This is a genomic window from Chryseobacterium sp. ERMR1:04, from assembly GCF_001297705.1.
GTDB lineage: Bacteria > Bacteroidota > Bacteroidia > Flavobacteriales > Weeksellaceae > Chryseobacterium.
The window spans coordinates 403,701-461,371 of the sequence record NZ_LIRF01000007.1; the positions used below are offsets into that span (position 1 = coordinate 403,701).

The window sequence follows — 57,671 nt, forward strand, 5'->3', positions numbered from 1 at the left end:
CCGAAAAGCTTTTTATTGTCATCATATCTGAAAATCGTTTTTGCATCTTCATAAAAAGCTTGCCCGATCATCAGAATCTCCGTTTTTTCATCTAAAATATATTCGCGATACCGTTGGTTTCCGGCTTCTATTTCTGTGGTGGGCCAGAAGCTTATCCATTCTATTTTGTCGGGTACCACTTCAATACTTCCAGAATCATCTTGCAGTAAAAAATTATTGAAGCCTATTTTTCGTTTAATTTCACGATATGATTTGCTTGTTTTTCCGTCGTCATCTCTAGATTCGGTAATTTCGTCTACCGTATAAATATATCCGACACATTTTGTCGTGCTGTAAGATGAAAATACAGGTTCTATGGCTTTTGCCTTTCCACAAATTTCTGCTAAACCTATGGCAACACTTTTAATTTTAGACGTTGGAAGGTTTCTTTGGTAAAAGAAAAATCTATTTTTATTACTGGGTAAAATAGAACTGAGAATGATGATAAAGAAAATTATAAAAATAGAGTAGATCCCAAAATAAAAAAATCCCAGGTAAACGAAAAGGATTCCAAAACCACCTAAAATAATTTTCCAGATAGGCTTTTTCTCTTGTCTTGCTTTTTTGAAAGAATCAACAATACTTTCTATTCCTTTCATGATCATAGCGATAATTGCTAATACAAAAACGGAAATAAAAAGTCCGATAAATATAAATCCTGATTGGTGAGGAAAGAAATAATATCCTAAAGCAATAATCAAAGGATCAATGATAAACATGATCCACGTTGGTTTGATCTTGAGCTCTAGTAATGCTGTCAGAATAACAGTGTGAAAAAGTGCAATACCCAAACTAAAAAACATCAGAAAAGGAAGCATCTGGATCGTAATCTCAAACATTTGTAAATTGGTGTGTTTTGCAAATGTAAGATTTTTAAAATTACTTAATCATGCTAAAAAAGGTGATGAGTAATGAGGTGTATATAAAAAGTTTCGGGGTCGACAAAGTCGACCCCGAAACCACAATATAATTAATTAAACTATTTTTCTAGTTGCTTATAGCTTCTCTGGATAAAATCAGTAAGATCTTTTCCTTTCAATAAATTTTGAGAAAGTTTAGCTAAATCTAAAGCATGCTTTACCAATCCTTCTTTTTCTTCTGCATTTTCAGTTTTTAAGATCTGGTTAGCAAATTCACTGTTAGAGTTTACGACAAGGTTGTACATTTCAGGAAGGTTACCCATTCCAAACATTCCGCCGCCGCCAGTTGCCTGCATATCTTTCATTCTTCTTATAAACTCGGGCTGAGTAATGGTGAATGGAGCATCATTACTGTCTAGATCCTCTAACTGAACCGTGAATTTTGAGTCTTTAACAGCCTCTTCAACATTCTTTTTTAAAGATTCTTTTTCAGTATCATTTAATTTAGAAATAGTAGGCTCGTCTTTTTTGATCAGATTATTTACATGATCTGCATCTACTCTTGCAAATGAGATTTTCTCTTTAGAAGTTTCCAGTTTCTGGATCACGTGAGGAATGATATGAGAATCTAAAAGAAGAACTTCGTATCCTTTATCTTTTGCAGACTGAATGTAGCTGTGCTGCTCATCAGCATTAGAAGCATAAAGAATGATTAAATTACCATCTTTATCCGTTTGTGTCGGCTTTAATTTCTCTTCTAATTCACTCCAAAGGAAATATTTTCCGTCAGTTGTAGGATATAAAGTGAACTTGTCTGCCTTTTCTGCAAATTTCTCTTCAGTAACAATTCCGTATTCGATAACGATTTTAATGTCATTCCATTTTTGCTCGTAATCTGCACGGTTTTCGTTAATTAAAGAAGCCATTTTGTCGGCTACTTTTTTAGTGATGTAAGAAGAAATTTTCTTTACAGCACCATCAGCCTGAAGGTAAGAACGAGAAACGTTCAATGGAATATCCGGAGAATCAATAACACCACGAAGAAGCATCAAGAAATCTGGAACGATACCTTTTACTTCATCCGTTACATATACTTGGTTTTGGTATAATTGAATTTTATCTTTCTCGATATTTAAATTGTTGCTCAATTTAGGGAAGAATAAAATTCCTGTTAAGTTGAAAGGATAATCTACATTCAAGTGAATATTGAATAAAGGCTCCTCAAACTGCATCGGGTACAACTCATGATAGAATGTCATGTAATCTTCACTCGTCAAATCACTTGGAGCAACCGTCCATGCCGGTGTTGGGTTGTTGATAATATTATCTACTTCCTCAGTTTCTGCAACAGCGTCTTCCGGAGCATCCTCAGGTAAAGGTAACGTATGTGTTTTTGTTCCGAACTTAATAGGAACAGGCATGAATTTATTATACTTTAATAACAGTTCACGGATTTTTGCTTCTTCTAAAAATTCTAATGAATCTTCTGCAATATGAAGAATGATTTCAGTTCCTCTATCCGTTTTATCTGTTGTTTCTTCAAGAGTGAATTCCGGGCTTCCGTCACAGATCCAACGAACTGCTGGTTCATCTTTGTAAGATTTAGTTAAGATTTCCACTTTCTCAGCCACCATAAACGCAGAGTAAAACCCTAGTCCGAAATGACCGATAATTCCTGAATCTTTTGCAGTGTCTTTATATTTTTCCAAAAACTCTTCAGCTCCTGAAAAAGCAACCTGATTGATGTATTTTTCAACTTCTTCTGCAGTCATCCCAATTCCTTGGTCGATGATGCGAAGTGTTTTTTGTTCTTTATCAATTTTCACTTCAAGCTTCGGATTTCCGTACTCTACTTTCGCTTCGCCGATACTTGTTAAATGTTTTAATTTTAAAGTAGCATCCGTTGCATTAGAGATGAGCTCTCTCAAGAATATTTCGTGATCACTGTAAAGAAATTTTTTGATAAGCGGGAAAATGTTTTCCACAGACACATTAATATTTCCTTTAGTCATAATAATTTAGTTTTGATTTGTGTTGTTATTCACAAAAAAAATACCACACGCTAGAAAGTGACAGATTGGCATCATTTATAATGGAATGAGGAGTTTATGGATTTTCAATGAAATGTCTTACTTTTAATCCTCAAAAAATTTTTTAAAATGAAGTTGAAATGTACAGTTTTTATTCTGCTCATCATGACCTGCTTTATGTATGGACAGAAAACACCTTTGAACCATTCTGTCTACGATAGCTGGCAAAATATGGGGGCTAGAAAAATCTCAAATGATGGAAAATGGATCGCCTATTCTGTGGATGCTCAGGAGGGAAATCCCAACCTTTCGTTATATTCAGTTAAAAATAAAAATTCAAAAACGTTTGCAAGAGGTACAAAATTAGAATTTACGAATGATTCCAGGTTTGCTGTTTTCCAAATTCGTCCGTTGTATCAAGATGTAAAAGCGGTAAAGGATAAAAAACTAAAAAAGAATAAATTAACAAAAGACAGTCTTGCGATAGTTGATTTTTTGAATGGTAAAACGGAAAAAATACCTAATGTAAAAGGATTTAAAATTCCTGAAAAAGGAGATTCTTATGTTGCTTATATTCTGGAAAATATAAAAGATAAATCTTCGGATGATGCTTCTGATAAGGAAGATGGAGACGAAAAAAAAGATGACGATGAAAATGCAAAGCCATTGCAGTTGGTGGTGCGAAATCTGTTGAATGGAAAAAGTACAACCTATGAGAATGTATTCCGCTATGAATTCAGTAAAAATGGAAAACAGCTCGTTTTTGTAACTAAAAAGCCTGAAGAGAAAACCAGTAAAGATAAAAATGAGAAGAAAGATTCATTAGATGAAAAATCTGTTACTAAAAAAGAGACGAATAAATCAAAGCCAAAGAAATATGCATTTCAAACCGTACAGGTAGTTAATTTGCAGACAGGTGCTGTAGATAAAATTTCTGAAATGGAAGGTGATTTTTCCCAGTTGTCTCTTGATGAAGAAGGAAGCCAGTTGGCATTTGTAGGAACTTCTTCTGCACAGAATGATTTAGTGAAACTGTATCAGCTGTATTATTTTAATTTTAAAGGAAATAAAAAAGAAATTATAACCAATGACAATTCGGAAATGAAAAAGAACTGGGTGATTTCTGAAAACCGTTTACCCAAATTCAGCAAAAACGGGAAGCAGCTCTATTTTGGTGTTGCCCCAAAACCTATAGCAAAAGATACCGCTATGATTGCAAATGACCATGCGGTTGTGGATATTTGGAATTATAAAGATGATTATCTGCAAACGGTACAACTAAAGGAGTTGAAAGATGATCTGAAAAAATCTTATGCAGCAGTAATGCAAACGGAAAAACCCAATTTGTTCAAAAATATTGATGGGGTAGATTTGGATACTTTACGAGTGGTAAACGAGGGAAATGCTGAATTTGCGCTAGGTATCACCAGTTTGAATAACCGCATTTCTTCACAATGGGAAGGGTCAACAAAGAAGACATACTTCATTATCGATAATAAAACTGGGGAAAGAACAGAAATCATTCACAATCTTAATGGCTCGGTTGCTGTATCTCCGCTAGGTAAGTTTGTTGTGATTTTTGACAGAGAAAAAGGAAAGTGGTTCAGCTATAATGTGAAGACAAAGCTAACACTTCCTTTGAATAGCGAATTGCCAGTTTCTTTCGTGGATGAAGAGTTTGATATGCCGGATTTTCCTGACCCCTATGGGATCGCATCATGGACGGATAATGATGAATCTGTGATTATCAAAGACCGTTATGATCTTTGGGAGTTTTTCCTTAACGGTTCAAAAAAGCCAAGAAATATTACAAATGGATTCGGACGTAAAAATAAAATAACATTTGAAACATACGATTTAGATAAAGATATTAAAAGTTTAAACCGAAAATCTTCTATTTATTTGTCGGCTTTTGATAATACATCCAAAGCGAACGGAATTTTTAAAACATCTATTCATTCAAACATTGATCCTATAAAGATTCAAATGGAAAATGTCTGGGGATACAGAACGCTTCAAAAAGCAAAAAATGCGGAAGAATATGTTTTAATTAAAGAATCATATACTGATTCTCCCAATATTTTTGCGACATCAGATTTCTCTAAACAGGACAAGCTGAGTGATACCAATCCACAGCAAAAGCTTTACAATTGGGGAACAGACGAATTGGTAAACTGGACAACACCCAAAGGAAATACATCTACAGGAGTTGTATACAAACCGGAAAATTTTGACCCAAATAAAAAATATCCTATGATTGTCTATTTCTATGAAAAACTTTCGGATAATCTGAATCGTTATGTAGCTCCGGCTCCAACGCCTTCAAGATTAAATATTTCTTATTTTGTGAGCAACGGATATTTGGTTTTTACTCCTGATATTTCTTATATCGACGGTTTTCCCGGAGAATCGGCAATGGAGTACATCAATTCAGGAGTTGAAAAGTTAAAAGAAAATTCTTGGGTAGATGCTGCTAAAATAGGAATTCAGGGGCAAAGTTGGGGAGGTTACCAAGTGGCCTATCTTATTGCTCATACCAATATGTATGCTGCGGCATGGAGTGGTGCTCCAGTTGTTAATATGACTTCTGCTTATGGAGGAATCAGATGGTCTTCAGGAATGAACCGACAGTTCCAGTATGAAAAATCCCAGAGTAGATTAGGGAAAAATCTATGGGAAGCGCCGGATCTTTATATTAAAAATTCACCACTTTTTACAATGGATAAAGTGAAAACTCCGGTCGTAATTATGAGTAATGATAAAGATGGAGCAGTGCCTTGGTATCAGGGAATTGAAATGTTTACCGCATTACGCCGTTTGGGGAAACAGGTTTGGCTTCTGAATTATAATGGAGATGATCACAATCTTATGAAACGCCAGAACAGAAAAGATATCCAAATCCGTGAACAGCAGTTTTTTGATTATTACCTTAAAGGTGCCAAAGCTCCGGCTTGGATGACAAAAGGTGTTCCTGCCACGCAAAAAGGAAAAGATTGGGGATTTGAGTTAACAGACGAAAAGCCTTAACATTGATAAATAAAAATCGGCGGCACCAAAGGTGCCGCCGATTTTGTTAAATATATCTTTAGAAATTACTGCTTTTTATTAGCAATTTCTTCTTTGATTTTATTTTCCAATTCCTCAGAAAGTTCAGGATTGTCTTTCAATAAATCTCTTACTGCATCACGACCTTGTCCCAATTTAGTTTCACCGTAGCTGAACCAAGAACCGCTTTTCTTTACAATTCCCATATCTACTGCTGCATCAAGGATTTCTCCTGTTTTAGATACCCCTTCACCATACATGATGTCGAATTCTGCCATTTTGAAAGGTGGAGCTACTTTGTTTTTCACAATTTTCACTTTTACACGGCTTCCTACAGCTTCATCTCCATTTTTGATAGGTGCACTTGCTTTTCTGATGTCTACTCTTACAGAAGCATAGAATTTCAATGCATTACCCCCTGTTGTTGTTTCAGGATTTCCGAACATTACCCCGATTTTCTCTCTCAACTGGTTGATGAAAATTACGGTACATTTTGTTCTAGAAATAGTCGCCGTTAATTTTCTCAACGCCTGAGACATCAATCTTGCATGAAGACCCATTTTAGAATCTCCCATTTCACCTTCAATCTCTGCCTTTGGAGTTAATGCAGCTACAGAGTCAATTACCACAATGTCAATTGCTCCTGAACGAATCAAGTTGTCAGCAATTTCCAGCGCTTGTTCACCGTTGTCTGGTTGAGAAATGATAAGGTTTTCAAGATCAATTCCTAGCTTTCCTGCATAGCCTCTGTCAAAAGCGTGTTCTGCATCAATAAATGCAGCAATTCCACCAGCTTTCTGAGCTTCAGCAATTGCATGAAGTGTTAAAGTTGTTTTACCTGAAGATTCAGGTCCTAGATTTCAGATGATTCTTCCTCTTGGATATCCGCCAACGCTAAAGCGATATCACTCTGAAGGAATATCCGATAGATGTGTAAAGAAAGTTGTTTTACCTGAAGATTCAGGTCCGTAGATTTCAATGATTCTTCCTCTTGGATATCCGCCAACGCCTAAAGCGATATCTAATCCTAAAGATCCTGAAGGAATAACTTCGATTGTAGTGTCAATATTGCTGTCACCCAATGTCATTACAGTTCCCTTTCCGTATGTTTTATCTAGCTTGTCAAGCACTAATGCTAATGCCTTTTTCTTATCTTCTATGTTGCTCATCTGTTGTTAAAATAATTGCTCAAAAATAGGGAATTTTACTTTCAAAAACTAATGTTATTTATTCTTGGAAATTGATATTATAGTTAAAAAAGTATAAAATTAATCATGTTAAGATACGTTGTATGTTATTCTGAATGAAATGACTAATCTATTAAATGAAAAATAAATTCTTAATCATTTGATATGGAAATGGTATTTTTAAAGTGATGTAAATTAATGAAAATTAGAGTTTTTCGTAACGCTTAAATAATCTTCCAATACTTTCAATTGAGCCTTGTTACCTCTTTTAATTCTAGTATCGCGACCGATTAAATTATCATAAATTTTGTTGATCACAATTTTTGTATTGGGGAAAATTGCTCTGTTAGGAACATCCGGAATTTGTAATCTTTTACAAACATCATCATCCAATAAAAACCATGTACAGCAAATGTGTAAATAGCGTAAATTTTTTCTTTGAAACTTAAATTTTAGAATGGGATTTTCCAGTGATTCATTCAAAAGAGAATGAGCCAGTAAGGCAGAATCTTTATCAGCGGGTGGCTGAACCGAAGTCCATAAATAAAAATATTCTGTCGCTTGTTTTTTATCGTCGGGTAATAAATTTTCAGGGATCCCTAATAGATATCCGACATATTTCCAAAGGTGAAACAGCCCTTTTTCTTCTTCAACGGAAAATGTATTTCCTAATTTTTTAAGACTGTGAAGGAATACCAAACTGAAACCGATGTACGTTGCCATCATATCCCATGAATTGATAGGTTCGCCCCAGTTTTCTGTGTCCCAGGCTTTGTAATGTTTTTTAATGGAAAGTCTTGCGTAGGAATGGATCAATCTTGTTTTAATGGCAAATTCATATCCTTTAGCATGAACTTCCAAAGCGTTGTATCTTGTTGCGTTTACCCAAAAGTCCAACGTCTCGGAAAGACGCTTTACCGCTCCTTTTTTTAAAGCTTCAGTGGCAATCAAAGGTTTGTTGAGATAAGCGTAATCGTAACCTCCAATTAAGCAGTAGTCTCTCAATGAAATTAATGAATCTATATTGCTTCTCATACAGAGTTCTGCGCCACTTTTCAGCAATTCATAATCAAGCCACTCGGGAATCTGTTGGGTTTGTAAAAATAATTTTTTTACACTTTCAGGAATATTGTCATTTACTGAAATTCCATTTCGGATGTAGCCTTCAATTTCTCTAGATGCCTCACTGAATTTTTTAGTGAGATAAACGTCTTTTACCACCTCATCACCCATCTCATCAACGTGATAAAAATAAGGAGCGAACTTTTCAAAATCTTTAAAACTCACCTCTGCTCCGGAAAATTCAGTAAGTTGTTTTCCGTTGCCTTTGCTCCAAAAGTCTTTGAAATGTTGAGAGTTCTTAAAACGAGGTTGTAAAGTTGCTTTTTCCATTGAATATAAAAATACAAGTTTTAAGCCGAAATTCCTTGGTGAGATTTATCAGGATTTAAAGGTGAATGGTTAATTGTGAAGTCGCTTTGCTTGTAAATTTTGATAAGATTAATTCATAATTTACCATTGTCTATTCATATTTGAAATTAAATAAGTCCCCATTCAAAAGCCTTTTTCACCAATTCTTTGCTGTTTCTTGAACTTGTTTTTGCTAAAATATTTCTTCTGTGCGTACGTACGGTATGTTCAGATAAGATGAGCATTTTAGATATTTCTGATCCGGAATATCCTTTGGCTATAAAAGATAAAACCTCGGTTTCTCTTTTGGTTAAATTCATACAGGGGTGATGAGGGATTGATTCATCATCAATCTTCATTTGGTGAAAATCATTTCTGGGACTTATTCCCGAAACCAATACCGTATACGGATTATGCTTTGTGATATGATGAATGTTCGTATGAATGTTGATAGACTGTATGAGGTGTCCATTTTCATCTTCCAGGGTCGGAATAGCCTGATGATGAAACAATTCATAATTTCCATTAGCCGTTTTCATTCTAAAACAATAGCTGGATTTCGTGAATAGTTGATGATCCAGACCAATTTCCAGCATCTTTTCAATAACAGTTTGTTCCGCTTTCATAACAAACGGAATGTCATCAGGATGGGTAAGATTAATGACTTCTCTTAGATTTTCCGGATATTTTTTTAAACCATGCATTTCATGATGGTTAGAAAGGGTACTGTTGGTAAGGTTTAATACATAATAATAATATTGCCCAATGCTAAACATTTCCCCAATGATTTTTTCAATAGGTGGTCTGTAGAGAATTTTATCATCGGATTTCCTGACCCCAGGGTAGGCTTTCCATACTTCAATTAAAGGGTGTTCCTCTTCAGAGTTGTGCATGATTGAGTTTTGCTTAAAAATAGTTAAAGATTTCTTAAAAATACCACAAAAGGGGGATTTTTTTATATAGAAAAAATTCTAAACTTTGTGTCATTAATAACCGTGAAAACTTTCTTTAAACTGTTTTGCTATACAGTTGGTATTTCTGAACATTATTCTTGGTTCAGAAAAATTTAATCAAACAATTAAAATATAAGAAATATGCTGTTTTGTGCAAAACAGTATATGAATCATAAAGTTTAAAATTTTCGTTAGCTGTTGAAAAGGATAAACTAAAAACCTCTCAAAATTTTTTGAGAGGTCTTTTTATTTTTAGGCTACATCTTTTTTGTAAGAAATGTTATTTTCGTTAAAAAACTCGATTAACTTTTGTTTGTCTTTTATAGAGAAGGATCTTTTTTTTCCGTTCTTTAGCTGTAAAAATACAATGTTGTTGTTTCCCATAATAAAAGATTTTCCATATTTCCCTGAAAGTCTGATGCCCCAACCTCCAAAATCGAGGAGGGGATTCGTTTTTACAATTTGAATTTCCTTGATTTCGTTCCATTCTATTTTTTTTGATGTAAAAGTAAACGGAAAGAAGCTGTATTCGAAGTAGCTTGTAGTGAGATGTAATGTAAGGAGTGAAAAGGTAAAAAGTAAAATAAGGGGAATGGTGATGTATACTATGGTCATGTCAAATTCTCCGTTTTTTGTACGGATCAAAGTGATTACAATGAACAGGGTAATAAGTATCCCTACAATAAATAGTGGAAATCGGGAGGTTTCGTGAAAGCTTTTTGAATTCATTTGTGCAGGTTTATTCCAAAAATACAAAAATATTGAACACAAAAAAACCTTCCAAAGGGAAGGTTTTATATCGTAAAGCTAAATTACTTTATTAGTTAGATAAAGAAGAAGCGTGTACAAGCATATCAACTAACTTGTTAGAATAACCCATTTCGTTGTCATACCAAGAAACAAGTTTTACAAAGTTAGGAGAAAGCATGATACCAGCGTCTTTATCAAAGATTGAAGTTCTCTTGTCTCCGATGAAGTCTTGAGAAACTACAGCATCTTCAGTATATCCAAGGATACCTTTCAATTCACCTTCAGAAGCAGCTTTAATTACAGCACAGATCTCTTCATAAGAAGCAGCCTTTTCAATTCTCACTGTTAAATCTACTACAGAAACGTCAACAGTTGGTACTCTGAAAGACATCCCTGTTAATTTTCCGTTCAATGAAGGGATTACTTTTCCTACCGCTTTAGCAGCACCTGTAGAAGAAGGAATAATATTGTTTAGAGCAGCTCTACCACCTCTCCAGTCTTTCGCAGAAGGACCGTCAACAGTTTTTTGAGTTGCAGTTGTAGCGTGTACAGTTGTCATTAAACCTTCTACGATTCCGAAGTTATCGTGGATAACTTTAGCTAAAGGAGCTAAACAGTTCGTTGTACAAGATGCGTTTGATAAGATTTTGATATCGTCAGTAAGTTCAGTGTGGTTCACACCCATTACATACATTGGAGTATCATCTTTAGAAGGAGCAGAAAGAATTACTTTTTTTGCACCAGCGTTGATGTGAGCCTGAGCAGAATCTTTAGACAAGAATAAACCTGTAGATTCTACAATATAATCAGCTCCAATTTCGTTCCACTTTAGGTTGTTTGGGTCTCTCTCAGCAGTTACTCTGATTCTTTTACCGTTTACCACAAGATCGTTACCTTCTACAGATACTTCTCCCGGGAAAATTCCGTGTACAGAATCATATTTTAACATGTAAGCCATGTATGTAGCATCGATAAGGTCATTGATTCCTACAACTTCGATGTTGTCTCTTTCAGTCATTGCTCTGAAAACAAGACGTCCAATTCTACCAAACCCGTTGATACCTACTTTAATTGTTGACATAATAGTTTGTTTTAATTTATAAAATATTAGATTGCTAAAATTTCTGAAATCAATAAAAGATCTTTATTAATTTCGTTATGTTTTTTAATGGCTTCTTCAATGGCTGTATATACCATATCATTGGAACGCATTCCTACCATTACGTTTGTTTGTCCTTCCATTAATCCTACCACGGCACCATATCCTAGTCTGCTTGCCAAAACTCTGTCTGCGCAGCTTGGTGATCCACCTCTTTGGATGTGTCCTAAGATAGCAACGCGAATGTCGTAATCAGGGAATTCCAATTTAGTTTTTTCGGCTAATTCGTAAATGTTGGCTAATTTTTCACCTTCAGCTACCACCACAATACTTGATGCTTTTCCTGTTTTTTCTCCTTTTCTGAAGTTTGCAAAAAGATCAGATATGCTGTCTTTTTTCTCAGGAATCAAAATGTCTAAAGCACCTGTTGCCAATCCGCTATTCAAAGCAATAAAACCTGCATCACGACCCATTACCTCAACAAAGAAAATTCTGTTGTGGGATGTTGCCGTATCACGGATCTTATCGATCGCTTCCATGGCAGTATTCAAGGCCGTATCATAACCAATGGTGTTATCAGTTCCGAAAATATCGTTATCGATGGTTCCGGGTACTCCCAAAACTCTGATTCCGAATTCTTCATTAAAGATCTTTGCCCCAGTGAAAGTTCCGTCTCCACCAATACAAACCAATGCATCAACACCGTGTTTTACACAGTTGTCATAGGCTTTCTGACGACCTTCTTTGGTTTTGAATTCCATGGATCGAGCGGATTTCAGAATGGTTCCCCCTTGGTTGATTATATTTTTTACGGAACGAGGTCCCATTTTCAGGAATTCGTCGTGGATAAGACCATTATAGCCTTCTCTTACTCCGTAGCATTCGATATTATAGTAATTTGCGGTTCTTACCACCGCTCTTAATGCAGCATTCATACCCGGAGCATCACCTCCTGAAGTAAGAACGGCAATTTTTTTTACAGCACTCTCTTTCATCTAGTAAAAAATTTCGAACACAAATCTACAAAAACAAGTTCAGATAATGGTAGTAAGTTTATAAGACTTTTGAATATAAATTATTAAAAATGTCTAAAATTAGTGGGTTTAAAGATATATCTCGCAGTTTGGGTTTCTGAAGCATTTACGTCCAAATCATACCAAGGCGAAATATTTTTATCAAAAGGATTGGAAAGTAGGTGAATCGATTGAGCAGGAGTGAATCCTTCGGCTAATAAAAATAACTTTTGACCTGCTTTGTTTTTGGCTACTCCGGAAATAAATACAACATGTCCCGGACTTCCCGGAGTGATTAAAATATCTCCGGTTTTCAAATCAGAATTTTTAATAACAGGTTTTGTTTCCTTATTTAAGGATATGGTTCCGGCATAATTAAAGATCAAATCTAAATAGTATCGAAAGCTTTTATAGGAATCATCGAAGGGCGAAGTTTTTCTAAAGCTTACCGAATTACCGTTAACGAATGCTCTGGTGCCATTTTTATAATCATTCCAACTGACCAGATCTCCGTTTGTAAAATGAAATTTTATCTCATCAAATTTTTTAGCTTTAAATAAATACTCAGCTCTCAGGCGGATAGCAGCATCAGCGCATTGTTGTAGATCTTTATTTCCGGTATCAATATCAAAGATAGCTTCATGAACGTTTTGTGTTGCAATGCGAGTTCCGTCATATTTTAAAATGGGGCTTCCGTAAGGTTTTAACGTAAAATTTTCAATAAAATATCCGAAGGAATCTGGTTTTTCATCAACCCATTCATAGTCTTTGGGTGGAGAGAATCTTTCTTTGATGGTGTTTTTATCTTTATTGATGTTAACTAACGCTTCAGAAATTGAATTTTCATTTCCATCAGTTTTAGTATTTGATGAGGTTTTATCATTTTTACAACTTAGGATTGTTGTTATCGTAATTAAAAATAATATTTTTTTCATGTGTGTTTTTTAAATTTATTGAAAGATAAAAAGTTTTGTTGGAGAATCGCTAAGGCGCAATTTCTTTTAATAACAATGTACTTTAAGACGCAAGGATTTTATCTACGATAAAATGTAAGGTGCAAAATTATTACAGTGTTAATGGTATAAGCGGATATTCAAAAAAGTATTTAAACAGTATCTTCAGGAATCAATAATTTCCCCCAATCATTCAGTTGCCAAAGAATTTTAACTAGTTTTTCTCCAAGATCGGTTAGGCTGTATTCAACTCTGGGAGGAAGTTCATGAAAAGATTCTTTCATTAAAATTCCATCAGCAACCATTTCACTCAGCTGTTGATTCAGAACTCTTCGGTCAACTTTAGCAATTCCTCGAAGAAATTCACTCGGACGTTTTTTGCCTTCATTGATTTGCCAGACAATAGGAATCTTCCATTTTCCACTGATGGTATTGACGGCAACTTCCAACGGACAAATTTTATTTTCTACAGCAGATTCTTTTGTATTCATAAAATTGATTTTTTTATCCCTATGGGTGAAAAATATGCGGTATTGCTTATGATGTAAAGCTTTTCGACCTTTGTAAAAATATAAAATTTTAAAGAAGGGCTCTTTCTTTACAATAGATAAAAAACTTGTTTAAACTTTTTATTTTAACCACAAAAGAGATAAAAGATTAGCATATTATTTATTTAAGTTCATAATGAACTGCAAACAAGAACACATAAGTTTAAAAAAATCTTTGATTTTTATTCTTTTGTAAGCTTTGTCTTCAAGTAGTTCAACTTTAAATGATTCAATAATAGCTTTTGTATCTTTTGTGGTTAAATTTTTTAATTAGTTTAAACAGGCTTAATATAAAGCTTATTATTAAACTGAAAAAAAGAAAACATTAGCCTTTAATGCGGTTAAATTTAGAATTAGTTTAAACAGACTTAAAAATAAAAGTAATGGAAAAACGGAAAGGCGCTCGTTCCACAAAAGATATTCCAAAAGATATTTTAGACCAATTAAATCGTGGCGAAATAGAAACGGAAAATCTTACGGAATGGCTGGCAGTAGATCAAAAAATATTGCTTGAAAATTTATTGAAACAAAATAATAGATTAGATTACCTGAAAGAAATTTTAGAACAGGTAAATGGTTTGAGAAAACAAACCGTGAATACTATCAATGAAGCAATCGGAACAGAAATTTTAAACTTGGTTTTAAAAAATAAAGATGATGGATTTTTAGCTGTTATTTCAACGCATTCGTCAGATTTAGTGCGTTGTTGGGCAACGTATACCATTGGTAAAGATCCTGATATAACGATTGGTGAAAAGTTGGAAAGGATTAAAGTTTTTGCTGCAGATCAACATTTTGGTGTTCGTGAGATTTGTTGGATGGCTGTTAGGCCAGATATTTCAACTCACCTCCATGAAGCTTTGTCGATTTTATCAACTTGGACGAATAGCCAAGACGAAAATGTAAGACGTTTTTCAAGCGAATCAACACGACCGCGTGGGGTTTGGTGTGCACATATTGATGCATTAAAACAAAATCCTGAATTAGGGTTGGTAATTTTGGAGCATATGAAATCCGATTCTTCAAAATATGTTCAGGACAGTGTAGGAAATTGGCTGAACGACGCCAGTAAATCACAACCTGATTTTGTGAGAAATCTATGTGAAAAATGGCTTGAAGAAAGCCCGACAAAAGAAACAGCATATATTGTTAAAAGAGCATTGCGAACCATTGAGAAATAAAATAATTACCTCACCTTTTTTCCGTTAAATACTTCCAATATCTCTTCGGAACGTGTTGGATATGTAATTTTAAATTCTTCCTTTCAACAATATTAGTCTTCGTAAAATACCGCTGCCAAAGCGTTTGATACTGGTTTTCTTCATCATGGAACTTTTGCTGATACTTATTTAGGTCTAGTTTTTCATCAGGATAAAAGAAATCGCAGTTTTCAAGATCGTATAAGATACCGTAGTTTCTTCTGAGGTCGTAAATCATCCATTTCTGATCCTGATAACGGTCTTTAAAATGTTTCCGGATTAAGGGAAGTACATTGAAATCGGGATCTATTTTAGCAAAGAAAACATCGTCCTGCATTTTTTCAAAACGAACAAAAGCAGTCATTCGGTGTCTTTCTCTACTAACAGATTTGCAGATCTTAGATATTTTCAGGATATCGTTATCTGCATAGTTTTGCAGAATATTTTCTTTGGGATTTTTTATAGATTGCTTTACGGCGGATAATATAAGCTGCTCCAATGCTATATCTTCGGATAGATAAACTTTTACCAATTCATGAATTCCTGCCTTACCAATATTTTCTTCTAGTTTATTTAAAACCCGCTCAGATTTTGCTTCCTGCGTAATCACTTCATGAATTTCCGCAAAAATATTCTCCTGATGAAATCTTTCCCTGCTTACAATTTCCACATCTTTATACTTATACTCGAAAACCTCGAATATTGCAGTAAAAAGTCCGTCGAAACTGCCGTCGTAGAGTAAAGTGGTCATTTAGAAAAATAATAAAAATCTTTTTAAAATAATATTAGTCAAATTTATTTTCTAATATTGTTAGTCAAATTTACAATACAATATGTTTACTTTATTATTACCAGACAGAATGTTTAAAAATTTAATGATTTTGTTACTTGTTACTTTCTTCAATGGTGCTGTTGCCCAAAAAAGAATTCGCGAGTTAGGAATAAGACCGGGAGTTTTACAGCCGGGTAAACAAAACAGCATTACTGATGTCGACGGTGTTTTAGTAGGACATAAAACTGTAATAAAAGGAGAAAACGTCAGAACTGGCGTTACAGCTATTATACCTCACAACGGAAATCTTTTTCAGCAAAAAGTACCTGCAGGTATATTTGTGGGTAACGGCTTTGGGAAACTTGCAGGCTTTACGCAGGTAATGGAACTAGGTAATCTTGAAACCCCAATAATACTAACGAATACTTTAAATGTAAGTACCGGAATCAGTGCCTTAGTTAATTATACTCTTCAACAAAAAGGAAATGAAAAAGTTCAATCTGTAAATGCTGTGGTTGGGGAAACTAATGATGGATGGTTAAACGATATTCGAGGCCGTCATATTTTGGAAAGTGATGTTCTTGAGGCAATACAGAGAGCTAGTAGCTTGGTAGTAGAAGGAAATGTTGGAGCCGGCACAGGGACAACATGTTTTGCTTTTAAAGGTGGAATTGGTACTTCATCCCGTAAACTTCCTCAAAGTCTAGGAGGATATACAGTTGGAGTTTTGGTTCAAACCAATTTTGGTGGGGTTTTACAGGTTGATGGTGTTCCGGTTGGAAAAGAATTAAAAAAGTTTTCATTTAGTAATCAGCTACTAAATAATGTTGATGGTTCTTGTATGATTATTATTGCAACTGATGCCCCCTTAGATAGTCGTAATTTAGAAAGATTAGCAGCAAGAGCAATGATTGGAGTAGGAAGAACAGGAGGAATAATGTCTCATGGTAGCGGAGAGTATGCAATTGCATTTTCAACAGATTTAGAATCAAGAATTCAGAATCAACCCGAAAGTTCAGTAAAAAATGTTCCAAATCTGCATAATGATTATACATCACAATTATTTCTTGCTGCAATCGAAGCAACAGAGGAAGCTGTATTAAACTCTCTTACAATGGCAATTACTGTGACAGGGAATGAAGGGCATAAAGTAGAATCAATTCCTTTAGATAAATTAAAGGATTTGCTGAAAAAATATAATCGTATTCCGTAATTTATGAAAAAAAAGATGATTTAAAAAAGGGTCAACTGCTGCGAAAACTGATTCTGAAACTTAGAAGTACTTCCTCCAATTAAAAGCTTTCTGAGATTAATATCCGTCAAATATCTCAAATGAATATTTCCTGCAGTAAAATCAATAAAATATTTGGCTCTATTTACCGCTGCTCCTAATTTTTTTAAATGTTCTATTGTCAACACCTGAAAACGTCTTGCACTCACAATTTTTTGAGCTGTTTTTACGCCGATTCCTGGAATTCTTAAAATAAGTTGATACTCTGCGGTTTGTAAATTGATGGGGAATTGATGAAGATTTCTCAACGCCCAGCTTAATTTGGGATCAACTTCCAGATCCAGAAATGGCATCGTTGGATCTAAAATTTCTTCCGCTCTAAAACCATAAAATCTCATCAACCAATCCGATTGATAAAGACGGTTTTCCCTAAGCATCGGAACTTCCGTCGTTAAAGAAGGCAATCTTTTATCTTCCAAAACAGGAACGTAACCGGAGTAATACACTCTTTTTAGATTAAAGTTTTTATAAAAATGATCGGCAACTTTAATGATCTGTAAGTCATTTTCATTCGTTGCTCCAACAATCATTTGGGTAGACTGTCCGGCAGGCGCAAACTTCGGAACTTTTCTGAAAATTTTCTTTTCATCTTGATATTGCGTAATTCCTTTTTGAATGTATTTCATCGGATTGAGCATATCCTGTCTGTTTTTTTCTGGAGCTAATAATTTCAATCCACTTTCTGTGGGAATTTCAATATTAATAGATAATCTGTCGGCATACAAAGCGGCTTCCTGCATCAATTCATCACTCGCTCCGGGAATTGATTTTAAATGAATATATCCGTTGAAATTTTCTTCCAAACGTAATTTTTTCGCCACACGAACCAAACGTTCCATTGTAGTGTCGGCATTTTTAAAAATACCTGAGCTTAAAAATAATCCTTCGATATAATTTCTTCGGTAAAAATTAATGGTTAGGTCTACGACTTCTTCCACCGTGAATCCGGCTCTTTTAATATCATTTGAACTTCTGGAAACACAGTACGCACAATCGTAAATACAATGATTGGTCAAAAGAATTTTGAGAAGAGACACACATCGCCCGTCTTCGGTATAGGTATGGCAAATTCCGCTTGCGGAACTGTCTCCCAAAGCGCCTTTTTTATTCTTTCTCGAACCTCCGCTGGATGAGCACGAAACATCATATTTCGCTGCATCGGCAAGGATTTCGAGTTTTTCTTTCAGACGTTCAAAATTCATTTTTTTAATTGAAAATATTAATATTAGCCTGTGTTTTCTGTTCAAATGTAGTTCCAAAATTGATAAATATCAATCTTTTTTGATGGAAGTTATCCACAATTGGCAGAGACAAAATTACTATATTTACGGTCATTAATTTATGCGTGAAATCGTAAACTTACGATTATATCTCACTCATCATAAAAAAGATCCATATGAACCATAAACCCGTAGAAGGTTTTTCCAAACTGACAAAACAAGGGAAAATCGACTGGCTTGTCACTGAATATCTTGAAGGAAACGAAGAATATCAAAATATATTAAAACAATATTGGAATGATAATGCTGATCTTCAGAAGCTTCATGAAGAGTTTTCTGAAAATACAATCTCCAATTTTTATATGCCTTACGGGATTGCTCCCAACTTTTTAATCGACGGAAAACTATTGGCTCTTCCGATGGCGGTTGAGGAAAGTTCTGTTGTGGCGGCAGCTTCCAAGGCAGCTAAATTCTGGATTGATAAAGGAGGTTTCAAGACCACCATTATCAATACGGAAAAATTAGGCCACACCCACTTTATATTTAACGTAGAATCTCATAAACTGCAACATTTTTTTAATTTTAAATTAAAGAAAAAATTGTTTGAGGCTACAGAAAGTATTACGGCGAACATGAGAAATCGTGGTGGTGGAATTTTAGATATCAAATTGGTTGATAAAACTTCTGAAATGGCACATTACTATCAGCTTAAAGCAAGTTTTGATACCGTAGATTCTATGGGCGCGAATTTTATTAATTCATGTCTTGAGCAATTCGGTAAAACACTGAAAGAAGAGGTTGCAAAAGATGAAGATTTCACACAGGAAGAAAAAGATTCTTTGCAGGTTGTGATGAACATTCTTTCTAATTTCACGCCTGACTGTATTGTAAGAGCTGAGGTTTCTTGCAAAATTGAAGACTTGAAAGACGACAGCGGAATTTCCAATGAAGAGTTTGCCAGAAAATTTAAACAAGCAGTTACGATTGCTGAGATTGAACCTTTCCGTGCGACAACGCATAATAAAGGCGTGATGAATGGAGTAGATGCTGTAGTAATTGCAACAGGAAATGACTTCAGAGCAACAGAAGCTTGCGCTCATGCTTATGCTGCGAGAGACGGACAATACAGGTCATTAACGCATTGTACAACCGATAACGGAGTTTTCAGATTCTGGATCGATCTTCCGATTTCTGTAGGAGTTGTGGGTGGTTTAACAAATCTTCATCCTTTGGTAAAATTCTCTTTAGCTTTACTTGGTAAGCCTTCTGCTCAGGAATTGATGAGTATTTTGGCGGTTTCCGGTTTGGCTCAAAACTTTGGAGCATTACGTTCTTTGGTGACAACAGGGATTCAGAAAGGTCACATGAAAATGCATTTATTCAATATCCTGAACCAAATGGGAGCAACGGAAGAAGAAAAGCAGCATTTTGTGACGTATTTTAAAGATAAAACGGTTACGCACCACGAAGTTATCAATGAATTTAACAGATTAAGAGGACAATAATGATTCAGATAATTTTACCCATCATATTCCTGATATTTGGGATCTTTTTAAAAGTAACAAAACTAAGAGGCTTTCAAAGTTCAAAGAAATTTGGCATTATGTTTATCATTTTGGGAATCTCTACGTTAGTTGCCAGATTTATTACGCTCTATTTAAATTCAAAATAGTGAAAAGTAAAATTTTATTCTTTATCTTGATTTATGGTTTAAGTTTTTCACAACAAAAAAATGTGAAGATCAATAATCTGCAACCCAAATCTGAAGACTATGTTTTTCCGGTAATTTCTTACAGCGAAAAACCTTCGGTAGAGAATAAGATCAATACGTATTTACAGGTAGATGGATTAGAATATATTCCAAATTCGGGAGGAAATCCTTTTAAACGAGCTTCTACAGCTACCAATTCTTACACAAACTATGTTCAGTTTTACAGTTGGGAGCAATTGGAGACACCTAAAAATATCTTGAGTATTGCCATGGATGGCGAAGCAACAGGAGCTTATCCTGAAAGTTTTTCTAATTGGAAGAATTTTGATTTGAGAACGGGAAATTATATTAATCTTCAAGATCTATTTCAACCCAATTCAATGAAGACCGTTGAAAATTTAATTAATCAAAGGGTTAAAAAAAGGATCAATGATTTTCTTACGGAACTTAAATTTTATAAGGATAATTCTGAGGATGGAAAAGAGCAGATCGAAATCTACGAAAACTGTTTTACAGACAATACCCTTGAATATTTAGAATACTTTTTTGGAAAAGATAAACTCACGGTGGTTGTAGGAAGATGTTCTAATCATGCTTCGAGAGCGTTGGATGATTTGGGAAGTCATGAAATAGTCTTTCCGTATAAGGAATTGGAAAAGTACTGGAGTTCCTATGCTCAAAATTTACTTTCCGGTTCTGAACAAATTGTTGCCCACCTCACGATACAAAACAGATTGTATAAAGGGAAGATTGATAAGAAATATCCTATTACCCTTTTGGTCAAACGAACATATGATGATGGAGGTTTTTCTGCTGTATATTGGTATGATAAAAATAAAAAATTCATAGAATGGAGTGGAACGCTTAAAAATAATCATATCTCGATCACAGAAAACGATTACCATAGTGAAGAATTAAAAGCCTGGATTCCGAGAGCTTTCATAGAAGCAGATTTGAAAGGAAATAAAATAACAGGAACCTGGCAGGATTATAAAACGAAAAAATATTTAAATCTAGAATTAGAAGAATTATAAAAATGAAAACAATAACTTTAGTCTTTGGTGCTGTTTACGGCATGTTATCAGTAATTTTAGGTGCATTCGGCGCGCACGCTTTAAAGAAAATATTATCTGTGGAAAGACTGGAAAGTTTTGAAACAGGAGTAAGATATCAGATGTATGCTGCTTTCTTTTTATTGATCGTAGGATATATTTTAAAGTTTGAAACTTCATCAGAAAAATGGGTTTCTATTTTAATGATTGCGGGAACGATGCTGTTTTCGTTCAGTATTTATTTCTTGAGTCTACAGGATTACTTAGGAGCAAACCTGAAATTTTTAGGCCCTATCACACCACTTGGAGGTTTGTTGATGATTATCAGCTGGGGAATGCTGATTGTTTATTTTGCTAAGAATAGAATTTAATCATCACGATCTCATCAAAAAAATAAGTCTGCGATATTTTGTGTAGATTGTTTACCGAAAAATCAAACCATGAAGCCTCGTTTTTTATTATTTTTTATTGCGTTTATCATCTCTTCTGCAAGTGTTCAGAAAATGAATGCACAGGAGAAGAAGCCATTAATGAATGGAAATATTTTAACTGAAGTAAAAAATATACAAAAGCGTTTTTCTGATAGCGTTCAGCGGTATGATTATAAAAAAGATCAGGTTGTATATGGTCAAAAGTATAGAACTTTTTACGGTGAAAAATTAGACAATCTAAAAAAACTGTATCAAAATATCTATGACAAAGAGGTGATGATCGGAAAGATAGATCCCAATATTTCATTTAAAACAGCGGGCGAAATACAACCCGAAAATAATGTGACTCAAACAGGAAGTAACCCTCCGGAGCAAGTGAAAAATGCTCCTGTTGATATTAGCGAAGTTGAAAATTTTCAACAGCTTGCAGAGTTGAAAAAACGCTTAACAGCTGAATTTCCTGTTTATTTGATAAATGATTATGAGGGAGGAACCTATCGTTGTCATTTGAATTTTATGATTGATATTGATGGAAAATTCAAAAACGTAAAATATAAAGGAGCCTCTGATACAGAATTCGGTATCATCAGTGCATTGTTCCTATACGCCATTGGAGGCTTGGAAAAACCTTTGCTGTATCATAAAAAACCGATTGTACAAAACTTTGCACAGCCCATTGTGTTAAGATTCGAATAAATAAAACACGCAGTATAAAAACTGAAATATTCAGTAAAGGCAAATGATGATATTCTTTTAGTATTTAAAATAAATTAAAATGAAAATCAACAGAAGAAGGCGAATTATCAAAACATTTGATCTTTTGGATCAGCCCATTAGGTTTAATCCGTTTGTGTTTAGCCGGACTTTTTTTATGTGGGCTTTTACAGGTCTGGTAGGTGGAATTATAGCAGGATTATATTGGATCGTGCTTGAACATTTTACTGAGTTTTTGGCTCAATTTCAAGGTTGGATGGTTATTCCTACAATGGCCATTTGTGGATTGTTGGCTGGTTTGGTGATTCACTTTATCGGAGATCCGGGAGAAATTCATTTGATCGTCAATAATATCAGATTTAATAAAGGAAAATTAGAACCGAAAAATAATCCTTCCATGATTTTGTCATCTCTTTTTTGTGTGGCATCGGGAGGAAGTTTAGGTCCGGAAGCACCTTTGGTTCAGGTGACGGGCTCTACAGGAACTTGGCTCGGGAAAATTTTCAGATTGAAAGGAGAAGAATTACGTTCTTTAAGTATTGCCGGAATGGCATCCGGTTTTACGGCGCTGTTCGGCGCTCCGCTTGGAGGAAGTCTTTTCTCTTTAGAAATTCTACATCATAAACACGCGGTTGAATATTATAAAGCCATTATTCCTGCGTTGGTAGCGAGCTGTTTCAGTTATCTGATGTTTGCTTTGATCATCCATTTGGGAATCGGGGCGACTTGGGATTTGAAGGCCTATCATTACACCGGGGTTTATGATTTTGCTTATGCAACAGCGTTTGGAATTGTAGGAACATTGTTTGGTTGGATTTTTATTTTTGTGGTTAAATTTTTCAAGAAAGTTTTTGAATACAGAAATTTACCCATCTATATTAAAACGTTTGTAGGCGGCGTTATTTTAGGAATTATTGCTTTCTATTTTCCGATTACAAGATATTTCGGGCATAACGAGATCAACCAAATCATCAACGGAAATTTTGCATTAAACTTTTTAATTTTAATCTTAATTTTTAAAATAGTAGCAATCGCCATTACCGTAACTTCAGGCTGGAGAGGTGGTTTTATCATTCCGCTTTTCTTTGTGGGAACAACGCTGGGATTAATTATCCACAATTTATTTCCAACCGTTGATACAACGTTGGCAATTGTAAGTTGTATGGCTGCGATCAATGCCTGTGTAACAAGAACTCCAATGAGTACAACGATTATTTTGGGAACCTTAACAGGATTTACGTATTTCGTACCGATTCTTTTTGCGAGTCTAACAGGATATTTCTTAGCACCAAGAATTCCATTTATTGGTTCTCAGTCTGAAAAACTGGCTGAGGAATAAAGCGTTGTTTTAACAAATTACAATAATAAACTTGTTTACAGTTTTTCTTTTAACCACAAAAGAGTCAAAAGAATTAAGCATTATTTAAGTTAATCATAAACTGTAAATAAGTACACATGAGTTTTAAAAAAAATCTTTGATTTTTCTTCTTTTGTAAGCTTATGTTTTCAAAATAGTTAAGCTTTAAATAGTTTAATAGTAGCTTTTGTACCTTTTGTGGTTAAATTTTTAATTAGCTTAAACAGACTTAACATTATTTTTCAGTTCAAATTTGAAATCAGAATACAAATAAAAAAAGTTCAGATGTATTTCTGAACTTTTTAGTTTTATAGAGAGAAATTTTCTTTCATCCATTTTAGCTTATTAAAGCTTTTCAGAAATTTTGTTTTAATGGAAATAAACTTTTCCTGAGCATCTATAACCTTATTTTCTCTTGAATTGATGAGGAAAAGAGAACTTTCCCCATTGCTGTATTTGGTTTCTTCCGCAACGAGAAGTTTTTGATAGTTAACGAGATTGTTTTGTGAAAGATTAATCTGGGTATGGTAATTCAATACTTCATTTTTATAGGTCTCAATCTTGGTGTCGAGTTCTCTTTTTTTAAGCTGCGTGTCGAGCTGATTCTGTTCTATTTTAATCTTGGCGATTTGATGATTGGCTCTGGCTTCTCTTTGAAAAACCGGAATTTCAAGCTTTAATCCATATTGGAAATTATTGTCGAATAGAGGAAGATAATCAGTGCTGTAATTTTCTTTGTTGAAAAAATTATAAGTAAAATCTACTTTAGGGAGGAAGCTCTGCCATTTCAATTTACGTTCACTTTCTAAAATATAATGCTTCTGGGTATAATACAGAATAGACAAATGATTGTCTGTTGTTTTGGTTTGAAGTTCGTGGAGAAGAAATTCAAAATCTGAATAGGCAGTGTGTTCTGAAAGATTATCTGCTGGATAAATGAGCTGTGAAATTTCATATAATTCTTGCTTATCTTTCCATAAAAATAATTGGAGCTGCTGAGTGTTTTTTACAAAATTTAAATAAGCTTCTCTTTGCTGAAGTTCAAAACTCTGCAATTGCGATAGAGCTTCTACGGTATCTATGGCCGCTCTTTCTCCGTATTCAAAAGTTTTTTGGGTAAGGTTTAAACGATTTTTATTAATCTCAACGGCTTTGGTTTGTAATCGGTAGATCTCGAAACTTTGTACCCATTCCCAATACGTGTTTTCTGCATTTAGAAGAAGATCATTGGTTAAAACGGTTTGTTCGGCTTCTGTCATCTTTAGGGCAAATTTTGCCTGATCCAGCATTGCTCTTCGCTTGTCGTACAGAAGATTCTTCGCTAAAGGAATCGTAATTCCCATTTGGTAAAGTCCGCCTTTGGTATCGCTGGAATTCAGCTTTTGACCATCCAGATAATTATAGCTTGCGGTAAGATCAATCCCGTACCAGGTTGGAATTCCGAGTTCTATATTTTTTTGTTCGTAATATTGGGTTCCGTCAATATTTTTTTCTCCAATCTTTCCACCTAAAATAGGATCAAAACCACCTCTAGCTTTTGTAATTTCAGATTGAGCCATTGTGTTTTGAAGCTGATATTTTAATGCTAACGGATGATAATTTTTTACGACCGCAATAAATTCCTGTGCAGAAATTTTAAGGGAGTCCTGTGCCCAACCATTTTGAAAAAAAGACAAGATGATAATGAAAAGAATTTTATTTTGCTTTTTCATATTTAATAGATTGGTCGTTTTTTATTTCATAATAATCAGGAGGGAAGCCGTTGATATTTCTCCATAGTTCATACCATACAGGAACATCGTTAAGAATGGCAATTCCCTGTACGCCGGCTCCCATTTTAATTTTTGGTGGCCATTGTTTTTCATTTTTATCTTCAATCACGAATGCTTTAAAAAGTCCGTTTGCACTAATGTTATTTTCTACAGCAACTACTTTCCCCGCAAATGTTCCATAGCTTGAATTGGGCCAACCTGAGAATACAATGGCAGGAAAACCGTCGAAGATGCACATCACCCGTTGTCCTTCTTTTACTAGTGGAAGGTCTACAGGTTTTATGTAAATTTCTACTGCATAATTTACGTTGGTGGGGACAATCGTTCCGATGTTTTCTCCGTCTTTCAGCATTTCGCCAATACCGGATTTATTGAGTTGTACCACTTGTCCGTCCTGTGATGCAATAATGAAATATAAACCTTGCCTAGCTTTATAGTTGGCTACCTGATTTTCAAGTTTGGCAATATCGCCATCACTTCCTTCAATCTGCCCCATATTCTGAAAACGGTCTCCCTCGGTCTTGCTTAACTTTTCGGTGTAATCCTGTATCACAGAGTTTTGTTCAATTCCTATATTCGAAATTTCCTGACGGGTTTGGGCGACTTTATTTTCTGACGCCGATTTTTTTGCCACCGCATTTTGATACGAAATACTTCTTTGTTGAAACTGGGTAAGGGAAACCAATCCTTCATCATACATTTTTTTCTGTCTCGAAAACTGATCTTCAGAAAGACTGAGTTCATTGATGGTAGCGGCTAATTCGGCTTCTTCGCCAGTAAGTTTATTGTTGAGCTGGCTGATCTTTATTTTTAATTGATTCAATTTAAGATCTCTTGCCGTATGTAATGCCTGAAACTGATTGTTAACTGTTCCTACTTTAGCTTCATAATATTCTCTTACTCCTTTTTTAGCATTTACCTGATCTTGGGTTCTCTGTACCAAAAGAGGATCTAGGTAGTCATCTTTTATTTCTGAAAGCTGTAGTAAAGTATCTCCTTTTTTTACGTAATCACCATTTTTAATATTCCACTTGATAATTTTCCCCGGAATAGGAGAGTTCAGCTGTTGGGGGCGCTGTTCCTGATAAAGAGAGGTTACACTTCCCTTTACTTTTATATTCTGTGTCCAAGGGAGAAATAAGGTAATGATGCCTCCAATGAAAATAAAAAGAAACCATCTTTTTACCCTTGATTTTTTATGAATATGATATATTTTGTCAAATGACTGTAGTTTCATTGTGCTCAATTTTTATGATATAACTTTTAGGGTTCCTTCTTCCATATGAAGGTGCTGATCTGCAAACTGCAATACGTCTTCACTCTGCGAAACAATGATAATGGTTGTTCTTTCCTTGATCTGCAGCAGATATTCTATCATTTTATCCTGATATTCTTCACGGATTCCTGCAAAAGGATTTTCAAGAATAATGAGTCTTTTTTCACCTAAAAGGGCTCGGAGCAACAATATTTTTTTCTTTGAACTAAAGGTGATCTCAGAATCCGTTTCGCTTACTTCGGTGAAGAAACCGTTGCTGAAGAGGCTTGAAATATTTTCTATTCCCAGTTTTTCAGAAAGCTCAAGAATATCTTCTGTATTGCTTTGGTTGTTGCCTAACAATATATTTTCTTTTACCGTTCCCTGTATGATTTTCATATTCTCCAGATATAGGCTGATTGTATTTCTCAGCTGTTTCTTATCAATATTTTTTAATGGAGTTTTGTCAAAAAGTATGGTTCCGGAGCTGGGCTCAAAAAAGCCGGTGATCATATTGAGAAGGAGAGATTTTCCGGTTCCCAGTTTTCCTGTTAACACCGTAATGCTGTTTTCCGGAATTTTAAAATTTAAATCAGAAAGGATGGGAATATTATCATTAAATGAAAATTGTACATTTTTAAATTCAATCTCTGTTCCTTTGTCTTTCTGAGAGAGCACGATCTCGCCATTTTGCTCTTCTTTAAGCCCTGTGATTTTAGAAAGCTTTGCGAAAGAAGCAATGAGGTCATAATAACTTTCAAGACTTACAATCAGTTTTTCTACTGCCGACATGATGCTTAAAACCACAATCTCAGTGGCGATGAAAGCTCCAATATTAAGTTTTTGATTGATTAAAAGATACGTTCCAATCGCAAGCATGGCCAAGGTAATGATCACTTTAAAAGCAATAATGGTTTTGTACTGAAAAACAAGAACTCTAAAGTGAGAAGTTCTGTGATGAAGATATTCTACCACCCTGTCATCGGTTCCTTTTAAATGAACAGCACTTTCAGAATGCATTTTAAAAGTTTTTACAGAGCCTGCGATATCCTCAATCCAGGCTGCGGTGTCATATTTTTTGTTGCTTTCTTCAATGCTGGATTTTATTCCGCTTTCCATCGTGTATCGGAATATGATAACTACGGAAATCACAACCAATCCTCCAAAGGCTAAAAACCAAAGATGATAAAACGAAAGTAAAAGGATTCCAAAAAAGATCTGTATCAGTGCCGTAGGAATTTCTAAAAGAATTTTTGAAATCCCTTTTTGTAGATTTTGAATGTCAAAAAAACGATTGACAAGCTCTGGAAGATAATATTTTCGGGTGTAGGAAAGATCTACTTTTGGGATTTTATCTGCAATTTCTATTGAAAATTCTACAAATATCTTCTGTTGTATTTTCTCGATAATCTGTATCACCTTTAATCTGAAATATCCTGCGAGCCAAGTTCCGATCACCACAAAAAAGATGAGGATGTAAATTGAAGTCGTCATCGTTGCTCCCATCACAAAACTCACAATAGACTGGATGCCCAAAGGAATACTTAGGAGAACGAGACCGTTAAGAATTGCATAAAAATAAATATTAGTAACATCTTTTTTTTCTTTTGTAATGTAGCGGATGAGCCTTTTACCCTGTTCATTAGCTGTTATTTCCATTTTTCTTATTTAGTAAGGTTGAATGTTTTTTTTTATAATCCGAAATTTTTAGTTGATCTTTTTCTTTACCCTTATCTATAGGTTTGAAGAGTTGTCTGTTGACAGTCCTTTTAAATAGAGTAGAGTCGGTGAGAGTAATTTGATGAACAGTTTTTTTTGATTGATAATTTCAAATCTGCTATCGAAGATCAGGGCGGCTGTTTTATTTAGGATAGAATTCCTGATTTTATTTTTTGCCGGATCTTTTAAGGAAAGTCCTTTGCTGACTTTGAATTTTGGTTGAAAATTCATGAGATATACATATATTATTTCGGGGATTCAAAGATAATATATGGGATTTGTTAATGTTCTTATCTACATTAGAATGCAATTAAAATGTGATTAGAATATCAGGGATGCATTCAGTTTTTTTATGATCATCAGCGCGTAATTCATACATTCGCTGCGTCAAATTTTAAGAAGATCAACATGAAACTTGCCCAATGCGTTAAAAGTTCTATAAATTTCTTTTTAAGCTTGTTCATTTTTAGTAAATTTGTCAACCTTTAAATATTAAAATAAAATAATAAAAATAATATGAATCTTCACGAGTATCAATCAAAAGAGATTTTATCAAAGTACGGAGTTGCTATCCAACGTGGTTTCGTAGCTAACAATGTGGAAGAAGCTGTAGCAGCTGCTGAAAAATTGACTGCTGAATTCGGAGCTCAGGCTTGGGTAGTAAAAGCACAAATTCACGCAGGTGGTCGTGGTAAAGGTGGAGGTGTTAAGTTTTCTCCAAACATGGATAAACTTAAAGAAAACGCTCAAAACATCATCGGAATGCAGTTGGTAACACCACAAACTTCTGCTGAAGGTAAAAAAGTACACTCTGTTTTGGTTGCAGAAGATGTTTATTATCCGGGAGAATCTGAAACTAAAGAATTTTATGTTTCTATTCTTTTAGATAGAGCTGAAGGTAAAAATACAATCGTATATTCTACTGAAGGAGGTATGGATATTGAGCACGTTGCAGAAGTAACTCCTCATTTGATCCACAAAGAAATTATTGATCCTGCTTTAGGTCTTCAAGGTTTCCAGGCTAGAAAAATTGCTTTCAACTTAGGTCTTGAAGGAAATGCTTTAAAAGAATTCACAAAATTCATTGCATCTCTTTACAATGCTTATACAGGAATTGACGCTTCTCTTTTCGAAATCAACCCTGTGTTGAAAACTTCTGATAACAAAATTATCGCTGTAGATGCTAAAGTAACTTTGGATGGTAACGCATTGTTCCGTCACAAAGATCTTGCTGAGCTTAGAGATACAAGAGAAGAAGATCCTATGGATGTTGAAGCTGGTGAAGCTGGTCTTAACTTCGTAAAACTAGACGGTAACGTTGCTTGTATGGTAAACGGAGCTGGTCTTGCAATGGCAACGATGGATATCATTAAATTATCTGGTGGTAGCCCTGCAAACTTCCTGGACGTTGGAGGTACTGCTGATGCTCAGAGAGTACAAACTGCTTTCGGAATCATCTTAAGAGATCCAAACGTAAAAGCAATCTTGATCAACATCTTTGGAGGTATCGTAAGATGTGACAGAGTTGCTCAAGGTGTTGTAGATGCTTACAGAGCGATGGGTAGCCTTCCGGTTCCATTGATCGTAAGATTACAAGGAACTAACGCTGTAGAAGCTAAAAAATTAATTGATGAGTCAGGTCTTCCTGTACACTCTGCAATTACTTTAGAAGAAGCTGCAAACAAAGTAAAAGAAGTTTTAGCGTAAGCCTAAAATTTTCAGATATAAAAAAACCGTTTCATTTTTTGAAACGGTTTTTTTTATGCCCTTACTTTATTAGGAGATAAAAAAATGCAGATAGTTGAGATCGATCCTTCGGAAATCTGAATGTGGGTATGTGCTCAAAAAAGATCTGCTTTTTTTGAAAAAATACTCTTCTTTAAAATTATAATTCTATAATAGAAAAGGAAGTAATGTGGAATGATTCGATTGTAAAAATTCTAAGTAAATATTGTATTGATTAAAAAAATAAATATGCAAAAGGATGGTTAAATGAGTTAAAAATTAACTTTTTTTACTTAAAAACTATAAAACCATTGCGAAATTTGTTATTTTTACAGGCAACACCTTTGAAATGAAATTATTTTTATACTTTTTCCTCTTTTTATTCCTTAACTGTCAATCTCAGGATAAAGGCAATAAACCGGTGTCTTCCAAAAAAGAAATTTCGTTCGAAGATAAGTACCATTATCCTTTTTCTTTAACCCAAAAAGATTTTTTTATCATTGATTCTCAAGAAAAGATGGATGAAATTTTCAAGATCATTCATCAAAATAATCAAGGAAACCGATTTTCTCCTATTCCTGCCATTGTAGAAGGTGAAACCTATATAATTATAAAGCCTCAATTAAAAAATACCAACGATGTTTTAATTGACAACATCAGTCTAAGCAAAAATACATTGTATGTTAAGGTAAAGGAATTTAATAATCCTGATGTTGAGAAATCGAATCGGAATGCTCCCAACATCCTTTTAAAATTATTAGAACTTACCATCATTAAAAAAACCATCATTCAATATTAATATAAAAGAAATACGTATTATGAAAAGTAAAACATTTATTGTCTCGTGCCTCCTGATCGCTTCAAGTGCTTTTGGGCAGCAGAATTATTGGGCTAAGCTCAAAGATAGGAAGATCGATAGGGGAGACCTAAAACCAAGGTGGACTACCCCGACTGCTTTTTCTTTATATCAATTAGATTTAGAAAAAATTAAAAAAGAGTTAGCAAAAGCTCCACAGCGCTTTTCTAAAGATGAAAGCCTCGTGATGAAATTTCCGGATGCTGATGGAAATTATAGAGATTATATTATTCAGGAAGCCTCTGTGATGGAACCAGCTTTACAGGAAAAATTTCCTGAGATTCGTTCTTATGTGGGAGTACAAAAAAGCAATCCGTTAAATACCATCCGTTTTAGTGTTACTCCTTCCACAGGGATGAATGTGATGTATTTTGATGGTTATGAAATTAGCTATCTTGATAGTTATGCTAAAGATAATTCCTCTTTTATCCTTTATAAAAGAAAAGATCTTCCTAAAAATGACAGACTTTTTGAATGCCATGTGGAAGATCAGTTAGATGATTTACAGAAGAATGCTTCAACAATGAAGGCTCCTTTGGTTTCTGACGGTCAGTTTAGAACCTATCGATTGGCATTATCGGCAACAGGAGAATATACAGCTTTTCAAGGAGGTACAGTACCTTTAGCAATGGCTGCCATGGCAACAACAATGAGCCGGGTAAACGGAATTTACGAAAAAACCATTTCAACAACAATGGTGATGGTGGCTAATAATAATCTTTTGGTTTACACAGATGCTGCAACAGATCCTTATACTAATGGAACTCCGGGGACAATGATTAACCAGAATCAAACGAATACAACTACAGTGATTGGTTCTGCAAATTATGACATAGGACATGTTTTTGGAACAAACAGTGGCGGATTAGCTGGCTTAGGAGTGGTTTGTGTATCGGGAAGTAAAGCGAGAGGGGTTACCGGTTCTGGAGCTCCCGTTGGAGACCCTTTTGATATTGATTATGTGGCTCATGAAATGGGCCATCAGTTTGGAGCCAACCATACCTTTAGAGCGGCAACTTCATCTTGTAGTGGTAATGCCAATAATGCAACAGCCTTCGAGCCTGGAAGTGGAAGTACGATTATGGCCTATGCAGGAATATGTGGTGCCAATAATAATGTTCAAGCTAATAGTGATCCTTATTTTCATGCGGCAAGTGTGAATGAAATGTATAATGTTTTAAAAAGATCATCAGACTGTGCGGTAAAGGTTAATAATAATAACGGTGTTCCTACGGCAGATGCGGGAGCTGATTATACTATTCCTAAAGGAACAGCATTCGTTTTAACAGGTCAGGGAACAGATCCTGATAACGACCCGTTGACGTATTTGTGGGAGCAATATGATAATCAAACGAGTACACAGCCTCCGGTTAATACCAGTACAGTAGGTCCGGTTTACCGTTCTTTAACTCCGAAAACAGTGACCACAAGATATTTCCCTGCAATGACTTCTGTTTTGGCTAATAATTTAGTTCCAAAATGGGAAGTGACACCTAATGTAGCAAGAACATTGAATTTTTCTTTATTGGTAAATGATAACAGATCCACAGGGAATCAGGCAGCAAGAGATGCGATGGTAGTAACCGTAACAGATGACGGACCTTTTACTGTGACTTCACAGCCTACCAATACCTCATATAGTGCCGACGTACCTGCAACGGTAACCTGGAATGTGGCAGGAACAAATACAGGAGTAATAAATACGCAAAATGTGACTGTTTTACTTTCTAAGGATGGTGGGGCTAACTTTACAACAGTTCTGGCAGCAAGTGTCCCTAATAATGGTTCTGCAGTGGTAAACTTACCAAATGAAGATATTCCGTCTGCAAGAATTATGGTAAAAGCGGTTAACAATATTTATTTTGCGGTGAATTCTTCTAATTTTTCAGTGACAAAATCTTTGTCTACCCTTGAAAATGAAGTGAAAAAGTTTGCAATATATCCTAATCCTTCTCATGATGAGGTAAATGTTTTATTAAATAATTCTTCTCAAAGCGCAGACTATTTATTATTTGATGCTTCTGGAAGGTTACTTAAAAATGGAAGTTTTAAAGGAGAAACTAAAATAAGATTACATGAATTAACAACAGGAAACTATTTGATTAATGTAATACTAGACAATGGCGAAAAGCATTCTGAAAAATTAATTATTAAAAAATAAAATAAAAAATAAGAGTAACCTTTTCAGGTTACTCTTATTTTTTTATACAGCCTCTGGTTGTGGGCTTATGCTTATACTGGTTGGGGTTACCAATTGTATTTGGTCTGCATCTAACCGTTGTTTTATTTTTAAGATGGTATCACTTTTTACATGGGTAATATTGGCGCCAATGGCGAGCCAGAATTTTGCCTGCAATGTGAAAATACCCTGTTTTAAATCTGTAAATACAACTTCCGCAGTATCTGGTCTATCTATATATTGTAAACTTTTTATAACGTCTAAAATACCTTTTTGAGCTTTAGAAATATCTTCGTCCCCGGGAATTTCAAAATTTAAGATGATTTTTCGCTGAGGGGAAGCGGTAATGTTATAAAAAGGCGCATTAAAAATAACCTGATTAGGGATATAGGCTTTCTTTCCGTCATCTGTGATCAGTTTTGTGGTTAAGAAACCAATTTCCTGTACCGTTCCGGAGTGATTTCCAAGCGTGATATAATCGCCTACTTTAAAGGCTTTATCAATTCCAATAAGCATTCCCGAAAACATACTGGACACAAGATCTTTCAATGCAACCCCGGCAATAACCCCCGCAACTCCTAAACTTCCGATGAATTTCCAAAGAAAAGCACTGAAGCCCATAATTTCTAAAGAAATGAAAGTTCCCATCATCATGATCATAAATCTGAAAACTCCAATTAATGTAACCAAAGAACTTTCTTTTTTGCTTTTTGGAAAAAGTTTGTGAAAAATTTTTACTGATGCTTTGCTTAAATATTTACTTGTAATAAGAAAGAAGGTAAAAACCATGATCCCTACGATCAACTTGGGAGTAAATTGCGCCAGCTTTAAATACCAGCTTTCTAGAACATTATAGATAATATTGATGTAGTTTAAACCGTTTTTCTGCATGAATTAAAAATTTTATTAAATAAAGATATAAATTCTTAACAAAAATTTTGCCAGTTCCAAAAAGTCTACTAAATTTGTAGACTAATAAAACAGAATATTATGTCAATCAAACTTGGAGATACCGCACCGAACTTTCAGGCAGAATCGTCTTTAGGAGATGTAGATTTTTACAATTATCTTGGAGATTCTTGGGGAATTTTGTTTTCGCATCCAGCCGACTACACCCCGGTATGCACTACAGAACTAGGATACACTTCAAAACTTAAATCTGAGTTTGATAAAAGAAATACACAGGTCATTGCCTTAAGTGTAGATGGGGTAGAAGACCATCAAAACTGGATCAAAGATATTAATGAAACCCAGAACACAGAAGTGCAGTTTCCTATCATTGCTGATAAAGATAGAAAGGTTTCCGAATTGTATGATTTTATTCATCCCAATGCTTCGGCAACGGCTACTGTTCGTTCTTTATTGATTATTGATTCTGCTAAAAAGGTAAGATTAATAATTACTTATCCTGCTTCAACAGGAAGAAATTTTGATGAGATTCTAAGAGTTTTAGATTCACTTCAGTTAGTTGACTCTCATAAAATAGCAACACCAGTGAATTGGAAACAAGGGGAGGATGTAATTATTCCACCAAGCACTTCAACAGAAGAGGCGAGAAAGATATTCCCAAAAGGGGTTACAGAAATTAAGCCGTATCTGAGATATACGCCACAACCGAATACATGATTTATTTGATTTTTTATAGTTTAGTTTTAATTTGTACGAAAATCGCCTTGGAAAATTTCCAAGGCGATTTCATTTGTATACTATATGTATATGTGAAGTGTGTGATTATTTTGCGTCGTTGATGATCTGCTTACCTTTAGATGTTGGTAAATAAATACTGAATCCTACATTAAATGTAATGTTAGAAGTCAAACCTTCATTACCAAATCCTGTTACACCAGCATATTTTACGATACCTTCAAGACCGATGTTTGGAGTGATGAAATAAGAATAACCAGGACCAACACCGAAATCTATACCAGTTGTAGAATTACTTCCTTCAGTAGATGTTCCACCGATACCTACGTTACCTTCTAGGAACCATCTTCCGTGGTTTAATAAGTTGCTAACACCTTGCTCACCTGGAGAAAGATAATAACGTCCTAAACCTCCAACTGCATAAGTAAAGTTTGTAGGACTTCCGTTGGTAACTTTGTTAACACCTAGGTTAACGTATCCACCAACTGCTACGTTGTCTTTAATGAAATATGCTCCTTTTGGTACTAAGTTAATATTATAACCTCCTCCTGTATTTAGACCAAAAGTACTAGATACAAGACTTCCTCCTACTAACCAGTTACCTTTTTGAATTTGAGCGTTTGCTGTAGTCGCTAATCCAACTACTGCCAATATACCTCCTAAAATTAGTTTTTTCATAATTTATAATTTTTAATAATTAATGTTTATTATTCTTAAAGTAAGGAATAAACAACAAATGTGCCAGACTGCTCAATGTCAGGTCTCTTTTTAAGATTTTGGCGTGAATTATTGAATTTTATATCTTATTTTTTTAACACTTTGAGGAATAATTTTGCATTTTTAAATCAATAAAAGAATAATAGAAACTATAAGTCCAATAATGGTGAAAATTATTCCTCTTTTGAAGGCTTTTGTTTTAGGTTTGAACATCCAAAAGCTGGATATGACAAAAAAGAATAAAGATATGCCAAAAAAGGTATTAAGTGGTGACAGCGTTTCTTTAGACTGAGATTTGTGAAGTTTTGTCATCTTATCCAGAACAAAAGGAAGTTCTTTTTTTGAGTATTTTGCTTCACCGCTGGCTGCGTTGTAAGTTCCTTGTTTAAATGTTGAAATCTCTCCTTCTGTTTTTTCTATTTCAAGGTTTTTTATTTTTAATTCTTTACCTAGCTCTTTTTCATTAAGATTTTTAGCAACTGTTTTGTCATATTTCTTCTCTTTTTTCAAGAAGTCTGTATCTCTGTATACCAATAAAACACCACTTATTGCATAAACGGCCATAATTCCGGCAAGGAAAAATCCTAAATAACGGTGGGTAATTCTCATGAAAGTTCTTGTATCCTTAATCTTATCCATATCTTAAATAGCTTTGTTTATTAAATTTCAAAAGTGGAAACTGCAAAAATGCAACTTCCACTTTGATTGAAAAAATTATTATAATAGTAAATTATTACAATTTGTATGTTAGTGTGAAATAGTAATTTCTAGGTGTAATAGGGTTTACAGAGTAGTTTTCATGAACATTGTAGTTTACAACATCAAATAAGTTACCCACTCTTCCTTGGATAGAGAATTTGCTCCATTCGTAACCTAGAGATAGAGCAACTGTAGTGTAATCTTTTAATTCAAAAGTTCTGCTTACTCCATTTCTTGCTTCTAAACTTGTATTGCTTCCCGTTTTTGTGTCATTCCATCCTGCTAATCTATCACCGATATAATAAGCACTAGCCCCTACTTTCAAGCCTTTAATTCCTTTAGTAAAGGTATAAAATACAGACGCGTTTGCAGTTGTAGCAGGGGTTCTGACCAATCTTTGATTTTCGATATAACCCACTTTGTCCGGTGTATCTAAATATACTGAATTGTTATAAGAAATGCCTCCAATAATGGAAAGGTTTGGCATTGGATTACCTGTAATATCCAATTCTACACCTCGGCTACGCATTTTACCTACAAATTCTTTAAAGTTACTATCAACATTTATTGATCCATCTGTTTTAAATAAAGCAGTTTGATAAGAATTTTGATTAATGATCTGATATACAGATAAGTTAATGGCAACTGCATTGTTCCAAATATTTTTCTTAGCCCCAATTTCATACTGATCAACAGTTGTTGGTTTTAAAGCTTCATTAAATATTGTTTGTCCAGTATTCGCTATAAAAGAATTAGTATAGGTTGCAAAAACCGAAAGATTTTCATTTGGAGTATACACTAAACCTACTTTTGGAGAAAAGGCTTGGTCTGAAGTGGAAGAATTGCTAACGAAACTCTTATCATAAGGTTTATTATTAGCTGCTTCAGTTTCTTTTATAGAAGGCATATTTTGAATATATGACCAACGTAATCCTGCAATCACTTTAAACTCTTTCGTTAAGCTGATAAAATCTTGAGCGTAAATACCTATTCTTCTTGTATTTACTCTGGTCTTAGAGATTTTACTACTATTTGGCATTGCTATATTTCCCCACGTTGAAGGATCATCTAAGAATAATACATTCGTTGGGGCACTAACATTATAAGCATAAGCATCTGCTTGGTTGTAATCTGCGTCTGTACCAAATAATACTTTATGATTAATTTTTCCGGTATTAAACTCACCATTCAAATTCACCTGTGCAGAAGTATAGCTCTGCTCGTTGTAAGTTTTACCAAAAGGTCTTGTCCATGAAAGGCGATTGGTTTGCACTTTGTCAAAAGCCCACTGTACTCTTTCTGAAGAAAAATAATCTTTAGTATAATTAGAATATGAAGCTGTAGTATTTAATGACCACCTTTCATTAAACTGATGATTGAAAGTAACATTCGTTGAAAGCTGTTGTACATTTTGATACTGCCAGTCTGTTCCAAAAAATACATTTCTGTCTACACCCGTATTCAAAGAATAGCTTTTATCTTTATTTTCAATTGATCCTACTCCAAAATCAGGTGTTAAATCATTTTTAAGATAATCTGCCTCAACAATCAATTGTGATTTTGGACTGATATTAAATAAGAACGAAGGATTGAAATAATATTTTGTAGACTTTACAACATCTCTGAAACTTTCAGCATATTCATAAGCACCATTCATTCTAAATGCGATGTTTTTGGATATTGGTCCGTAAACGTCAATGGTTGGTTTGTAAGAATTCCAGCTTCCTGCATTTAATCCTACACTTCCTCCAAAGTTAAATTTAGGCTTTTTGGTCACTAAATTAATAATACCTCCGGCAGCTGCATTTCCATACAACATAGCATTAGCTCCTTTTAAAACTTCAACTCTTTCCAAACCACTTACCTCAGGAAAAACACCACTGTTGATTCTTGATCCGTTTTTGAAGATATTGTCATTTCCAAAAATAAAACCACGACCTCCAAAACTATCTTGCGAACCTCCTCTTGCAGAAGTAATATATACCCCATTAACATTTTGAAGAACATCACTTAATTGTTTAGCCTGTTGTTGTTCAATAATTTCATGAGTAACAATGGCAATGGGCTGTGGCGTTTCCATTATCGTAAGATTAGACTTCGTAGATAATGGTTTTGCTTTATTTGGATTTCCTGTCTTATGAAGATTCACATCTTCAATGGTCTGAATTCTAATGGTGTCGGATTCATGTTTGTGCTTAGTTTGTGCACTGGCTGTTGCTGCCAAGATAATGAAACCTAAAGTAGTAATTTGTCTTTTCATTTTTTACTTTATTTAGAGTGTTTTTAAATAAGGCGCAAATGTAAGGATTAGCGATCTATTATTTAGACTAATTTAAAATAATATTGTGATTTATATCATATTATTTAATTCCTGATGAATTATTCCTATAAAAATGATAGACTATGTAACGAACCGTTTTTTTATAAATATATTTGTTAAAAATAAAATTATGCAATTGGTAAAAGTTGGCCTTTGTGCTTTTGGAATGAGCGGAAAAATCTTTCATGCTCCCTTTTTAAAAGAACATCCGGGATTTTTTATGTCGGCTGTTGTAGAAAGAAGTAAGGAAGATTCAAAAGAAAAATATCCTGAAGCTATAATCTATCGCTCGATAGAAGAGATGTTAGCGCATGCTGATATTGAATTAGTTGTAGTTAATACTCCGGTTCAGACTCATTTTGAATATGTTAAAATGGCTCTTGAAGCAGGAAAAAATGTAATTGTTGAAAAGCCTTTCACTGTAAATGTTTCTGAAGCTGAAGAATTAGTGAAATTGGCAGAAGAAAAAGGATTATTTCTAAGTGTCTATCAGAATAGAAGATTTGACCGTGATTTTCTCCAGGTTCAAAAAATAATGAGCGAAGAAAAATTAGGAACGATTAAAGAAGTTGAAATTCGTTTTGACCGTTTTCGTACAACAGCAAGCGGCAAAGCTCATAAAGAAAATCCTGAGCAAACAGGTTCTGGTTCTCTTCATGACCTAGGATCGCATTTGGTAGATCAGGCAGTGCAATATTTTGGTTTTCCCGAAAAACTTTTTGCGGATGTATTTTCAATGAAAGGGGAAGAGTTTGCGAATGATTACTTCGAGATTCTTTTGTATTATAAAAATAATTTACGAGTACGATTAAAATCTTCTGTTTTCAGTAAAGAAGCGCATTATGCGTATGTGATTCACGGCGAGAAAGGAAGTTTCCTACAAGAAAGAACAGATAATCAGGAAAATGAATTGGTTGCCGGATCCATTCCTGTTTATGGAAAAGACTGGACGATTCCTTTAAAAGATACAGACGGAATTTTAAATGTTTTAAATGAAAATTCAGAAACAGAAAGAACACTTACTTTAAGTGAGCCTGGAAATTATATGAATTATTATCAGAATATCTATGAGCACATTGTCTTTGGATATTATTTACCATCGCCTGCGGGAGAGATTATTCAGAATATGAAAATTATTGATGCCGCTTGGGAAAGCTCTAAAGAAGGTAAGATTATAAATTTTGCTTAAACAATAAGTTGAATTTTATATAAAAGAGATGCTTCGACTACGCTCAGCATGACATCGCTAAAAATTTACTGTTAAAATTAGACAGTTAGTATTAGAAATGTCATGCTGAGCGGAGTCGAAGCATTTATATTTTAAAGTGATAAGGTTTATCTTACATTTCCTGAAGTTCCAACCATCTCATTTCATGGTTTTCTAATTTCTCAGAAATTGCTTCTAATTCTGCAGAAAGCTTAGCAATTTTATCATACTCACTTTCATTATTCAATTGATCAAGAATCTTGGCACGTTGTGCTTCCAATTGAGGAATTTCTTTATCAATGGTTTCCAGCTCTCTTTGTTCCTTAAAAGAAAGCTTTCTTTTTGGAGCCTGTGATGGAACCGTTGAAACAGCTGCGGGCGTAGGAGCAGGAACAGGTGTCTCTACTTTTTTGGCAACAACTGCTTTTGGTGCTTTTTCTTCTAATTTTAAATTCTCTCTATATTCAGAGAAGTTTCCGATAAAATCTCTGATTTTTCCTTCTCCTTCAAACGCTAAAATATGGTCAACAATTCTGTCCATAAAATATCTGTCGTGAGAAACAATGATTAAACTTCCTTGAAAATTCAATAAGAAATTTTCTAATACCGTTAACGTTGGAAGGTCAAGATCATTGGTAGGCTCATCAAATATTAAGAAGTTTGGATTTTGATATAAAATATACATCAAATGCAATCTTCTTTTTTCACCTCCGGAAAGTTTTGAAATGGGTGAATATTGGGTTTGATCATCAAATAAAAATAATCTCAAAAACTGCGATGCCGAGATCGTTCTTCCGTTAGCTAGAGGGAAGTTTTCAGAAATTTCTTTGATAAAATCAATAACTCTTTCGTCTTCTTTATATTTAAGTCCTTTTTGTGAAAAGTAACCGAATTTAATTGTTTCTCCGGTTTCAATTTCTCCGGAATCTCTAGGCTCAAGCCCTTGGATGATATTTAATAAGGTAGATTTTCCAGCACCATTTTTTCCTACAATTCCTACTTTTTCACCTCGTTGAAACTGATAACTGAAATCTTTTAATAATAATTTATCTCCATAACTTTTAGAAATATCTCTAAGTTCTAAGATTTTATTTCCAAGCCTTTTCATTTCGAAGTCAAGCTCCAGAGATTCTTTTCTTGTATCGGTTTTAGCTATTTTTTCAGTTTCATAAAAGTCATCTTGTCTAGATTTCGATTTTGTAGTTCTCGCCTTAGGTTGTCTTCTCATCCACTCCAATTCTTTTCTGTAAAGATTATTGGCTTTGTCGATGGTAGAATTCATATTGTCCTCACGAATCATTTTATTTTCAAGATACGTTGCATAAGAACCATTGTGGAAATACAGATTTTTATCTTCCATTTCCCAGATAATTCCGCAAACAGCATCTAAGAAATATCTGTCGTGGGTTACAAGAATCAAAGTGATCTTAGCTTTGCTTAAATAGCTTTCCAGCCATTCTACCATTTCCACATCAAGGTGGTTGGTAGGCTCATCCATGATAAGTAGCGTGTGACGGTGCTCTGCTCTGGTTTCAGTCAGTAGTTTTGCCAAAGCAACACGTTTGATCTGACCTCCGGAAAGAGTTCCCATTTTAGCATCCAAATCTGTGATCTTCAGCTGAGACAGAATTTGCGCCATGTCATTCTCCAGATCCCAAGCTTTATGAATTTCCATTTCAGCTAAAGCTTTTTCAATGAAATCATAGTCGGTTGAAAGGAGTGATTTATGATAGTTTTTCAGTGCCTGAATGGGCGCAGAATCCAGCGTCATCATAAACTCATCAATGGTAAGATCAGAATCAAACTCGATTTCCTGATCAAATAAAACCACCTGAATGTCTTTATTAATAGTTACAGTTCCGCTGTCTGCAATTTCTTTTCCCATTAAAATTTTAAGAAGGGTAGACTTTCCACTGCCATTTTTGGCAACAATGGCAATTTTGTCTCCTTCATTTACATGAAAAGAGATATTTTCGAACAAAACTTTGATGCCATAAGATTTGGTAAGGTTTTCGACAGAAACGTAATTCATTGGAATGTAATGGTTTGATTTGAAATTTTCAATTGAGCCGCAAAAATACGAAAATGAAACAACAAAAACTTTTAAAATAAAATTAAACCGAAACACATAAAACGTATTATTATGATTGCAAAATTACGTTCTATTCCCAAAAACAGATATTGGGAGTATTTTATTTTAGTAGCGAGATTTTTATTGGCTGCTACATTTTTCAGCTATGGATATAGCAAAACTACTGATACTGGGCAATTTGGAATTTCACCTCAGGAGCTGGCAACCCCGATTAAGGATTTACATTTATTTAGAGTAATGTGGTATTTGTTTGATCATGAACCTTTTAAAACTACAATTGGAATTCTTCAAATGATAGCCGGAATTTTACTTCTTTTTCATAGAACTGCCATATTGGGCGTATTATTTTTTATTCCGATTGCAGCTAATATTTTACTTATGGATATTAGTTTCATGCCTGAAGGATTAGCAATGGGTTTTACAAAAAGGTTCATTTGGTATTTTATCTTATGCTTTTTCATATTATGGAATGATAAAGAGAGAGTGAAAATCATCTGGAATGCAGTTATTAAAAAATTCTCGATGAAGCGTAAGTTTCCAATAGTATTATATCTATTAGTACCAGTTTTTGCATTGGTGTTGGAAATTTTACCGAGTATTCCACAATTACTTTTCTATTGTATTACTGAGCCTGCTAAAAGCATTGAATCCATTAAATATATTTTTAATATTTTGTTTTAGTATTTCATGTTGTATTGTTTATTTTGTTGATTTAAATTTAATTAATGTTATTTAATTTTGATTTAAACATCATGTGTGTTGAATTTTGATGTAGATTTGATATTATTAATTAAAATACAAACATATGATGCAACTTAACTTTTGGGCTATTACAGTAGCCGCTGTAGTACCACTTATTATGGGGTTTATCTGGTATCATCCAAAGTTTTTAGGAAAAATTTGGATGCAGGAAGTCGGATTAACTGAAGAGAAGATGAAAGGATCAAATATGGGATTTGCTTTTGTTTTTGCATTTATCCTATCTCTTTTGATTGCTTTTTTCTTACAGACGGTTACCATACACCAACTTGGAGCATTAAGTATGGTGGGCGGAAATCAACTGAACGCTAAACCTTCGTTCATTGCTTTTATGAGTGATTATGGAGCGGCATATCGCTCTTTTGGTCATGGGGCTTTACATTCTTTTATGGCTGGGGTTTTATTTGTATTTCCTTTGACGGCAATTAATGCGATGTTTGAAAGAAAGTCCTGGAGGTATACATTTATCAACACAGCGTATTGGACGATCACGATTACCATTATGGGTGGAATTGTTTGTGGTTGGTACGCACCGGATGGTTTTAATTGGGCGACCCAAAAATAAAATTTTAACAATTTAGATTACAAGGCTACATCAGTAGCCTTTTTTATGTTATATAGCTCTCTGTGTAGTTGAATACATTGTTTTTAAATATAAGTCAAACATCTATGTTCAGGTTAATCTAGTATATTCTAATAGTAGTTTTTATTTTGCTTTTAATTATTGCAAGCATAAATTAAAGATGGACTGAAAAATAAATCATTTAATTAAAGAAAAAAGAAAGCTGATTCGTTTATACAAGTGTAAAGAAAAATAACAACTATGGATTATCAGATATTTAATTTTATTTTCAAAATACACAACAGGTGCCGTACGATTTAAAAGTATATAATAGCGTTTCAGACTTGCCTTTAGACTGGAATGATGTGATTGGGAATCATAATATCATGCTTTCTAAAGAATATCTCTATGTGTTAGAATCTTCCAGACCAGATAATATGGAATGTTATTATGTGGGATTTTTTGATCATAATATATTAATTGGAGGTGCTTTGTTTCAATATTTAAATTTTCAGAAACATGAAACTTTTCAAAAAAATGAAATTTGGTGTAGCATTAGAAATTTCTTTTCCCGAAAAATGAGTAAAGACCTCATGATTCTAGGAAACAATATGCTTACAGGACAAAACGGATTTTACTTTGATTCATCCAAAATTGTTTTAGAACAAGTAGTTCCGCTTTTGGATGCTGCAGTTGAAAAGATGCAGAAAGAAATCAGAAAAACATCTTTAATCATTTATAAAGATTATCAGTCTAATTTCGTTTCCTATTTTCAGGGTAAAAAGTATCAGTCTTATTTTAGGTTTTCTGTACAGCCTAATATGATGTTGAAAATAAAGAATAACTGGATGGTCTTTGAAGATTATGTAAACGATTTTTCTAAAAAATACAGGACAAGAGCTCGCTCTGCGAGAAAGAAATTTAATGGAATAGAGCGATGCGAAATGAACCTTGATGAAATAAAAAAGCATCAAAAAGAAATGAATATTCTTTATCAGAATGTGGCCGAAAATGCTCCCTTCAATACTTTTTTCCTTGCGGTAAATCATTTTGAAAGCATGAAGAAAAATTTAAATCAAAATTTTAAAGTCTTTGGGTATTTTTCAGATCAAAGATTAATCGGATTTTATACTTTGATTCTGAATAGCGAAGATATTGATACATATTTTTTAGGCTATGATAAAAACATTCAAAAAGAAAAACAATTGTATCTGAATATGCTTTTGGATATGGTAGAGTTTGGAATTACTCATCAGTTTAAAAGAATAATTTTCGGAAGAACAGCGTTGGAAATAAAGTCTACGATTGGGGCAGAGCCGTTTGAAATTTTCGGATTGATAAAACATAATAATCCTTTGGTCAATCTATTTATGGAAAAAATATTTGCATTATTAAATCCTACAAAAGAATGGATACAAAGAAAACCTTTCAGTAAAGCAGGATTAAATTAATGTAAATTATAGGGTTTTGATTTTTACAGATAAGATACTTTTAATATTTTTAAACATATTGTAAGTTTGAATGTAAGTAATCTGTAAAAATAAAAGATGAAAAAAGTAATTGTTGATATGGATGGTGTTATGGCAGACGTCTACCACCAGCTTATAGCATTTGAAAAGAGAGATTCGGGAAAGGATATTAATCTTGATGATGTAGTAGGGGTTTTTGAATTGGAAGCGTTTCCTAATGGTAAAAAACATGTAAATGAAATTGGCTTTTTCCGAACCTTACCTTTGATGAAAGGAAGTCGTGAAGCAATGGAATATTTGAATAACAAATACGATTTGTACATCGTTTCGGCAGGAATGGAGTTTCCGAATAGCTTAAGAGAAAAATATGATTGGCTGGCGGAATATTTTCCTTTTATTACCTGGGAACAGAATGTTTTGTGCGGAAGTAAGAAAGTGGTTTCCGGAGATGTCATGATAGACGATTATCCTAAGAATCTAAAACACTTTTCTGGAGAGAAAATTATTTTCACGCAACCTCATAATCACCATGTAGATGACGAAGATTATAAAAGAGTGAACTCATGGGAAGAGATTATGAATATCTTATAGTATTAAGTTTGATATATAATGTTTTACGATAAATTTAACTAAATTGATATTAAAATTAATAGCCTATTGGGAGGTTTTAATGAAAGAAATAAAGATTTTTGCATCAAACTTTTATCATGAAAAACCTCAATACACTATTTTTTATACTTTTCACTTTTTATTGTAATGCCCAGATTGTTTCCGGGACTGTTTTCTCTAAAGAAGATCGTAAACCGATTCCGTATGTAAAGATTGGGGTAGAGAAAGAAAAAATAGGGGTGATCTCAGATGAAAAAGGGAGTTTTTCAATTGATCTTTCAGGAATTGATGTGGCTCATAAAGTGAAAATAGAAGTTCCTGGTTATGAAAATTATTCTGTGTCTGTTCAGGAGTTTTCAAAACAAAATTCTCAAAAAATATTTTTAAATGAGAAAATTAAAAATATTCAGGAAGTAAAATTAGTGTCTAAGAAATTGGTTGATAAAAATTGGGGCGTGAATACAAAAACAAAACACGTGATGTATTCTGTAAATCCTCAATTTAGGAAAGAAGATTTTTTAGGAGAAACTGCTTTGGAATTTAATGCAAGCAAAAGATCCAAGATTAAAAATATTAATTTAAATATTGCAAGTTATACTTCTGATAAACCTGTTTTAATGCGGTATAGTATTTATACAGAGAAAAACGGATTTCCGGATAAGAATATTTTAGAGGAAGAAATTACGGTTGAATTAACGGAAGCGATGATAAAAGATGGGACTTTTACTCTGGATGTTAATCATTATAATATTTGGGTTCAAGGAAAATTCTTCATCGGAATTCAATTCTTAAAAGAATTTGAAGGTAAGATAAATATAAGTGCAGCGTTATTCAGAACTGGTTTTTTAAGAAAGTTTTACGGAGATTGGGAGAAAGTAACATTGGCAGCTCCCGCAATAAATATTGATGTGAAAGTAGATAAGAACGGAAAGAATATAAAAGACGAGGCGAGTGCTTCTGAGGAAAATCTTGCAGGTCTTATTCCGGATATAAGCAAATATAAGATGGAAGCAGACAATTCTATTTACGGTAAAAATACTTCTGTAGGAAAGTTTTTAAAACTAAAAAATACAGATCTCTATTATGAAATATACGGAGAGGGTGAGCCTTTGATCCTGCTTCATGGAAATAGTGGAAGCATTAAAGAATTTTATCAACAAATCCCAACGCTTTCTCAGCAATATAAAGTAATTGCAATAGATACGAGGGGGCAAGGGAAAAGTACAGACACGTCAAAATTAGATTTTACCTATAAAATTTTTGCAGATGATGTAAAAGCTTTGGTTGATGAATTAGGTTTGGAAAAAGTAAATATCGTTGGATGGAGTGATGGAGGAAATACAGGTCTTGAGTTTGCGTTAAAGTATCCAGATCATTTGAATAAATTGGTTACTATTGGAGCAAATACTTTTCCTGAAGGTGTGGATGAACGTCTTTTCAATAATATGAAAACCCAACTTCAAGTGTTACAGGCTGAAAATAACCCTGAAAGATTGAATGAAATGAGATTAGTGAAAATTATGTTGAAAGAACCGAATATTAGTAATGGTTCGTTGCATAAGATTCAGAATCCTGTTTTAGTTATTGCGGGTGAAAATGATGTGATTAAAAGAGAACACACAGAAATGATGGCGAAGCAGATTCCTAATGCTGAATTGAAGATTTATAAAAATGCCACGCATTTCATTCCTTTCGAAAATCCGGAAGAACTCAACAAGGATATTTTAGAATTTTTGAAAAAATAAATTAGTCTAACGTCAGTCTTTCCAAAGACCAGGCACTGCCATTATAGATATTCAGATCTACTTTGGTGTTGATACCATGCACGATTCCGTTTTCGGTAAACTGCCAGAAATCCCAATGATTATCGGGTGATGGAGTAGGAACGTCATTGTAATTAGCCAGCCAAAGTGGATAGTCATCAAATTCACCTTTTAAAAAGTCTTTATAGTAATGATAATAGGTGTAGATAATAGGTTTTTCGCCGTACGTTTCTTCAATGATTTTACACCAAACCTTTAAGTCTTCAATTAGTTTTTTATTGGTCTTGCGTTTCGGTATTTTCTCGATATCTAAGATGGGAGGAAGATCTCCGCTTTCTAATTTCACATTGGCTAAAAAATTATTGGCCTGCATCACGGGATCTTCATCAGCACGATAAAAATGATAGGCTCCACGTACCAAGGTGTGCTTTTTTGCCTGTTGCCAAAATTCATCAAAATGTTTGTCTGCATTTCGGTTTCCCATGGTAGCTCTCATCACAACAAATTCCAGTGGAATTGTTTTATTTCCGATGCTCAGGCTGTCCCATTTAATGTCTTCTCTGTTTTGATAATGAGAAATATCAAAGCCATACGTTTTATTCAGATTGTTACTGAGGATCTTTTGAATTCGTAAGGTTTCTGTTTCGTTATTATGAAGTTTTTTATGAATGAATTTATTAAAATATAAAGCGTAATAATAACTTACTGATTGTTTTAAATATAATCCGGTTCCCAATAAAGCAACAATTAAAATAGCCAATACAATCTTTCGACGTAAAAAATAATTTCTTCGTCTATTGTGATGGATCTTCTTCGTTGTTTTTTTTGTGTACTTCTTTTGTGTCATAAAGTTTTACAAAACTAACTTTTTAACGACTAAAATGCTAAATAAAATCAGTAAATTTGTATGATATGGAAACACGCGAAAAGATCATCATTATAGGAGGAGGATTTGCGGGATTACAACTTGCAAAGACGTTGAATAACAAGAACAAAAAGGTAATTGTTCTGGATAAAGTTAATCATCATATGTTTCAGCCGCTCTTCTATCAGGTGGCGTGTGGGAGGATAGAGCCTTCCAATATCTCTTTCCCTTTCCGGAAAATTTTTCAGCAATCCAGGAATATACAGTTTCGTCTCACGGAGGTTAGAGAAATTGATGCAGCCAATAATAAGGTGATTACCGACGAAGCAGAATTTACGTATGATAAATTAGTGATTGCAACAGGTTGTAAAACTAATTTCTTCGGTAATAAAGATCTTGAAGGAAGAGCTTTTGGAATGAAGAATACACAGGAAGCAATAGGAATCAGAAATCATGTTTTGATGACTTTTGAAAAACTGATTATTGAAAAAAGCAGAAGCGATGATGGAAATTGGAACATTGTAATCGTAGGAAGTGGGCCAACAGGAGTAGAGCTAGCCGGTGCTTTCGCGGAAATGAAAAAAGAAATTCTGCCGAGAGATTATCCTAATATGAGTTTTGAAAATTTAAAGATCATATTGATAAGTTCTACAGAAAAGCCATTGGCGGTGATGAGTGTTGAAGCTCAGACCCAATCTGAAAAATATCTTAAAGAACTTGGGGTTACCTTTCTGAGTGATGAGTATGTAACGGAGTATGATGGGGACAAAGTAATTATGAAAAGTGGAAAAGAAATCCCTTCCAATAACGTGATCTGGGCAGCGGGAGTTACCGGAAATGTAGTGGATGGTTTTCCTCAAGATAAATTAAATAGAAACAGATATATTGTTGATCGTTTTAATAAAATAAAAGGATACGATAATATTTATGCAATAGGAGATATTTCCTACATGGAAACTCCAAAATATGTACAAGGGCATCCTCAGGTTGCCAATGTAGCCATTAATCAAGCGAAAAATTTAGGTAAAAATTTATTAAAGAAGAGTTCCGATGAATGGCAGGAATTCGAATATGAAGATCGTGGATCTTTAGCGACCATTGGAAAGCACAGAGCAGTTGTAGATTTACCATTTATAAAATTCCAGGGTTTTTTTGCATGGTATTTTTGGATGTTTTTACACTTAATGTTGATTTTGAGTGTAAGAAATAAACTTGCGGTATTCTTTAACTGGATGTGGAGCTATTTTAACAAAGATTCATCTTTGAGATTAATTATTTTACCGAACAAAAAAAACGAAACAGTACAATGAGAATTGATATAATAAGCGTACTTCCTGAGTTGATGGAAAGTCCGTTTCAGACTTCTATTTTAAGAAGAGCAATGGATAAAGGATTGGTAGAAGTACATTTTCATCAGCTAAGAGATTGGGCGATAAATAAGCACAGACAGATAGATGATGAACCGTATGGAGGTGGAGCAGGAATGGTAATGATGATAGAGCCGATAGATAAATGTATTTCAGAGCTTAAATCTCAGAGAGAATATGATGAGGTTATTTATTTGACTCCGGATGGGCTTACACTAAATCAGAAAATAGCCAACACACTTTCTATAAAAAATAACCTGATCTTTTTATGTGGACATTACAAAGGAATTGATCAGAGAGTGAGAGATCTTCATATTACAAAAGAAATTTCAATTGGCGATTATGTGCTTACAGGAGGTGAATTGGCCGCGTGTGTGCTGGCAGATTCTATTATTCGTTTAGTTCCTGGCGTTTTAAATGATGAACAGAGTGCTTTGACGGACAGCTTCCAGGATGATCTTTTATCACCACCAATTTATACAAGACCTGAAAGTTATAAAGGTTTAGAGGTTCCTAAAATTCTACTAAGTGGGAATTTTGGTAAAATTGAAGAATGGAGACATGACGAAGCAGTGAGGATTACCACAGAAAAACGTCCTGATTTACTCTAAAAAAAGTTACTTAAATTCGTTAGTGAAAATTATTTTTTTTGTTTTTTGAGTAATTATTTTAAAAAATGGAATAATAATTGCAATAACAGCAAGTAAGATTTAAATATGAGCATATAATCCTATTTATAATAGATTTTTATTCTTGTTAATTTAAATTTCATCTTTTTTTTTGATTTCTTTTTCATGAAAAAAGTGGTATGTAATTAAAATTTTTAATTATATATTTACATTTTAGTTGTTGATATTATTTAATTATGGTTATTCAATATATTATTTTAATATAAATATATTGTAAATAAATTAACCATATTTGAAAAAAAATAATAAATTTACAAGCTCGAACTAAAGTGTAAAAAAATAAAGAAAAGAAATGCGAGGTAATGGAGCTGTTTAGTTTTTATAATGTAGAAAATTTATTTTTACCCGATCCCAAACCAATTCATAAATTAGATCCTACAAAATCAGGATTAAGAAATTGGGACGATAGAAGATATAAAAACAAGCTTTTTAAGATAGCGCATGTTTTTCAATTGATGAAGGAGGAGAATGGAGTATTGCCATTGATGATAGGTCTGTCTGAAGTATCCGGAAGGAAAGTATTGGAAGATCTTATTGAAATGGAACCTTTTAATTCAGAATACGGCATCATCCACTACAATTCTATGGATGAAAGAAAAGTAGATGTTGCCCTGTTATATGATAAAAATAAAGTAGAAGTAATAGATTCAGAAACGATTACTTTCTTCTTTGAAATTATAGATAAAAACACAGAAAACTACGACACAACAAGAGATGTATTGTATTCTAAAGTGAAATATAAAGGAGAGATTATTAATGTATTTGTCGCTCATCTTCCCTCAAAGCGAGAAAAAGACATTAATAAACCAAAAAGGACCTTTATATTGAACGAAGTCCGGGGGCGGATTTTGAATATTATCAATGAAAAGGAGCATGTAATCTTGTGTGGTGATTTTAACGAGAACCCAGATGATGAAAATTTAGTAAAAATTCTCTATAACAATGCTCATGAAAAGGTATTAGAAAACCCTTTCCAGCAATTGTTTTCCGCAAGAAAATATTCTACTTTTCATTATAAATCCGGATTACTGTTTGATCAGATTATATTATCAAAATCATTATTTGATAATAAAGGTTTATCATTTCACAATGCTGAAGTGTTCAACTCTGAAAAACTAAGCAGTAGGAACAGGAATTTTGAAGGCAGGCCCTTCCGAACTTATGCTGGCACACGGTATTTAGGCGGGTATAGCGATCATTTTCCGGTTCTTGTAAAATTTAATGATTTATAACACAATGTAAAAACATAAATAATTTAAAAAAGTAGAAAAAATGAAAAATTCAACAAGTGCAAACTACCATTTAGATTCAATCGACAAAGAAATCATCTATATGTTGATGGACAATGCTAAAACTTCTTTAGCTCACATTTCAAAAAATGTAGGAATTTCAACAACAGCTGTACACCAGAGAATAAAGAAACTGGAGCATGCAGGAGTTATTGAAAATTCAATTTCATTTCTGAACCCTAAAAAAATTGGATATAAAGTTATTTCGTACATCGGAGTATTTTTAGATCAACCAAGTCATTATCCTGAAGTGGTTAAAGCTTTAAAAGAGATTAATGAAGTGGTAGAAGCTCATTATACCACAGGAAATTACACTATTTTCTTGAAGGTTCTTTGTAAGGATAATGATCACTTAATGACAATTCTTAACAAACTTCAGAAGCTAAAAGGAGTGACAAGAACAGAAACTTTCATATCTTTGGAACAAGGTATTTACAGACAATTGAAAGTATAATAGATTATGAATATTGCTCAATATTTGGATTCAACATATTTGAAAACTCCGGCACAGTCTGGTATTTCAAACGAAGAAACTTTACAGAAAAACAAAGAACTTACACAGGAAGCTATCGATAACGGTATTCTTGCAGTAATGATTCGTCCGGATTACGTATCCGAAATCAAAAAGTATATTCAGGAAAAGAATGCAAATGTTATTGTTGGTACGGTGATTGGTTTTCATGAAGGAACATATTCTGTTGATGAAAAAATCGCGGAAGCCTCAGAAGCAATAGAAAACGGAGCTGACGAATTAGATTTTGTAATTAATTATAACGTTTATCTGAAAGGAGATCTATCATTGGTAAAACAAGAATTTGTACAGGGTACACAACTGTGTATTCAACATCATAAAGTAGCAAAATGGATTATCGAGATTGCGGCTTTATCGGATGAACAAATTGCTGATCTTACGAAGCATATTTCCAATTGGGCGGAAGAGAATTTTTCTGAAAATGATCTTTCACAAATTTTTGTGAAATCTTCAACAGGTTTTTATGAAACTACTGGTGGGAAACCTAACGGAGCAACATTTGAAGGGATAAAGATTATGCTGGATAATGCCGGAAAACTTCCCGTAAAAGCAGCTGGTGGTGTAAGAACTCCTGAAGATGCTGAGAAAATGATCAATATGGGAGTAAAAAGAATAGGGACTTCTTCAGCATTAGGTTTAATTAAAAATCAGTCTGCATCCGAAGGATATTAAAATATTCAATTAAAAAATAAAAGAAAGCCATCAAATTTTTGATGGCTTTCTTGTTTATGCTTGGGTCTGATATTCTTCGTAAAATGCTTGGGTTTGTTTAATTACCTCGTCCATTTCTTCTAAAGTATATACCTCTAAGAATTTTCTTCTGAAATCTTTAAAATGAGGAATTCCACGGAAATAATTGCTGTAATGCTGTCTCATTTCAATTAATCCTAATTTTTCGCCTTTCCATTCTGCACTCCATTCTGCATGTTGACGCACAGCCAATAATCTGTCGAAAATTGTGGGTTCCGGCAAATGCTCTCCGGTTTTAAAGAAATGCTTAATCTCATTAAAAATCCAAGGATAACCAATCGCTGCACGACCGATCATAATTCCGTCGCAGGCGTATTTTTGTTTGTATGCTAATGCTTTTTCAGGAGAATCAATATCACCATTTCCGAAAATTGGAATTTCGATATTGGGGTTTTGTTTAATTCTTGAGATATGCTCCCAATCAGCTTCACCTTTATACATTTGTCCACGGGTTCTTGCGTGGATTGTGAGTGCCTTAATTCCTGTTTCCTGTAAACGCTCTGCAACTTCATCAATATTGATAGAATTGCTGTCCCATCCTAAACGTGTTTTCACTGTTACAGGTAGGTGAGTAGAGCTTACAACAGCTTTTGTAAGACGAACCATTAGGTCGATATCTTTTAAGACACCGGCTCCGGCTCCTTTACACACTACTTTTTTTACGGGACAACCGAAATTAATATCTACAAGATCGGGGTTTACAGCCTCTACAATTTTTGCAGACATAGCCATTGCTTCTTCGTCTCCTCCAAAGATTTGGATTCCGACAGGTCTTTCGTAATCGAAAATGTCTAATTTTTTTCGACTTTTCATCGCATCACGAATTAACCCTTCAGAAGATATAAATTCTGAATACATAAGGTCTGCACCATGCAGTTTACACAAGCGTCTGTAAGGAGGATCACTTACATCTTCCATGGGAGCTAACAAAAGCGGAAATTCCGGCAGTTCTATGTTGCCTATCTTTATCATGCTGCAAATTTACGAAATTATAAACAGTAGAAAAAAGATCTTTTTTGGTGTTTATGTTGGGAATCAAATTAGTGTTAAAAATACTTAATTTATTGATTTATATTTTGTTTAATGTTGTTTAATTTGATGTTATTTAGGTTTTTATGATTTTTAAATGGATATTTTTTATATATTTATAATCAAATCCAAATATTAATACCATGAAAAAAATTCTATTTTTTATTGTTGTAAGTGCTGCAGCAATAAACTTAAATGCACAAGTAAGTTTAGCTGCTACAGCAGGCACAACAACCGGAACTTATACTACATTAAAAAGCGCATTCGATGCCATTAATGCAGGAACACATCAAGGAGCTATTAATATTAGTATTACTGCAAATACTACAGAAACGGCTACAGCTGCATTAAATGCAAGTGGTGGAACAGTAAGCTATACTTCTGTTTTGATAAAACCTGCGATTGGGGTAACGGCATCAATCTCTGGAAGTGTAGATAACCTAGCTCTCATTAAAATTTCAGGAAATAATGTGACAATAGATGGTAGTAACAGTGTAGCAGGTACAACTAGGAATCTTACTCTTACTAATACCTCAACTACTGCTCCACAGGTATTAACGGTAATTGGTGCTACGGCAGCAACTGCTGTTTCTAATTTTACAGTGAAAAATACAAATATTATCAACGGAGTAAATACGTCGTCTGCTTTTGTAATGACTAATGGGGCGGCCACTCCTGCGGGAGGCTATTTTAATAATACAACAATCCAAAATAATTCAATCCAAAAAGCATATATAGGTTTATATATTTTTGCTGCCGTTGCTGTGGGTAATGGCTCAGGAACTCTAGTAAAAGATAACTCACTAGATGTTTCTGGTGCAAATGCGAACCGACTTGTAGGGGTTTATTTACAAGGGGTAGATGGAGGTTCTGTACAAAATAATACAATTGGAAATTTTGAATCTTTGAATGCCGAAATTAAAAGAGGAGTATGGTTTGCAACAGGAACTGTTAATTCTTCTATTACTGGAAATACAATTACCAATCTTAATTTTACAGGTACTGAAACTACTGTGTCAGCAGGGGTTACAGGAATTTCAATTTCTTCCGGAAATACGGGAGCAGTAGCTGCTGCTAATGTCATGGTGAGTAATAATACTATTTCTAATTTTACATCTGTTGGAACAAGCCCTCTTTTTGCAGGGGTATATCTTGGAGGATTAACAAGTGGAGTTACCATAGATAAAAATAAAATAAATACGATAAAAAATACCAATACAGGAGGATATGGTTCGCAAGGAATGTATTTGGCTACAACAAGTACAGCAGCTAATACATTAATAGCAAATAATATTATTAGTGGTATTTCTAGTAATGGTTATGCAGCTTCAGGAGGTGTTAACGACAATGGTAATGGTATTGTCATGGTTTCGGGAGCTGGTTATAAAATATATTATAATACAGTAGCGATGAATGTAAACCAAACGGTTGCTGGAAGACCTTCTGCCTTTAATGTAACAACTGGAATAACAGCTGCTGGAGCAATAGATCTGCGAAATAACATTTTTGTAAATTCTCAGACTCAGGCGGGGGATAGATATACTATTTATTCTAGTGCTGCCAATACAGTTTTCTCTAATATTAATTATAATGATTATTTTTCTTCAGGTACCAATCTTGGATTTATAGGTTCTGCCAGAATTAGTTTGGCAGATATACAAACAGGTTTTGGAGGAAATGTTAATTCTATCAATGTTCTTCCTGTTTTTGTTTCTGCTACAGATTTTCATTTAGCATCATCGGGTAATAATACTCTTGATAATAAAGGTACACCAGTTACAGAAGTAACCGTAGATGCCGATGGTAATGCGAGAAATGCTACAACGCCAGATTTGGGTGCCTATGAATTTACAGCGACAGTATTAGCCGTACAGGATATTGCTAAGAAGAAAATTAATTATTATCCAAACCCTGTGGTTGACTTTGTCACTATTAATGATGTGAATAAAATCAAAACTGTTGAAGTGTATAATGCAGTTGGGCAAAGAGTTATTGTTGAAAATGCAAATTCAGAAAAAGCTTCCATAGATATGAGACAAGTTCCTGCTGGTGTTTATATCTTGAAAGTTAATTCAGAAAAAGAATCACAATCTATAAAAATTATTAAAAGATAAAACCAAATAAGAATTAAAATTATGACCCGGCTTTTAGTCGGGTTTTTTGTTTTATGAAATGGGAAAGTTGAACTTTAAAATTTAGATTAATTAGAAACTTGCCTTCACCTGCATACTTCCGATATGTATGGTTCTGTCGCCGGAATTTCGTCCTTCGTAATTTAAATTAAGCTGTAAGAAAGAGTTGATGGCCTGTTGAATGAAAACACTCCAAACCTGGTTTTTTCCGGGCTTTAGACCATCCAACATTTGGTTTCCAACGATGCTGAAATTATTACCATTAAAATTATTATTGATGAATGAGAAGTTTCCTCTGATGGAAGTTTTCTTACGATCCCATTGTATCGTTCCTGTGATGTCAAAAGCTTTTAGGAATTCCTCGCCATCAATTCTTTGTTTTTGACGGAAAGCCGAAGAAAGTTCAGCCTGAATAGCATCCGTAAATTTATAAGTTGCTTTTGGCTTGGTCTCAAAATTATTTAAACGATAATCTCTCGTAGCAAATAGCTGCGATGAATTCTGAATATCATGAACTGAATTTTCCCAATCTACCCTGAATTCTTTATTAAACCAATATCCAACATTTAAGAAATGAGAAATCTGCTCCCTTTCTTCATTACTGAAATTGGCGTTGATTAAGTTATCATTGGAAATAAAACGGTAGTTACCATTCCATCCTGATTTTTCTGTTGGACTGAATTGAACAGACGCTAAAATATTTTGATTTTTTAAAATCTGATCTGCACTTTTTTCAAAAGGATTCAGTACTAAAACTTTATCTTTTTTGTAGAATGAGTTTTGTGAATTTAAAGAGATGTTAAAATTCCAACGTTTTAAAAATTTATTTTCAGAATTAAAAACAATGGATGGATTAACAAATAAGGCTAATTGTATCTTATTTTTATTGGAAGCAATATACCGTACAGAATTGGTGTAAACCCTGATGTATTGTGCTAAATCTGAATACTCTGCAATTTCAAATTCATCAAGTTGTTGAACGCCGTCGCCGTTATAATCGGTCCATTTATAAATACCTTGTCCGTCCGTAACTTTTAGATATTGGAATTCTCTTTGCGCTTCCTGCCCATTTCCTAATTCATAAAACGCCTGCAAACGCATCCCATTTCTGAAAAGCTGTTGGTTATAAAGAATATTTCCTACCACGAAATCATTATTTCTGGAAGCGTCAATATCCTGATTTTGGTAGAAGAATTTTCTGTAATGAATTAAAGCATTTAAGGTTGTTTTCTCTGTTTTGATAAGTTGACTTTCTACCATAACCCCTAAAATATTATTCATATTTTGAAGTCTGTTATCGCGCACAGAGTCATTATCTCTCATGTACACTTTAGCCAATAATTTTGTTCTCGTACTATCACCAATTTTCTTTTGAATAAATAATTCTTTCCAACTGAAACTGGTGACATCCATTAATTGGGTATCGTTATATTTTTTCTCGTTGTGTTCCATACTTCCACCAACTGCCCAGCTTCCTTTTTTGCCGGTAAATTCGGTTGAAACACCACCTCTGATGAATTTTGTATCTTGTTGAATAGCGTTGGTATTCAAATAAGATAGATTTCCTTTTGTGAAAAATTTTCCTTTGATCCAGCTAAAATCCAGATCATTTTTCATCCCTTTATAAGAATCCTGTTCATCCAGATAATTGATACGATAGTTTAAGGTAGATTTATTATTCCATTTGTTAAGGAAACTGAATATAAACCTGTTTTGAGTTCTACCACTGAATTCCTGAGCTAAGTTAAAGTCTCTGGAGAATTCTACATCGTTGATTCTATCTAAAATATGGAATTGTTTATCGATATGTTGATATTCAAAACTTGGAGTTCCTTTCCAATTATTTTTTGTAAAAGTTTTATTTCCGAAAATACGCCCTGCGTACCCAATATTCTGATCAGAATCTTTTGAAGAGAATAAATTCAGGTCATAATTACTTAAGGAGAAATCAGCTCCTATTTTTCCGTCTTTTAGTAAAAATTCAGAGTTTACAGAGTATACCTGAGATTTTTGAGGGGAAGGTAATTTCCTTACAGC

At 34.0% G+C, this 57,671-nt stretch carries 46 protein-coding genes and 1 pseudogene (2 of these 47 cut by a window edge); 24 read left to right on the forward strand and 23 right to left on the reverse strand.

Features of this window, described 5'->3' with window-relative positions; genetic code table 11:
- Together AMQ68_RS16560 and htpG are read right to left on the reverse strand one after the other, a co-directional pair.
- On the reverse strand, nucleotides 1–878 hold the 5' portion of the coding sequence (locus AMQ68_RS16560; RefSeq protein WP_054511716.1) for a hypothetical protein. Its footprint begins 202 nt before the window's first position; 878 of the gene's 1,080 nt are visible here — the first part of the coding sequence; it begins with the start codon at nucleotides 876–878; its stop codon lies beyond the left edge, outside the window.
- Between the two features lie 140 nt (nucleotides 879–1,018).
- Complete coding sequence (gene htpG, locus AMQ68_RS16565; protein ID WP_054511717.1) at nucleotides 1,019–2,911, reverse strand: molecular chaperone HtpG; 1,893 nt, start codon at nucleotides 2,909–2,911, stop codon at nucleotides 1,019–1,021.
- A gap of 147 nt (nucleotides 2,912–3,058) precedes the next feature.
- Here htpG and AMQ68_RS16570 point away from each other — a divergent pair, with 147 nt between their 5' ends.
- Complete coding sequence (locus AMQ68_RS16570) at nucleotides 3,059–5,956, forward strand: prolyl oligopeptidase family serine peptidase (RefSeq protein WP_054511718.1); 2,898 nt, start codon at nucleotides 3,059–3,061, stop codon at nucleotides 5,954–5,956.
- A gap of 65 nt (nucleotides 5,957–6,021) precedes the next feature.
- Here AMQ68_RS16570 and recA read toward each other — a convergent pair.
- From recA to AMQ68_RS16610, 8 genes and pseudogenes are all read right to left on the reverse strand, one after another.
- Nucleotides 6,022–7,128, reverse strand: a pseudogene (gene recA, locus AMQ68_RS16575) (recombinase RecA); the annotation flags it as partial.
- A gap of 228 nt (nucleotides 7,129–7,356) precedes the next feature.
- Nucleotides 7,357–8,553 (reverse strand): oxygenase MpaB family protein, encoded by a 1,197-nt coding sequence (locus AMQ68_RS16580; protein WP_054511719.1) that lies wholly within the window; start codon nucleotides 8,551–8,553, stop codon nucleotides 7,357–7,359.
- A gap of 146 nt (nucleotides 8,554–8,699) precedes the next feature.
- Nucleotides 8,700–9,464: a helix-turn-helix transcriptional regulator gene (locus tag AMQ68_RS16585; RefSeq protein WP_054511720.1), complete on the reverse strand. Its 765-nt coding sequence runs from the start codon at nucleotides 9,462–9,464 to the stop codon at nucleotides 8,700–8,702.
- 312 nt (nucleotides 9,465–9,776) lie between these two features.
- On the reverse strand, nucleotides 9,777–10,253 hold the full coding sequence (locus tag AMQ68_RS16590) for a hypothetical protein (protein WP_054511721.1): 477 nt from the start codon (nucleotides 10,251–10,253) through the stop codon (nucleotides 9,777–9,779).
- Nucleotides 10,254–10,344: 91 nt separating this feature from the next.
- Nucleotides 10,345–11,355 (reverse strand): type I glyceraldehyde-3-phosphate dehydrogenase, encoded by a 1,011-nt coding sequence (gene gap / locus AMQ68_RS16595; protein WP_054511722.1) that lies wholly within the window; start codon nucleotides 11,353–11,355, stop codon nucleotides 10,345–10,347.
- A 26-nt stretch (nucleotides 11,356–11,381) separates the two neighbouring features.
- Nucleotides 11,382–12,368: a 6-phosphofructokinase gene (pfkA, locus tag AMQ68_RS16600; protein ID WP_054511723.1), complete on the reverse strand. Its 987-nt coding sequence runs from the start codon at nucleotides 12,366–12,368 to the stop codon at nucleotides 11,382–11,384.
- Between the two features lie 83 nt (nucleotides 12,369–12,451).
- A complete protein-coding gene (locus tag AMQ68_RS16605; protein ID WP_054511724.1) occupies nucleotides 12,452–13,321 on the reverse strand; it encodes a DUF4846 domain-containing protein in 870 nt (289 codons plus the stop codon).
- Between the two features lie 170 nt (nucleotides 13,322–13,491).
- Nucleotides 13,492–13,830, reverse strand: a complete 339-nt coding sequence (locus AMQ68_RS16610; protein ID WP_054511725.1) for a helix-turn-helix domain-containing protein — start codon at nucleotides 13,828–13,830, stop codon at nucleotides 13,492–13,494.
- A gap of 440 nt (nucleotides 13,831–14,270) precedes the next feature.
- Here AMQ68_RS16610 and AMQ68_RS16615 point away from each other — a divergent pair, with 440 nt between their 5' ends.
- Nucleotides 14,271–15,068 (forward strand): DNA alkylation repair protein, encoded by a 798-nt coding sequence (locus AMQ68_RS16615; RefSeq protein WP_054511726.1) that lies wholly within the window; start codon nucleotides 14,271–14,273, stop codon nucleotides 15,066–15,068.
- 10 nt (nucleotides 15,069–15,078) lie between these two features.
- On the opposite strand, the gene AMQ68_RS16620 is transcribed toward AMQ68_RS16615, so the two are convergent.
- Complete coding sequence (locus AMQ68_RS16620; protein ID WP_054511727.1) at nucleotides 15,079–15,837, reverse strand: TIGR03915 family putative DNA repair protein; 759 nt, start codon at nucleotides 15,835–15,837, stop codon at nucleotides 15,079–15,081.
- A gap of 124 nt (nucleotides 15,838–15,961) precedes the next feature.
- Between AMQ68_RS16620 and AMQ68_RS16625 the strand changes: the two genes are divergently transcribed.
- Nucleotides 15,962–17,071, forward strand: coding sequence for a P1 family peptidase (locus AMQ68_RS16625; protein WP_241775160.1), 1,110 nt, complete (start codon nucleotides 15,962–15,964; stop codon nucleotides 17,069–17,071).
- 20 nt (nucleotides 17,072–17,091) lie between these two features.
- Here the strand turns inward: AMQ68_RS16625 and AMQ68_RS16630 are convergent, their stop codons facing one another.
- Entirely contained in the window at nucleotides 17,092–18,351 is a 1,260-nt protein-coding gene (locus AMQ68_RS16630) for a putative DNA modification/repair radical SAM protein (protein ID WP_054511728.1), read from the reverse strand.
- A 194-nt stretch (nucleotides 18,352–18,545) separates the two neighbouring features.
- Between AMQ68_RS16630 and AMQ68_RS16635 the strand changes: the two genes are divergently transcribed.
- The 5 genes from AMQ68_RS16635 (at nucleotide 18,546) to AMQ68_RS16655 (ending at nucleotide 23,616) form a co-directional block, all read left to right on the forward strand.
- The gene (locus tag AMQ68_RS16635) at nucleotides 18,546–19,874 is read left to right on the forward strand and encodes a hydroxymethylglutaryl-CoA reductase, degradative (RefSeq protein WP_054511729.1); all 1,329 of its coding nucleotides are present in this window, start codon (nucleotides 18,546–18,548) and stop codon (nucleotides 19,872–19,874) included.
- A 166-nt stretch (nucleotides 19,875–20,040) separates the two neighbouring features.
- Entirely contained in the window at nucleotides 20,041–21,114 is a 1,074-nt protein-coding gene (locus AMQ68_RS16640) for a hypothetical protein (RefSeq protein WP_054511730.1), read from the forward strand.
- Between the two features lie 2 nt (nucleotides 21,115–21,116).
- Nucleotides 21,117–21,503 (forward strand): DUF423 domain-containing protein, encoded by a 387-nt coding sequence (locus AMQ68_RS16645; RefSeq protein ID WP_054511731.1) that lies wholly within the window; start codon nucleotides 21,117–21,119, stop codon nucleotides 21,501–21,503.
- 69 nt (nucleotides 21,504–21,572) lie between these two features.
- Entirely contained in the window at nucleotides 21,573–22,259 is a 687-nt protein-coding gene (locus AMQ68_RS16650; RefSeq protein WP_054511732.1) for a hypothetical protein, read from the forward strand.
- Between the two features lie 79 nt (nucleotides 22,260–22,338).
- Complete coding sequence (locus AMQ68_RS16655) at nucleotides 22,339–23,616, forward strand: chloride channel protein (RefSeq protein ID WP_054511733.1); 1,278 nt, start codon at nucleotides 22,339–22,341, stop codon at nucleotides 23,614–23,616.
- A 326-nt stretch (nucleotides 23,617–23,942) separates the two neighbouring features.
- Here AMQ68_RS16655 and AMQ68_RS16660 read toward each other — a convergent pair whose 3' ends face one another.
- From AMQ68_RS16660 to AMQ68_RS16670, 3 genes are read right to left on the reverse strand one after another with little or no spacing between them, the layout of a single operon-like run.
- A complete protein-coding gene (locus AMQ68_RS16660) occupies nucleotides 23,943–25,346 on the reverse strand; it encodes a TolC family protein (protein WP_054511734.1) in 1,404 nt (467 codons plus the stop codon).
- Nucleotides 25,330–26,643: an HlyD family secretion protein gene (locus AMQ68_RS16665; RefSeq protein ID WP_054511735.1), complete on the reverse strand. Its 1,314-nt coding sequence runs from the start codon at nucleotides 26,641–26,643 to the stop codon at nucleotides 25,330–25,332. Before AMQ68_RS16665 ends, AMQ68_RS16660 begins: the two co-directional genes overlap by 17 nt.
- A gap of 12 nt (nucleotides 26,644–26,655) precedes the next feature.
- The gene (locus AMQ68_RS16670; protein WP_054511736.1) at nucleotides 26,656–28,320 is read right to left on the reverse strand and encodes a peptidase domain-containing ABC transporter; all 1,665 of its coding nucleotides are present in this window, start codon (nucleotides 28,318–28,320) and stop codon (nucleotides 26,656–26,658) included.
- Between the two features lie 576 nt (nucleotides 28,321–28,896).
- Here AMQ68_RS16670 and sucC point away from each other — a divergent pair.
- From sucC to AMQ68_RS16690, 3 genes are all read left to right on the forward strand, one after another.
- Nucleotides 28,897–30,087, forward strand: coding sequence for an ADP-forming succinate--CoA ligase subunit beta (gene sucC / locus AMQ68_RS16680; RefSeq protein WP_054511738.1), 1,191 nt, complete (start codon nucleotides 28,897–28,899; stop codon nucleotides 30,085–30,087).
- A gap of 367 nt (nucleotides 30,088–30,454) precedes the next feature.
- Complete coding sequence (locus AMQ68_RS16685) at nucleotides 30,455–30,904, forward strand: hypothetical protein (protein WP_054511739.1); 450 nt, start codon at nucleotides 30,455–30,457, stop codon at nucleotides 30,902–30,904.
- A 19-nt stretch (nucleotides 30,905–30,923) separates the two neighbouring features.
- Nucleotides 30,924–33,122 carry a reprolysin-like metallopeptidase gene (locus AMQ68_RS16690; protein WP_054511740.1) on the forward strand — a complete coding sequence of 733 codons (2,199 nt, stop codon included), beginning with the start codon at nucleotides 30,924–30,926 and terminating at the stop codon, nucleotides 33,120–33,122.
- A gap of 42 nt (nucleotides 33,123–33,164) precedes the next feature.
- Here the strand turns inward: AMQ68_RS16690 and AMQ68_RS16695 are convergent, their stop codons facing one another.
- Nucleotides 33,165–34,031: a mechanosensitive ion channel family protein gene (locus AMQ68_RS16695; RefSeq protein WP_054511741.1), complete on the reverse strand. Its 867-nt coding sequence runs from the start codon at nucleotides 34,029–34,031 to the stop codon at nucleotides 33,165–33,167.
- 99 nt (nucleotides 34,032–34,130) lie between these two features.
- Here AMQ68_RS16695 and AMQ68_RS16700 point away from each other — a divergent pair, with 99 nt between their 5' ends.
- The gene (locus tag AMQ68_RS16700) at nucleotides 34,131–34,766 is read left to right on the forward strand and encodes a peroxiredoxin (RefSeq protein WP_054511742.1); all 636 of its coding nucleotides are present in this window, start codon (nucleotides 34,131–34,133) and stop codon (nucleotides 34,764–34,766) included.
- A 105-nt stretch (nucleotides 34,767–34,871) separates the two neighbouring features.
- On the opposite strand, the gene AMQ68_RS16705 is transcribed toward AMQ68_RS16700, so the two are convergent.
- The 3 genes from AMQ68_RS16705 to AMQ68_RS16715 form a co-directional block, all read right to left on the reverse strand.
- Nucleotides 34,872–35,462: an outer membrane beta-barrel protein gene (locus tag AMQ68_RS16705; protein ID WP_054511743.1), complete on the reverse strand. Its 591-nt coding sequence runs from the start codon at nucleotides 35,460–35,462 to the stop codon at nucleotides 34,872–34,874.
- Between the two features lie 162 nt (nucleotides 35,463–35,624).
- Nucleotides 35,625–36,140, reverse strand: a complete 516-nt coding sequence (locus AMQ68_RS16710) for a PepSY domain-containing protein (RefSeq protein ID WP_054511744.1) — start codon at nucleotides 36,138–36,140, stop codon at nucleotides 35,625–35,627.
- Nucleotides 36,141–36,234: 94 nt separating this feature from the next.
- Nucleotides 36,235–38,460 (reverse strand): TonB-dependent siderophore receptor, encoded by a 2,226-nt coding sequence (locus AMQ68_RS16715; RefSeq protein WP_054511745.1) that lies wholly within the window; start codon nucleotides 38,458–38,460, stop codon nucleotides 36,235–36,237.
- 190 nt (nucleotides 38,461–38,650) lie between these two features.
- Between AMQ68_RS16715 and AMQ68_RS16720 the strand changes: the two genes are divergently transcribed.
- Complete coding sequence (locus AMQ68_RS16720; protein WP_054511746.1) at nucleotides 38,651–39,709, forward strand: Gfo/Idh/MocA family oxidoreductase; 1,059 nt, start codon at nucleotides 38,651–38,653, stop codon at nucleotides 39,707–39,709.
- Nucleotides 39,710–39,860: 151 nt separating this feature from the next.
- Here AMQ68_RS16720 and AMQ68_RS16725 read toward each other — a convergent pair whose 3' ends face one another.
- On the reverse strand, nucleotides 39,861–41,759 hold the full coding sequence (locus AMQ68_RS16725; protein ID WP_054511859.1) for an ABC-F family ATP-binding cassette domain-containing protein: 1,899 nt from the start codon (nucleotides 41,757–41,759) through the stop codon (nucleotides 39,861–39,863).
- 111 nt (nucleotides 41,760–41,870) lie between these two features.
- On the opposite strand from AMQ68_RS16725, the gene AMQ68_RS16730 reads away from it, so the two are divergent.
- The 5 genes from AMQ68_RS16730 (at nucleotide 41,871) to AMQ68_RS24975 (ending at nucleotide 46,963) form a co-directional block, all read left to right on the forward strand.
- Nucleotides 41,871–42,500, forward strand: coding sequence for a hypothetical protein (locus tag AMQ68_RS16730; RefSeq protein ID WP_054511747.1), 630 nt, complete (start codon nucleotides 41,871–41,873; stop codon nucleotides 42,498–42,500).
- A gap of 124 nt (nucleotides 42,501–42,624) precedes the next feature.
- Nucleotides 42,625–43,143 (forward strand): DUF1761 domain-containing protein, encoded by a 519-nt coding sequence (locus AMQ68_RS16735; RefSeq protein ID WP_369678654.1) that lies wholly within the window; start codon nucleotides 42,625–42,627, stop codon nucleotides 43,141–43,143.
- Between the two features lie 302 nt (nucleotides 43,144–43,445).
- The gene (locus tag AMQ68_RS16740) at nucleotides 43,446–44,591 is read left to right on the forward strand and encodes a hypothetical protein (RefSeq protein WP_054511749.1); all 1,146 of its coding nucleotides are present in this window, start codon (nucleotides 43,446–43,448) and stop codon (nucleotides 44,589–44,591) included.
- Between the two features lie 96 nt (nucleotides 44,592–44,687).
- On the forward strand, nucleotides 44,688–45,200 hold the full coding sequence (locus tag AMQ68_RS16745; RefSeq protein ID WP_054511750.1) for a 5'-nucleotidase: 513 nt from the start codon (nucleotides 44,688–44,690) through the stop codon (nucleotides 45,198–45,200).
- Nucleotides 45,201–45,316: 116 nt separating this feature from the next.
- Nucleotides 45,317–46,963, forward strand: coding sequence for an alpha/beta fold hydrolase (locus AMQ68_RS24975; protein WP_054511751.1), 1,647 nt, complete (start codon nucleotides 45,317–45,319; stop codon nucleotides 46,961–46,963).
- 1 nt (nucleotide 46,964) lies between these two features.
- Here the strand turns inward: AMQ68_RS24975 and AMQ68_RS16755 are convergent, their stop codons facing one another.
- The gene (locus tag AMQ68_RS16755) at nucleotides 46,965–47,828 is read right to left on the reverse strand and encodes a glycoside hydrolase family 25 protein (protein ID WP_082384129.1); all 864 of its coding nucleotides are present in this window, start codon (nucleotides 47,826–47,828) and stop codon (nucleotides 46,965–46,967) included.
- A gap of 65 nt (nucleotides 47,829–47,893) precedes the next feature.
- On the opposite strand from AMQ68_RS16755, the gene AMQ68_RS16760 reads away from it, so the two are divergent.
- From AMQ68_RS16760 to deoC, 5 genes are all read left to right on the forward strand, one after another.
- Nucleotides 47,894–49,156 carry an NAD(P)/FAD-dependent oxidoreductase gene (locus AMQ68_RS16760; RefSeq protein ID WP_054511752.1) on the forward strand — a complete coding sequence of 421 codons (1,263 nt, stop codon included), beginning with the start codon at nucleotides 47,894–47,896 and terminating at the stop codon, nucleotides 49,154–49,156.
- Complete coding sequence (gene trmD / locus AMQ68_RS16765; RefSeq protein WP_054511753.1) at nucleotides 49,153–49,824, forward strand: tRNA (guanosine(37)-N1)-methyltransferase TrmD; 672 nt, start codon at nucleotides 49,153–49,155, stop codon at nucleotides 49,822–49,824. Before AMQ68_RS16760 ends, trmD begins: the two co-directional genes overlap by 4 nt.
- A gap of 380 nt (nucleotides 49,825–50,204) precedes the next feature.
- Nucleotides 50,205–51,134, forward strand: coding sequence for an endonuclease/exonuclease/phosphatase family protein (locus AMQ68_RS16770; protein WP_054511754.1), 930 nt, complete (start codon nucleotides 50,205–50,207; stop codon nucleotides 51,132–51,134).
- Nucleotides 51,135–51,174: 40 nt separating this feature from the next.
- Nucleotides 51,175–51,645 (forward strand): Lrp/AsnC ligand binding domain-containing protein, encoded by a 471-nt coding sequence (locus AMQ68_RS16775; RefSeq protein ID WP_054511755.1) that lies wholly within the window; start codon nucleotides 51,175–51,177, stop codon nucleotides 51,643–51,645.
- A 3-nt stretch (nucleotides 51,646–51,648) separates the two neighbouring features.
- Nucleotides 51,649–52,395: a deoxyribose-phosphate aldolase gene (gene deoC / locus AMQ68_RS16780; RefSeq protein WP_054511756.1), complete on the forward strand. Its 747-nt coding sequence runs from the start codon at nucleotides 51,649–51,651 to the stop codon at nucleotides 52,393–52,395.
- Nucleotides 52,396–52,449: 54 nt separating this feature from the next.
- On the opposite strand, the gene dusB is transcribed toward deoC, so the two are convergent.
- Nucleotides 52,450–53,445: a tRNA dihydrouridine synthase DusB gene (gene dusB / locus AMQ68_RS16785; protein ID WP_054511757.1), complete on the reverse strand. Its 996-nt coding sequence runs from the start codon at nucleotides 53,443–53,445 to the stop codon at nucleotides 52,450–52,452.
- Between the two features lie 200 nt (nucleotides 53,446–53,645).
- On the opposite strand from dusB, the gene AMQ68_RS16790 reads away from it, so the two are divergent.
- Nucleotides 53,646–55,616 carry a T9SS type A sorting domain-containing protein gene (locus tag AMQ68_RS16790; protein ID WP_054511758.1) on the forward strand — a complete coding sequence of 657 codons (1,971 nt, stop codon included), beginning with the start codon at nucleotides 53,646–53,648 and terminating at the stop codon, nucleotides 55,614–55,616.
- Between the two features lie 90 nt (nucleotides 55,617–55,706).
- Here the strand turns inward: AMQ68_RS16790 and AMQ68_RS16795 are convergent, their stop codons facing one another.
- Nucleotides 55,707–57,671: the 3' portion of a hypothetical protein gene (locus AMQ68_RS16795; protein WP_054511759.1), read on the reverse strand. The gene runs 1,233 nt beyond the window's last position; the window shows 1,965 of its 3,198 coding nt (coding positions 1,234–3,198); its start codon lies beyond the right edge, outside the window; its stop codon occupies nucleotides 55,707–55,709.

Excerpts from the sequence above, each read along its gene's own strand:
- AMQ68_RS16735 (WP_369678654.1), top strand. The coding sequence starts at position 42,625 with ATGATGCAACTTAACTTTTGGGCTATTACAGTAGCCGCTGTAGTACCA.
- AMQ68_RS16730 (WP_054511747.1), top strand. The coding sequence starts at position 41,871 with ATGATTGCAAAATTACGTTCTATTCCCAAAAACAGATATTGGGAGTAT.
- AMQ68_RS16665 (WP_054511735.1), bottom strand. The coding sequence starts at position 26,643 with ATGAAACTACAGTCATTTGACAAAATATATCATATTCATAAAAAATCA.
- AMQ68_RS16605 (WP_054511724.1), bottom strand. The coding sequence starts at position 13,321 with ATGAAAAAAATATTATTTTTAATTACGATAACAACAATCCTAAGTTGT.
- AMQ68_RS16660 (WP_054511734.1), bottom strand. The coding sequence starts at position 25,346 with ATGAAAAAGCAAAATAAAATTCTTTTCATTATCATCTTGTCTTTTTTT.
- AMQ68_RS16720 (WP_054511746.1), top strand. The coding sequence starts at position 38,651 with ATGCAATTGGTAAAAGTTGGCCTTTGTGCTTTTGGAATGAGCGGAAAA.
- AMQ68_RS16590 (WP_054511721.1), bottom strand. The coding sequence starts at position 10,253 with ATGAATTCAAAAAGCTTTCACGAAACCTCCCGATTTCCACTATTTATT.
- AMQ68_RS16630 (WP_054511728.1), bottom strand. The coding sequence starts at position 18,351 with ATGAATTTTGAACGTCTGAAAGAAAAACTCGAAATCCTTGCCGATGCA.
- AMQ68_RS16770 (WP_054511754.1), top strand. The coding sequence starts at position 50,205 with ATGGAGCTGTTTAGTTTTTATAATGTAGAAAATTTATTTTTACCCGAT.
- AMQ68_RS16760 (WP_054511752.1), top strand. The coding sequence starts at position 47,894 with ATGGAAACACGCGAAAAGATCATCATTATAGGAGGAGGATTTGCGGGA.
- AMQ68_RS16645 (WP_054511731.1), top strand. The coding sequence starts at position 21,117 with ATGAAAACAATAACTTTAGTCTTTGGTGCTGTTTACGGCATGTTATCA.
- AMQ68_RS16755 (WP_082384129.1), bottom strand. The coding sequence starts at position 47,828 with ATGACACAAAAGAAGTACACAAAAAAAACAACGAAGAAGATCCATCAC.
- AMQ68_RS16705 (WP_054511743.1), bottom strand. The coding sequence starts at position 35,462 with ATGAAAAAACTAATTTTAGGAGGTATATTGGCAGTAGTTGGATTAGCG.
- AMQ68_RS16775 (WP_054511755.1), top strand. The coding sequence starts at position 51,175 with ATGAAAAATTCAACAAGTGCAAACTACCATTTAGATTCAATCGACAAA.
- AMQ68_RS16585 (WP_054511720.1), bottom strand. The coding sequence starts at position 9,464 with ATGCACAACTCTGAAGAGGAACACCCTTTAATTGAAGTATGGAAAGCC.
- AMQ68_RS16625 (WP_241775160.1), top strand. The coding sequence starts at position 15,962 with ATGATTTTGTTACTTGTTACTTTCTTCAATGGTGCTGTTGCCCAAAAA.
- AMQ68_RS16620 (WP_054511727.1), bottom strand. The coding sequence starts at position 15,837 with ATGACCACTTTACTCTACGACGGCAGTTTCGACGGACTTTTTACTGCA.
- AMQ68_RS16790 (WP_054511758.1), top strand. The coding sequence starts at position 53,646 with ATGAAAAAAATTCTATTTTTTATTGTTGTAAGTGCTGCAGCAATAAAC.
- AMQ68_RS16635 (WP_054511729.1), top strand. The coding sequence starts at position 18,546 with ATGAACCATAAACCCGTAGAAGGTTTTTCCAAACTGACAAAACAAGGG.
- AMQ68_RS16725 (WP_054511859.1), bottom strand. The coding sequence starts at position 41,759 with ATGAATTACGTTTCTGTCGAAAACCTTACCAAATCTTATGGCATCAAA.
- AMQ68_RS16655 (WP_054511733.1), top strand. The coding sequence starts at position 22,339 with ATGAAAATCAACAGAAGAAGGCGAATTATCAAAACATTTGATCTTTTG.
- AMQ68_RS16610 (WP_054511725.1), bottom strand. The coding sequence starts at position 13,830 with ATGAATACAAAAGAATCTGCTGTAGAAAATAAAATTTGTCCGTTGGAA.
- AMQ68_RS16745 (WP_054511750.1), top strand. The coding sequence starts at position 44,688 with ATGAAAAAAGTAATTGTTGATATGGATGGTGTTATGGCAGACGTCTAC.
- AMQ68_RS16570 (WP_054511718.1), top strand. The coding sequence starts at position 3,059 with ATGAAGTTGAAATGTACAGTTTTTATTCTGCTCATCATGACCTGCTTT.
- AMQ68_RS16580 (WP_054511719.1), bottom strand. The coding sequence starts at position 8,553 with ATGGAAAAAGCAACTTTACAACCTCGTTTTAAGAACTCTCAACATTTC.
- AMQ68_RS16700 (WP_054511742.1), top strand. The coding sequence starts at position 34,131 with ATGTCAATCAAACTTGGAGATACCGCACCGAACTTTCAGGCAGAATCG.
- AMQ68_RS16695 (WP_054511741.1), bottom strand. The coding sequence starts at position 34,031 with ATGCAGAAAAACGGTTTAAACTACATCAATATTATCTATAATGTTCTA.
- trmD (WP_054511753.1), top strand. The coding sequence starts at position 49,153 with ATGAGAATTGATATAATAAGCGTACTTCCTGAGTTGATGGAAAGTCCG.
- htpG (WP_054511717.1), bottom strand. The coding sequence starts at position 2,911 with ATGACTAAAGGAAATATTAATGTGTCTGTGGAAAACATTTTCCCGCTT.
- sucC (WP_054511738.1), top strand. The coding sequence starts at position 28,897 with ATGAATCTTCACGAGTATCAATCAAAAGAGATTTTATCAAAGTACGGA.
- AMQ68_RS16650 (WP_054511732.1), top strand. The coding sequence starts at position 21,573 with ATGAAGCCTCGTTTTTTATTATTTTTTATTGCGTTTATCATCTCTTCT.
- AMQ68_RS24975 (WP_054511751.1), top strand. The coding sequence starts at position 45,317 with ATGAAAAACCTCAATACACTATTTTTTATACTTTTCACTTTTTATTGT.
- AMQ68_RS16670 (WP_054511736.1), bottom strand. The coding sequence starts at position 28,320 with ATGGAAATAACAGCTAATGAACAGGGTAAAAGGCTCATCCGCTACATT.
- AMQ68_RS16710 (WP_054511744.1), bottom strand. The coding sequence starts at position 36,140 with ATGGATAAGATTAAGGATACAAGAACTTTCATGAGAATTACCCACCGT.
- pfkA (WP_054511723.1), bottom strand. The coding sequence starts at position 12,368 with ATGAAAGAGAGTGCTGTAAAAAAAATTGCCGTTCTTACTTCAGGAGGT.
- AMQ68_RS16615 (WP_054511726.1), top strand. The coding sequence starts at position 14,271 with ATGGAAAAACGGAAAGGCGCTCGTTCCACAAAAGATATTCCAAAAGAT.
- AMQ68_RS16715 (WP_054511745.1), bottom strand. The coding sequence starts at position 38,460 with ATGAAAAGACAAATTACTACTTTAGGTTTCATTATCTTGGCAGCAACA.
- gap (WP_054511722.1), bottom strand. The coding sequence starts at position 11,355 with ATGTCAACAATTAAAGTAGGTATCAACGGGTTTGGTAGAATTGGACGT.
- AMQ68_RS16685 (WP_054511739.1), top strand. The coding sequence starts at position 30,455 with ATGAAATTATTTTTATACTTTTTCCTCTTTTTATTCCTTAACTGTCAA.
- dusB (WP_054511757.1), bottom strand. The coding sequence starts at position 53,445 with ATGATAAAGATAGGCAACATAGAACTGCCGGAATTTCCGCTTTTGTTA.
- AMQ68_RS16690 (WP_054511740.1), top strand. The coding sequence starts at position 30,924 with ATGAAAAGTAAAACATTTATTGTCTCGTGCCTCCTGATCGCTTCAAGT.